This is a genomic window from Methylophaga sp. UBA678 (assembly GCF_002299105.1).
Taxonomy (GTDB): Bacteria; Pseudomonadota; Gammaproteobacteria; order Nitrosococcales; family Methylophagaceae; genus Methylophaga; species Methylophaga marina.
The window spans coordinates 1,580-45,137 of sequence record NZ_DBNG01000020.1 but is presented as its reverse complement, the minus strand read 5'-3'; the positions used below and the strand labels follow the sequence as shown (position 1 = coordinate 45,137).

General features: G+C 42.5%; 44 protein-coding genes and 1 tRNA gene. 31 read left to right on the top strand and 14 right to left on the bottom strand.

Annotation, left to right across the window (positions count from 1 at the left end):
• The first annotated feature begins 27 nt into the window (after positions 1–27).
• Both B3014_RS10795 and B3014_RS10790 read left to right on the top strand, forming a co-directional pair.
• Complete coding sequence (locus tag B3014_RS10795) at positions 28–510, top strand: endonuclease (protein WP_289245297.1); 483 nt, start codon at positions 28–30, stop codon at positions 508–510.
• A 107-nt stretch (positions 511–617) separates the two neighbouring features.
• Positions 618–788: a hypothetical protein gene (locus B3014_RS10790; RefSeq protein ID WP_289245298.1), complete on the top strand. Its 171-nt coding sequence runs from the start codon at positions 618–620 to the stop codon at positions 786–788.
• 2 nt (positions 789–790) lie between these two features.
• Here the strand turns inward: B3014_RS10790 and B3014_RS10785 are convergent, their stop codons facing one another.
• Positions 791–1,246: an NIF family HAD-type phosphatase gene (locus tag B3014_RS10785; RefSeq protein ID WP_289245299.1), complete on the bottom strand. Its 456-nt coding sequence runs from the start codon at positions 1,244–1,246 to the stop codon at positions 791–793.
• 576 nt (positions 1,247–1,822) lie between these two features.
• On the opposite strand from B3014_RS10785, the gene B3014_RS10780 reads away from it, so the two are divergent.
• The 4 genes from B3014_RS10780 to B3014_RS10765 all read left to right on the top strand — a co-directional run bounded on the left by B3014_RS10780 (position 1,823) and on the right by B3014_RS10765 (position 3,843).
• On the top strand, positions 1,823–2,260 hold the full coding sequence (locus tag B3014_RS10780) for a hypothetical protein (RefSeq protein ID WP_289245300.1): 438 nt from the start codon (positions 1,823–1,825) through the stop codon (positions 2,258–2,260).
• 80 nt (positions 2,261–2,340) lie between these two features.
• Positions 2,341–2,646: a hypothetical protein gene (locus B3014_RS10775; RefSeq protein ID WP_289245301.1), complete on the top strand. Its 306-nt coding sequence runs from the start codon at positions 2,341–2,343 to the stop codon at positions 2,644–2,646.
• Complete coding sequence (locus B3014_RS10770; protein WP_289286978.1) at positions 2,643–3,050, top strand: hypothetical protein; 408 nt, start codon at positions 2,643–2,645, stop codon at positions 3,048–3,050. Before B3014_RS10775 ends, B3014_RS10770 begins: the two co-directional genes overlap by 4 nt.
• Positions 3,051–3,084: 34 nt before the next feature.
• A complete protein-coding gene (locus B3014_RS10765) occupies positions 3,085–3,843 on the top strand; it encodes a metallophosphoesterase (protein WP_289245303.1) in 759 nt (252 codons plus the stop codon).
• A 450-nt stretch (positions 3,844–4,293) separates the two neighbouring features.
• Here the strand turns inward: B3014_RS10765 and B3014_RS10760 are convergent, their stop codons facing one another.
• The 8 genes from B3014_RS10760 to B3014_RS10725 form a co-directional block, all read right to left on the bottom strand.
• Positions 4,294–5,334 carry a CBASS cGAMP-activated phospholipase gene (locus B3014_RS10760; protein ID WP_289245304.1) on the bottom strand — a complete coding sequence of 347 codons (1,041 nt, stop codon included), beginning with the start codon at positions 5,332–5,334 and terminating at the stop codon, positions 4,294–4,296.
• Positions 5,289–5,651 carry a hypothetical protein gene (locus tag B3014_RS10755; protein ID WP_289245305.1) on the bottom strand — a complete coding sequence of 121 codons (363 nt, stop codon included), beginning with the start codon at positions 5,649–5,651 and terminating at the stop codon, positions 5,289–5,291. The genes B3014_RS10760 and B3014_RS10755 overlap by 46 nt, the downstream gene beginning before the upstream one ends.
• 156 nt (positions 5,652–5,807) lie before the next feature.
• Positions 5,808–7,070, bottom strand: coding sequence for a nucleotidyltransferase domain-containing protein (locus B3014_RS10750; RefSeq protein WP_289245306.1), 1,263 nt, complete (start codon positions 7,068–7,070; stop codon positions 5,808–5,810).
• Between the two features lie 230 nt (positions 7,071–7,300).
• A complete protein-coding gene (locus B3014_RS10745; protein ID WP_289245307.1) occupies positions 7,301–8,467 on the bottom strand; it encodes a ribonucleotide-diphosphate reductase subunit beta in 1,167 nt (388 codons plus the stop codon).
• Entirely contained in the window at positions 8,467–11,370 is a 2,904-nt protein-coding gene (locus B3014_RS10740; RefSeq protein ID WP_289245308.1) for a ribonucleoside-diphosphate reductase subunit alpha, read from the bottom strand. The genes B3014_RS10745 and B3014_RS10740 overlap by 1 nt, the downstream gene beginning before the upstream one ends.
• Before the next feature lie 352 nt (positions 11,371–11,722).
• Positions 11,723–12,250 (bottom strand): hypothetical protein, encoded by a 528-nt coding sequence (locus tag B3014_RS10735; RefSeq protein WP_289245309.1) that lies wholly within the window; start codon positions 12,248–12,250, stop codon positions 11,723–11,725.
• A gap of 86 nt (positions 12,251–12,336) precedes the next feature.
• A complete protein-coding gene (locus tag B3014_RS10730; protein ID WP_289245310.1) occupies positions 12,337–14,484 on the bottom strand; it encodes a methyl-accepting chemotaxis protein in 2,148 nt (715 codons plus the stop codon).
• 185 nt (positions 14,485–14,669) lie between these two features.
• Positions 14,670–15,137: a peroxiredoxin gene (locus B3014_RS10725; RefSeq protein ID WP_289245311.1), complete on the bottom strand. Its 468-nt coding sequence runs from the start codon at positions 15,135–15,137 to the stop codon at positions 14,670–14,672.
• A 119-nt stretch (positions 15,138–15,256) separates the two neighbouring features.
• Between B3014_RS10725 and dapA the strand changes: the two genes are divergently transcribed.
• The 5 genes from dapA (at position 15,257) to B3014_RS10700 (ending at position 19,793) form a co-directional block, all read left to right on the top strand.
• A complete protein-coding gene (dapA, locus tag B3014_RS10720; RefSeq protein ID WP_289245312.1) occupies positions 15,257–16,135 on the top strand; it encodes a 4-hydroxy-tetrahydrodipicolinate synthase in 879 nt (292 codons plus the stop codon).
• A gap of 24 nt (positions 16,136–16,159) precedes the next feature.
• On the top strand, positions 16,160–17,191 hold the full coding sequence (bamC, locus tag B3014_RS10715) for an outer membrane protein assembly factor BamC (RefSeq protein WP_286304699.1): 1,032 nt from the start codon (positions 16,160–16,162) through the stop codon (positions 17,189–17,191).
• The gene (locus B3014_RS10710; protein WP_289245313.1) at positions 17,191–17,958 is read left to right on the top strand and encodes an MBL fold metallo-hydrolase; all 768 of its coding nucleotides are present in this window, start codon (positions 17,191–17,193) and stop codon (positions 17,956–17,958) included. Before bamC ends, B3014_RS10710 begins: the two co-directional genes overlap by 1 nt.
• 10 nt (positions 17,959–17,968) lie before the next feature.
• On the top strand, positions 17,969–18,679 hold the full coding sequence (gene purC, locus B3014_RS10705) for a phosphoribosylaminoimidazolesuccinocarboxamide synthase (RefSeq protein WP_289245314.1): 711 nt from the start codon (positions 17,969–17,971) through the stop codon (positions 18,677–18,679).
• Between the two features lie 151 nt (positions 18,680–18,830).
• On the top strand, positions 18,831–19,793 hold the full coding sequence (locus B3014_RS10700) for a GGDEF domain-containing protein (RefSeq protein ID WP_289245315.1): 963 nt from the start codon (positions 18,831–18,833) through the stop codon (positions 19,791–19,793).
• A gap of 1 nt (position 19,794) precedes the next feature.
• Here B3014_RS10700 and pyrC read toward each other — a convergent pair whose 3' ends face one another.
• Positions 19,795–20,844: a dihydroorotase gene (gene pyrC / locus B3014_RS10695; RefSeq protein ID WP_289245316.1), complete on the bottom strand. Its 1,050-nt coding sequence runs from the start codon at positions 20,842–20,844 to the stop codon at positions 19,795–19,797.
• Between the two features lie 165 nt (positions 20,845–21,009).
• Between pyrC and B3014_RS10690 the strand changes: the two genes are divergently transcribed.
• From B3014_RS10690 to argF, 10 genes are all read left to right on the top strand, one after another.
• Positions 21,010–22,752, top strand: a complete 1,743-nt coding sequence (locus B3014_RS10690; RefSeq protein ID WP_289245317.1) for an acetolactate synthase 3 large subunit — start codon at positions 21,010–21,012, stop codon at positions 22,750–22,752.
• A gap of 2 nt (positions 22,753–22,754) precedes the next feature.
• On the top strand, positions 22,755–23,249 hold the full coding sequence (gene ilvN, locus B3014_RS10685) for an acetolactate synthase small subunit (protein WP_286304693.1): 495 nt from the start codon (positions 22,755–22,757) through the stop codon (positions 23,247–23,249).
• 48 nt (positions 23,250–23,297) lie between these two features.
• The gene (gene ilvC / locus B3014_RS10680; RefSeq protein ID WP_286306143.1) at positions 23,298–24,311 is read left to right on the top strand and encodes a ketol-acid reductoisomerase; all 1,014 of its coding nucleotides are present in this window, start codon (positions 23,298–23,300) and stop codon (positions 24,309–24,311) included.
• A 113-nt stretch (positions 24,312–24,424) separates the two neighbouring features.
• On the top strand, positions 24,425–25,174 hold the full coding sequence (gene pssA / locus B3014_RS10675; RefSeq protein WP_289245318.1) for a CDP-diacylglycerol--serine O-phosphatidyltransferase: 750 nt from the start codon (positions 24,425–24,427) through the stop codon (positions 25,172–25,174).
• Positions 25,175–25,230: 56 nt separating this feature from the next.
• On the top strand, positions 25,231–26,763 hold the full coding sequence (locus B3014_RS10670) for a 2-isopropylmalate synthase (protein WP_289245319.1): 1,533 nt from the start codon (positions 25,231–25,233) through the stop codon (positions 26,761–26,763).
• Entirely contained in the window at positions 26,763–27,224 is a 462-nt protein-coding gene (locus B3014_RS10665) for a DNA polymerase III subunit psi (RefSeq protein WP_289245320.1), read from the top strand. The genes B3014_RS10670 and B3014_RS10665 overlap by 1 nt, the downstream gene beginning before the upstream one ends.
• Before the next feature lie 11 nt (positions 27,225–27,235).
• Positions 27,236–27,706 (top strand): ribosomal protein S18-alanine N-acetyltransferase, encoded by a 471-nt coding sequence (rimI, locus tag B3014_RS10660; RefSeq protein WP_286304689.1) that lies wholly within the window; start codon positions 27,236–27,238, stop codon positions 27,704–27,706.
• 98 nt (positions 27,707–27,804) lie between these two features.
• On the top strand, positions 27,805–28,386 hold the full coding sequence (gene sodB / locus B3014_RS10655; RefSeq protein WP_289245321.1) for a superoxide dismutase [Fe]: 582 nt from the start codon (positions 27,805–27,807) through the stop codon (positions 28,384–28,386).
• Positions 28,387–28,542: 156 nt separating this feature from the next.
• Positions 28,543–29,742, top strand: coding sequence for an aspartate aminotransferase family protein (locus B3014_RS10650; RefSeq protein WP_289245322.1), 1,200 nt, complete (start codon positions 28,543–28,545; stop codon positions 29,740–29,742).
• Between the two features lie 2 nt (positions 29,743–29,744).
• Positions 29,745–30,650, top strand: a complete 906-nt coding sequence (gene argF, locus B3014_RS10645) for an ornithine carbamoyltransferase (RefSeq protein WP_286304686.1) — start codon at positions 29,745–29,747, stop codon at positions 30,648–30,650.
• Position 30,651: 1 nt separating this feature from the next.
• On the opposite strand, the gene murU is transcribed toward argF, so the two are convergent.
• Together murU and B3014_RS10635 are read right to left on the bottom strand one after the other, a co-directional pair.
• Positions 30,652–31,323 carry an N-acetylmuramate alpha-1-phosphate uridylyltransferase MurU gene (gene murU / locus B3014_RS10640; protein WP_289245323.1) on the bottom strand — a complete coding sequence of 224 codons (672 nt, stop codon included), beginning with the start codon at positions 31,321–31,323 and terminating at the stop codon, positions 30,652–30,654.
• Positions 31,320–32,318, bottom strand: a complete 999-nt coding sequence (locus tag B3014_RS10635; protein ID WP_289245324.1) for an aminoglycoside phosphotransferase family protein — start codon at positions 32,316–32,318, stop codon at positions 31,320–31,322. The genes murU and B3014_RS10635 overlap by 4 nt, the downstream gene beginning before the upstream one ends.
• A gap of 190 nt (positions 32,319–32,508) precedes the next feature.
• Here B3014_RS10635 and B3014_RS10630 point away from each other — a divergent pair, with 190 nt between their 5' ends.
• The gene (locus tag B3014_RS10630) at positions 32,509–32,922 is read left to right on the top strand and encodes a hypothetical protein (protein ID WP_289245325.1); all 414 of its coding nucleotides are present in this window, start codon (positions 32,509–32,511) and stop codon (positions 32,920–32,922) included.
• 10 nt (positions 32,923–32,932) lie between these two features.
• Here the strand turns inward: B3014_RS10630 and B3014_RS10625 are convergent, their stop codons facing one another.
• Positions 32,933–33,523: a Maf family protein gene (locus B3014_RS10625; protein ID WP_289245332.1), complete on the bottom strand. Its 591-nt coding sequence runs from the start codon at positions 33,521–33,523 to the stop codon at positions 32,933–32,935.
• Positions 33,524–33,538: 15 nt separating this feature from the next.
• A complete protein-coding gene (locus B3014_RS10620) occupies positions 33,539–35,173 on the bottom strand; it encodes an alpha-D-glucose phosphate-specific phosphoglucomutase (RefSeq protein WP_289245326.1) in 1,635 nt (544 codons plus the stop codon).
• A gap of 81 nt (positions 35,174–35,254) precedes the next feature.
• Between B3014_RS10620 and B3014_RS10615 the strand changes: the two genes are divergently transcribed.
• The 9 genes from B3014_RS10615 to B3014_RS10575 form a co-directional block, all read left to right on the top strand.
• Complete coding sequence (locus B3014_RS10615) at positions 35,255–36,148, top strand: cation diffusion facilitator family transporter (RefSeq protein ID WP_289245327.1); 894 nt, start codon at positions 35,255–35,257, stop codon at positions 36,146–36,148.
• Positions 36,149–36,278: 130 nt separating this feature from the next.
• The gene (locus tag B3014_RS10610; RefSeq protein ID WP_289245328.1) at positions 36,279–36,812 is read left to right on the top strand and encodes a nuclease-related domain-containing protein; all 534 of its coding nucleotides are present in this window, start codon (positions 36,279–36,281) and stop codon (positions 36,810–36,812) included.
• A 3-nt stretch (positions 36,813–36,815) separates the two neighbouring features.
• Complete coding sequence (locus tag B3014_RS10605) at positions 36,816–37,727, top strand: 5'-nucleotidase (RefSeq protein WP_414683052.1); 912 nt, start codon at positions 36,816–36,818, stop codon at positions 37,725–37,727.
• 6 nt (positions 37,728–37,733) lie between these two features.
• Positions 37,734–39,167 carry an HDOD domain-containing protein gene (locus B3014_RS10600; protein ID WP_289245329.1) on the top strand — a complete coding sequence of 478 codons (1,434 nt, stop codon included), beginning with the start codon at positions 37,734–37,736 and terminating at the stop codon, positions 39,165–39,167.
• 70 nt (positions 39,168–39,237) lie between these two features.
• Positions 39,238–39,322, top strand: a tRNA-Leu gene (locus tag B3014_RS10595).
• Positions 39,323–39,384: 62 nt separating this feature from the next.
• The gene (tig, locus tag B3014_RS10590) at positions 39,385–40,686 is read left to right on the top strand and encodes a trigger factor (RefSeq protein ID WP_289245330.1); all 1,302 of its coding nucleotides are present in this window, start codon (positions 39,385–39,387) and stop codon (positions 40,684–40,686) included.
• Positions 40,687–40,774: 88 nt separating this feature from the next.
• Positions 40,775–41,407, top strand: a complete 633-nt coding sequence (gene clpP, locus B3014_RS10585; protein ID WP_286304676.1) for an ATP-dependent Clp endopeptidase proteolytic subunit ClpP — start codon at positions 40,775–40,777, stop codon at positions 41,405–41,407.
• 49 nt (positions 41,408–41,456) lie between these two features.
• Positions 41,457–42,728: an ATP-dependent Clp protease ATP-binding subunit ClpX gene (clpX, locus tag B3014_RS10580; protein ID WP_286304675.1), complete on the top strand. Its 1,272-nt coding sequence runs from the start codon at positions 41,457–41,459 to the stop codon at positions 42,726–42,728.
• 176 nt (positions 42,729–42,904) lie between these two features.
• Positions 42,905–43,558: LON peptidase substrate-binding domain-containing protein (locus B3014_RS10575; RefSeq protein WP_349675878.1), on the top strand; the 654-nt coding region annotated here is incomplete at its 3' end.

Genomic DNA, 43,558 nt, shown 5'->3' with positions numbered 1-43,558 from the left:
AACACTTAAAAGTCACCTTAACATGTCGTGCCAGCAGAAAACTTTGGTCGAACGTTTTCTGAGTGGCGAAACGGTCATCCGAACTGTGTCGACTCAAAAGGTGAAGCATTCAAGGGCCGAAACTGCGCCAGTAAGGTCAACAAAGAATACCGCTATATGCAAAGTGACCTATATAACCTTTATCCAGCTATAGGGGCTGTGAATGCGATGCGAAGTAACTATAACTTCACCATGATTCCAGATGCTGCAACAGTCTTTGGAACATGTCAGGTGAAAATTGATGGAAAGAAGGTAGAACCACCAATGGAGTCCCGTGGGCAGATAGCCAGAACTTATCTTTACATGGAACAACGTTACCCACGTTATAGGATGAGCAAGAGTCAAAAGCAACTTATGACTGTCTGGAATTCTCAATATCCGGTCACCTCAGTGGAGTGCAAAAGAGCAGACAGAATTGCAGCTATTCAAGGTAATGAAAATCGCTTTGTCAGTGAACAATGTCAGAACTAGCTAGTATCGCTGTAGGTACCCCGCAGTCACTTCTCAATGTAGAGTCTTTGCGGTAGTTTCACATTTAGGGCTAATATGAAGATTAACTGCTCTAGAGGTCAGCAACTATGAGTGATGAAAAAGAGAAGTCAGAAAGTCCCGTCCTTTCAGAGAAAGAGCAGGATGAGCTTTATCACAGACTGACCTCAAAAGCTTCACGCTTGGCCGCTGATGAGTTGTTCAATGCTTCGGAAGATGAGCTCAACGTCAGCTTTACTTTTGATAAAGCTCACGACTGAGTCTAGTCCATATTCGAAAGAAACTCCTTCAGTCTGTGCAAGACAACATCTAGTTCGTTATCCTGCATGTCAGGCATCGCATGCGTATATGGCTCCATATACTGTTTAATTTCAATCAGCCTGTGTTTCTGAGTCTGTTTTATATACGGAGGATAGTCATCCACGATAATGACCTTATCGATGTCTTCCCTGACGAAACGCAAGTCTTTATGCTCTCCCACCCAGTCAATATATCGGATTGTTGCAAACCAAACAGGTGCATAACCGTCCGCAACTAAACGCTCTGCAATCGTTCTGAAGCGCATTTCATTTACGGCCGTGAAGATACACATATTGCTCCTGTCGAAGAGTGCCTCGCATTGCTCCAAGAATGACTTTAAGCCCGGCCGGGGGAATTGGCTTATGGCGTTTGTAATCAAGACGCCTTCGAGATCTAGAGCGAGAGTGATGTGTGTCATGTCGATGTAAATTGCTAAGTGGGGTGCGGATAATCATCGTTGAAGTTTTGGTTCTCTCTTTGTGTATTATGTACATAATACACTTTAACTCATTGATAATTATACGGTTTACTATAACAATTTGATTGTATAAAGCAAGTGCCTTTGTGTTTGAATGCTCCTAAACGTTACGAAAAGGAGCATGAGAAATGACATTATCACAAACAGCAAAGAACTACCTACGCTGCCTTCTCAACTTCGCAGCAGAGACATTAGCAATTGAGAAAAGGGGCGAACATGGTTAAGCCAATTCCACCAGGTTCAGTCACGATGAGTGACTGGAATATCGTGGTAATTGAATACGAAGGGCATGTGGTCGAAAGGTTCATTGGCTATTGCTATGAAATAAAGCACTTCAGGTTTAGCTCAGATGTCGTGGAGTATGACCCTGTGTCAAATACTGGTAAGACACGATCCGGTTCGTCCTACGTCTTTTTAGACAGACCAGGAAAGCTACACCCGGTTGCCAAGCGCTTTCTCGATGACTTCAAGAAGCACCCTGGTATACGTCTTCGACTGAAGTACGAGAGCTAGGCTATGCGTCAAGAACTAGCAGAAAACATTTATCAGCAGTGCCCGATTATTTACCGGGGCAGATACCTAGGACCCAATAAGAACTTAATGTGTTTCGGGTTTGAGTGCGGTTCAGGCTGGTATGACCTGATACTGACTTTATCCGTTCAGATAGAAAAGTTAACAGAAAAATTACGAGATGAAAGAGTAGAGCCTGACTACCTGCCCATGGTTACGCAAGTGAAAGAAAAGTACGGTGGTTTGCGTTTTTACCTCACCGTGAGCACAAACGAAATGGATGAACTGATTAGTAAAGCCGAAGAGGACTCATTGCATATATGTGAAGAATGTGGCGCTGAAGGAAAGCTGATGGCTGCATATGGGCGGTTTCTAACGACCTGTTGTGAATTGCATCGAATTCCGGGCGTGCCCTACAGCGAAGCCGATGACGAAGACGAATAACCTCTCATGAATACAACAAAGAGCAGAACGGCACATTTATCTGTTTATCAACAGTGTGAATATTTCAAATGGAGGCAAGCATGATTATTCCCGCAGCACCAGCTCATGTAACCATGTCCGAATGGAACATTATCGTGATTATCCATAAAGGCAAAACGATAGAAAAATTTCTGGGGTATTGCCTTACTGACTATACCTACAGAATCAGTAGCCAGATAGTTGAGTATGATGCCGAAAACAAACGAGGCCTGACCGAATCAGGCTCAGTTTATGAGTTCATCGATGCCCCCGGAAAGCTACACCCTTCAGCTCAAAAGGTCTTCGACAAACTGAATGCGTGGGATGAAGTTGAGGTCTCACTCAAATTCGAAGTAGATCAGTCATGAGAAGTGATTTATCTGACCGGATCTTAAAGCGCTGTCCAACGATCTTTCGTGGAGCAAAGGATGAGCGTCATAAGAACATCATGAGTTATGGATTCGAGTGCGGATCGGGCTGGTTTGAAATGCTGTTATTACTATCAGAATCAATAGAAAAAATAGCTTCAACAATGAAAGCAGAAGGTGTTGATGACGATAAGCTGCCTTTAGTTTGCCAAGTAAAAGAGAAACTAGGTGGTCTGCGTTATTACATTGAGCATGGTAATTATGAAATCAACGCCATGATTGAAGAGGCACAACAAAAGTCCTTTGGCATCTGCGATGTGTGTGGTGCAGCCGGTCAGTTACGAGTCATCGAAGGTATTTACATGACGCGCTGTCATGAGCATACAAGGTCGAGGGCATGGTGATGTTTCAAACGCCAGGTTTTGACAAGGAAAGCAAGTGAAGTTTCAACTTTACTCTGACATTCACATTGAAACTCGCGGCTATTTTTCTATACCGAAATTAGATTCGGATTTGATCATCTTAGCAGGTGATATTGATGTAGGTCTGGAGGGCCTTATCTGGGCTGAAGAGTTGACGCGGTTACATAAAAAGCCGGTGATTTATATTGCAGGCAACCATGAGTACTACCATCACGACTATATCGCGTTGACACAGCAAATGCGTGACTTTGCAGCCAATTATGATTACTTGATCTTCATGGAAAAAGACGAGGTCATCATTGATGGCGTTCGATTTTTAGGGACGACGCTATGGACGAATTATTTTCATGAATTGGGCGAGGATCAGCGGGATAAGAATATCTTCATACTGGATGATGCGCTCTATGACCACAGGGTTATTAAGTATGGAAATGAAATCTTTTCTGCACGAAAGGCCTATGAAGAGCACATCATATCAATTCAATGGCTGAAAGAACGTTTGATGACACCGTTTGACGGTAAAACTGTTGTCATCTCCCATCATGGCCCGTCTATTAAATGTAATCACATCGAGTTTGGCATGAACCTATATAGTCCAGGCTTTGTGTCGAATCTTGATGAATTTGTGATTTTGGCAGATGTTTGGTGTTATGGTCATACACATTCAAATCTAGATATTCATGTAGGGAAATGCCGGCTTGTTTCAAATCAAGCTGGTTATAAGAATGAAAAAGTGCCGGGGATATTTCAATCTGGAAAAGTCATTGTTCTATAACTAGTCCATATCGAGTAATTTGAATAGCCACCAATAATAAGGTATACGTTAAAGAAAAGTACGGATTCGATGTTTACAAACCTAGAAGACATCTAGTTATCGGACGTCGATGGGAGCTTACTAATGCCGAATGGCGAGCCATAGCAGCGGATAATCAAGATTTATCTATTCATACATTCGACGACTTGATTGATGGCGTTGAGATGCAGTTTTATGATTGATAAAACTTTTAGAGTGCATAAGGAGTGAGATTCAATAGCTTGTGCATTCACCATAGTGTGTTTTTTCGCATAAACATACCATGTAGCACTAGCTTATGGCTCCAATGTTTGTATGAGTGGATACGGAATATACAATATCACTATCATTTAAGGCTGCCATATTCTTAATATATAGCTGGATATTGGGTACTACCATACGAAGTCTCGCGAGAAATTCTAATTTTCAGGTTCAGGTAACCAAGTTGAAATAGTGAAACTCACGTCGGCTCACTGGCACCTGAAAAAACTGACTGATGCCATTTTCATTCAAGTCAGCGGCATTCCTTGCAGCATCAGGTAATAAAATCATTGCAGTGTCATAGTCATCCAGCTCAATATCCGCTGCCTTGCCCGCCGGCTCAACTCTCAGCACTTGTTCTGGACCCAAGAGCAATATTGCTTGTGCTAGTGCATTGTCAGTAGATAAGAACATTGAAGCCTTAATCACTTCACGCCAACTGAACAGGCCACCAAAAACAGCTTTCTTAGATAATCTATATGGAGGGTTTCCTGTGCCAATACTTAATATGTGTATTTGTTCGACACTAATATCATAGGATGTAAGTGCATCTATTACTGCGGCCATGATAGGGTTATTAGCCCAAATTCCACCATCAACAAAAACTTTTCCAGACTCATCCTCTTCAATACCAGAAAGATATGTAGGCGCGGCACTGGTCGCACGAGCGATTTTCCACGCCTCCGTTTTCCAGTCATTCTTATAGTCTGCGTGATGGTCAGTTTTAAAGACGACTATTTCTGTTGTCGGCATTAGGCAGGAAGGAATAACTAATCGAGTTTGTGACTGTCCTAATAACTTAAGACCAAAAATTTCTTTTAGGGATGCCTCAAGTTTATCAGCAGATAGCTTTGGTTTAAGAAAATGGTTAAAAGTTTGCCTGATCTTACCGAGGAGAGAGCGTGGATACGGAGGGAAGATTACTCTACCATCATCTTCGTAAAATTTTTTAATTTGATCAATTGGGATGTTGTTCCCTAGACCAAGAGCGATAAGACCTCCTGTAGATGTGCCTGCAATGAGATCAAAATAATCGGCAATATTTTCATTAGGCTTTAGGAAGCGTTTTTCGCAATGGCGAAGAAATTCAACAGTGTAATAGCCTCGAATACCACCACCATCTAACGATAAAATCTTGAATGCTTTACCTTTCGGCCATGGCTGTTTTACTCTTCGAGATTGACTCGAATTCTCTCTTCTAGCTGTAAACATTTTTCGGATTCCTTATCCGATGACTCACCTAATAACCGTCTTATCTCGCCGACACTCTCATAACCAACTGATTTCCCTCGCCAGATGCCATCCAGATGCCAAAATTCATAATACATTAACCATTCACAAGCCCATGGTATTGTTGTATCAGCTATGAGATCTTCATTAGTCCATTCTCTTGTCTCTGGGTCGAACAAACACAATCCAGAGAATTCTGGGTTTTCATCATCAAAAAGTAGATGTGGAATATCCTCGTATTTGCCACCGGGCCTCGGCTTTAAACTAGGACTCAAAACTACTACTTGTGGAATTTTCATATTTAAATTCCACAGTACACCAATTCGATAAGGTTGAAGTATAGGTTGAATTACACCAACCCATCGTATCGTACCATTTGGCAATTTTTCACTCTCAAATTGCGGATACCTTAACTGCATTGCTCGCAGTTGAGCAGATGGAGATCGGCGGCCCAATTATCTATTTCCGTGATTAGATGAACAATGAAAGTTGTGAGTTCTCGGTGCAACGGAAGGTTCAGATTGAGAGGTAATTACACTGCCCACTGGAGAAGCGTGGGATAAGCTGACATTCTTATCAGAAGTGTCTACTGCATCAATTAGCTGTTGTAGCATTCTTTCCGTAATGCGTTCACCAAACAATTCAGACATAACAGTTTTGGCTTCAGGTAGAGGCATGGTTGAAACAGCAATCAACTGAGCCTTTAATACCTCCATTTTATCAATGGTGGTTTGTATGTCTGTATCTCCGTCAGTTCCGCACCTTGGCCAACGATCTGTAATTATATCTGGGTGGTAGCTGGGATTACGCTCATCAGGACGAGTGCCTTTGTTAATGTGTACCTCGAGTTCACCAGAAATGTGATTTGCAAGTCGGTACAGCTGAGCTGAGAGCCCAGAACTTGCATACCCACAGTCAATAGCTTTTTTGGTTAGATAAATTGATGGCGGTCTTTTTGCCTCAGTATCTTCATATTGAATGTTTATAAATCTTTTTAGTAATTTCAGTGCGACAGATTCTTGAGTGTCAACTCGCGCCGGTATCATGGGTGGTAAATCTTCCTGCTCGGCTGCCTTTAGCAAGGTCATCTCATCATCACTCACACGAAGCAATGGTGATGTGTTCAACTGACGCTTGTTTTCTAATGTATCTTTAAATTGAAGCTGGTCTTGGACAAGGGAGTTTCGGAACCAGTCAGTAAAACCCCAAGGGTTTGATGGAACTGAATATGAATTGCCATTATCAGGTGAATGAAAAATTTTGCCTGGACGCTCGCCGGTAATGTTTTCACTATTGTCGATAATGGTCACGTCCAAATGCATATTGGCAAACTGTAGTTGCACACAGCGTGTACATCTTTCAATGGAAGTCTTGTGAGGAAAATTTTCAAGAGCGTCATATAACTTGTCTAACGCTTGCTTAGGAGTCCAATCTGAGGGGACTGCTATTTCCACAACGGCATCTACATCGAATCTGTCATCATCAGTACCACTTACAATCGTAGTACTTGTGGCCATAGATCCTTGAGCGTAGATAAGTGAATTTTCTTGCTCCAGGAGTTCAGAAAACTCGCAACTCTCTCGTGATAAGTGACTTTTTAATCTTTCGTATCTAGACTCGGCAATCTTGCGATCTTGATCAGTTAACTCCAGAAGAGTAGCCAGAGACAAAAGAATATCGTCTAGCTTTTGAAGTGATGGTTCAAATCTTTGCGTCATTGTAGCTGCCTCCGATCGTTACTTATTTTCAAAATCGCGACAGCACCTTTCGGGGTTGACTGAGCCGACGATGATGAGCCTTTGCTCTTCCTTGAGCATTCTTACTTCATAACACCAGTCACCACCTTAAATTGGTAATGATGTAGTTATCTGTACCATAGACAACTAAGAATAGTTCTCAGGGTCACCTATGGTTACATTACGGTCACTAAATCAGTTAAGCGACATCATCAATCCCATTTCAAACCGCCACCAGTTTGATACTCGGTGACCTTAGTCTCAAAAAAGTTCTTTTCTTTCCGCATGTTAGCTTGCTCATCCAACCAAGGCAGGGTAGCTTCAGCACCTGGGAAGGGTTCTTCAAAGCCTAGCTGTTTCGCACGACGGTTTGCTGTGTAACGGAACTGGCCGTGATGCACTTCTTTTGAGTAACCTAAAATTGGGTCACGCAGAATGTAGCCCGCGTAGGTTTCTTCAGCGGCATCGGCTTCTTCAAACATCTGTTGGACTTTTTTCGGGTCCAGCGTGACGTTTTCTTCTTTCATGATCTGCTTACAGACGCGAATACCGAAAGAGGCGTGCATGACTTCGTCACGCATGATGTATTGCAGCTGTTCTGCTGTACCTTTCATCAAACCGCGACGTTGCAGAGCAAAGATCGGACTGAAGCCATTGTAGAACCATGAACCTTCAAAAATGCCGGCAAAGAAGGCATATGACATGATGAAGTTTTCGAGTTCATCCGGATCACGTAAATCAATATCACTACGCATGACGGTGTTTAAACGGTCATTGGCCAGTTTAATTTTTTGGTAAATCTCTGGCACCACACGGTAGCGGTTATAGATTTCTGACTGATCAAGACCAATGGTTTCGATACAGTGCTGGTATGTCCATGTGTGTAGTGATTCTTCATAGACTTGGCGAGCCTGATAGATTTGCAGTTCAGGCGCGGTCATTTTTTCCATTACCGCCAGACCAATATTACGCATCGCTAAGATGTCTGATGTGGTCAGGTATGACAGTACGTTTTCATAGACATGGCGTTCTTCCAGCGTCAGTTTATGACGGTAGTCATGAACGTCTTGCGCCATGTTGATATCCAGCGGTGTCCAGTGATTCTTGTTGGCATTAAGGAAGTAGTTCCATGCCCAAGGGTATTTGAACGGGGCCAACTGGTTAATATCAGCTTCACCATTAATGACGCGTTTGTCGTCAGCATTGACGGGCTTGGCGTTTGATAATGGCATTTGCTTGATCTCAGCTGAAGCAGGTGCTTCGCTGAGATCGTTAGCTGCTGGTGCAGCAGGTTGTTCTGCTGCTTTTTCTTCGTTTTGTTTTTTTGCTTCCGCAGTACCGGCTATCGGCGCTGAGAATGGATCATCCCAATTCAACATTACTGACATGCCTCACAATCTGGTTCTAAAATTGAACACGCTTTTGGCGCTTCCATACCTTCACCTAGAACTAAATCGTCCATGCTTGATGATGAGCTGGCAACCGGCGCTGGCGTGCTCGCGGCAGCAACGGGTGTTGGCTTGCTTGGTGCAGGCGCTTCCGTTGCTGTTGTTGGTGCTGTGCTGGTTTTCTCTGCACCTGTTGCCCCCATAGAACGGAGGTAATAAGTGGTTTTCAAGCCACGTACCCAAGCCAGTTTATAGAGGTTGTCCATCTTCTTACCTGATGGTTCAGCCATGTATAAGTTAAGGCTTTGAGCCTGATCCAGCCATTTTTGGCGGCGTGATGCGGCTTCAATTAACCAGCGTGCATCCATTTCAAATGCGGTGGTGTAGAGTGATTTCAACTCAGCTGGAATACGGTCGATGCCTTGCAGGCTACCGTCGAAGTATTTCAGATCGTTAATCATCACGTCATCCCACAGGTTACGTGATTTCAGGTCTTCAACCATGTATGGGTTGATAACGGTGAACTCACCTGACAGGTTCGATTTCACAAACAAGTTCTGATAGGTCGGCTCAATTGATTGGCTGACACCACAGATGTTTGAAATCGTGGCAGTTGGTGCAATCGCCATAGTGTTTGAGTTACGCATGCCTTGACGTTTGATCTTGTCACGCAGCATGTCCCAATCCATAGTTTTGCTTTCGTCTTGTTGCAGATATTCACCGCGCGCTTCTTTCAATAACTTGATTGAATCGATAGGCAGAATACCTTTGCTCCACAAGCTACCTTCATAGGTTTGGTATTTACCACGTTCTGCAGCCAAATCAGAAGAAGCATCAATCGCGTAGTAGCTGATCGCTTCCATTGACTCATCTGCAAATTTAACGGCTTCATCAGAGCTGTAAGGAATACGCAGTTTGTACAGTGCATCCTGGAAGCCCATCAGACCTAAACCAACAGGACGGTGCTGTAAGTTTGAGTGACGTGCTTGCGGTACGCTGTAGTAGTTGTACTCAATGACGTTGTCTAACATACGCATTGCGGTACGAACGGTTTTTTGCAGTTTTTCTTTATCGAGCTGACCGTTTTCATCAATATGTTTCACCATATTGACACTACCTAGGTTACACACCGCGATTTCTTTATCTGATGTGTTCAGCGTGATTTCTGTACACAGGTTTGAGCTGTGAACGACACCAACATGCTGCTGTGGGCTACGCAGGTTACATGGATCTTTAAATGTGATCCAAGGATGACCTGTTTCAAACAGCATACCTAACATTTTGCGCCATAAGTCTGTGGCAGGTAATTGTTTGAAGTTACGAATGTCACCACGAGCGGCTTTTTCTTCGTAAGCTTCATAGGCTCTTTCAAACTCAAGACCGGTTAAGTCGTGTAAGTCTTCGACTTCTTCTGGAGAGAACAGGGTCCATTGACCTTCTTCAGCTACACGCTTCATGAATAAGTCTGGAATCCAGTTAGCGGTATTCATGTCGTGCGTACGACGGCGGTCATCACCGGTATTTTTACGCATATCCAGGAATTCTTCGACGTCGATGTGCCATGTTTCTAAGTAAGCACAAACCGCACCTTTACGTTTACCACCTTGGTTAACGGCAACGGCAGTATCGTTAGCGACTTTTAGGAACGGTACAACACCTTGTGATTTACCATTGGTGCCTTTGATGTGCGCGCCCAGACCACGAACACGTGACCAGTCATTACCCAGACCACCCGCATATTTTGATAACAGCGCATTATCACGCATGGCGTTATAAATACCGCTCAAGTCATCCGGAACGGTTGTCAGGTAGCAAGACGATAATTGTGGACGCAGTGTGCCTGAGTTGAACAGGGTAGGCGTCGAGCTCATAAAGTCGAAGCTTGATAACAAGTTATAGAACTCGATAGCGCGCTCTTCACGATTCAATTCATTGATAGCCAAGCCCATTGCGACACGCATATAGAAGGCTTGTGGTAATTCAAAGCGCGTACCATCGAAGTGAATGAAGTAACGGTCATATAACGTTTGCAGGCCCAAGTAGGTGAACTCAAAGTCCAGTTCAGGTTTAAGTGCATTACCCAGTCGATCTAAGTCAAACAAACCTAATTCAGAGTCAATCAGTTCTTTTTCAATCGCTGTTGAGATGTAGGTTTTGAAATAGTCACTATACAAATCACCCATTTCTTGTTGGGATGCTTGTTTTGGCATTTTGTAAACAAATGTCAGTGCTTCACGACGAATACCATCCATCAGCAGGCGAGCAGCCAATGTGCTGTAAGCAGGATCTTTTTCGATAAAAGTACGTGCAGCCATAACCAATGCTTTTTCGACGTCAGCCTCTTTTACGCCGTCGAAAAGGTTACGTTGAGTGTCACGTAAAATCGCATCACGGTTTACTTCTGCCAGACCTTCACAAGCTTCTGTAATCAGGTTGTGTAAACGGTCAATGTCTAGAGGTTGACGAGAGCCATCAGCTGCTGTGACGTGCAGGGGAGATTCGTTAGCAGGCTGGGGATGTTTCTTTTCTTCTTCAGCACGTTTTTCTGCTTGTTTTTCACGATATACAACGTAAGAACGAGCGACTTTGTATTCGCCTTCACGCATCAGGGCCAATTCGACCTGATCTTGAATATCTTCGATGTGAACGGTGCCACCATCATCAATACGACGCAAAAGGTTGTCGGTAACTTGTTTGGTCAGCTTGGCAACTGTGTCGTGAATACGACGACTGTCTTTTGCTGAATCACCTTCAACAGCCAAAAAGGCTTTGGTGATAGCGACAGCAATTTTGCTGCTATCAAACTCGGTGACTTTACCGTTACGACGGATAACGCTGTATCCACTCTCGGATGCTGATGAGGTATAAACGGGTTGTGCTGTTTCGCTCGCCATAATTGAAATCCCTGCAATAATGTTTAAATAATCAAAAAAACATAAAACCACTAGAGGTTGTGGTTTTGAAATGATTGAACCACAAGATAGTGTGTTTTTGAAGGCTTGGCAAGTGGAGATTTTGCACATAAATTGTGCACTTTTTGTGGATAACTTGCTGTAGGTTTAGAGCTAAGTCAGCGCCTATGCGGGATCACAGCTTTTGTGACTTTTTGGTGCTCGAAAAAACTTTTTTTATTACGATAAAAAATACAAATTTTGCCGAGTCTGGTCCAAGGGGGACGGGCATCATACTGGTGCTGATTGTTTTGTTCAACCAGCACCAGAAGACTTTTCGCTAAACGCTTAAGAACTAGAATGTTTCTGTGACAGAGACGGCTGTCGGGTGCATCAGTTGATGTGCTTTCTTAAGATTCTTGCGCCCATCTGTCTGAACAATCAACGTCCATAGATTATGACGCTTTGCGGAAACCGTATCGTTGATTAGCGGATCGTGATCGGGGCGTAATGAGACTAATCCAGCCAATAACATACCAACAAATGTACCTACAATCGCGAGTGCGATATAGGTATAGAGTGGACTGGACTGCGTCATCATTGGGCCAGATGCCACCAGAGCACTGGCGATGGCCAAGCCAATTAATAATCCGATACCACCAAAGATAAAGTGAGAACGGGTGATAAAACGTGCAATCGCTTTGGATTCAGGTTCGATTTTTTCACTGGTATGGTTGTCTTTGGGTTGAATCATTTCGATGTCTTGCTGGTTGAAGTGACCGTCACTTACCAGGGTTTGCTTAGCTTCTAACGCTTTTTGTTCATCATCAAATACAGCAGCCAGCTTGCTTGGTTTACTTTCTTGGTTGATTTGCATATCCATAAGGCAATCTCCTTTTTGGGGTAAACACAATAAAGGAGACAATAGAAATGAAGCAGATATCCTTATCTGCTTATATTTTTTGGAATTTATCGTGTACTGACGCTGAAAACACCAACGAGCTGACTGAGTTTTTGTGCGGTATTTTTTACCATCACTGAGCGATGCTGTAACGCATCAATGGCCTGCGTCATCAGGCTAGCTGACTGGCCGACGTCTCTCGCTGTCACACCATGCAACTGACTATTTTGATCCAGTTGTTTGATAGTGGAAAACATTTGCTCAACAAGTTGATGAAGTTGTGTATTTTCTGACGAGGCTTCTTCTGTTTTCTTTAAGCTACGGTCGACATTCTCTACACCAGACTCCATGAATTTATAGGCATCTAATGTTTCCGACTGAATAGTTTCAATCATTTGTTGGATTTCATCAGCTGATGTGGCGGTTCTTTGTGCAAGATTTCGCACTTCATCAGCGACTACTGAAAATCCCCGGCCATGTTCACCGGCACGTGCTGCCTCGATAGCGGCATTAAGTGCGAGTAAGTTGGTTTGATTAGTGATCTCAGTAATGACACCAATGATATTGCCAATTTCGGCTGTCCGACTATGAAGTGATTGTACGGCTTTGGCAGAGGTTTCGACGACATCACGTATTTCTTGTGTACCACTTCGAACGGACTCGTATTGCACTCTGGCTTCATGAACGACTTCATCCATGGCTTGTTTCATAGCCTCAGCAGTGGTTGACGCATTACCTATGTCACGGATCTGGTCTTCTAACAATTGCAGCATTCTTTCTATTGCTGTCGCGACTTCATTAGAAACATGAAACGCTTCTCGGTTTGTTTCGAGCATGGCTTCATTGGTGTGACTGACATTGGTGCTGGTTTTAATGACTTGGCCAACTATGCCATCAAGATTATCAATGAAACTATTAATCCAACGTCCCATATCACCAGTTTCATCATTGACAAATGTGGTGTTATCAAGCCTTTGTGCAAGATTACCTTCACCTTCAGCGATGGTTTGAATAACGTGGGTCATTTCATCAAGACGATTGGCGAGAGGGTTAGTTGTCAACTTTTTGTACATAACTGCAATGACACCGATCATGACTATAGATATAGCATTGACACCAATTACAGGCAGTGTGGTGAAGGCATGTAGTGCCATATTGGTCCCTAGCAAAACAAACATTGATGTGACAAAACCTTTCATTAGGCTGACATTGACCGAGCGGCGTCTGTAGACTTCTTCTAAATCACCTTCACACATCATGCCCCAGCGATCTGGCGAACCTCTAAGCTGGAAAGTAACGCCTTTCCCAATGACCGGAATATGACGATAATCAGAATAACCAGGGTAGGTAACAAATAAGTTTTCACCGTTACGAATAGTTTCACGGACACCGGGATGAAGTTCGTTGGTAGCCGGATCGGTAAAGCGAATTTCAAATTCAGTGTGGCGTTGGATTTTTACTGTACCGAAGCGTGTATGAATCCCACTTTTCAGGTTTTCCCCATGGGAAAATGTATCATCCTCAAACCGAGAGCGAGATAGGGCAATGCCTTGTTGTAATCCAGATTCGAAGTTGGATTCCACCATAAAGATGTAGTTATCGCCAGACTCGGGATAGATGTGACCCGCTTCCCGCTGAATAAGGTCTCCTAATACATCATTAGGAACACGTCCACATACAGCACCCACTGTTTCTCCATCGATAATCAATGGATGATAGAACATGAGCGTGACTTCATCATGAAACTTCGAACTTGAAGGACCAATATCCAATGTTAATTTATCGATGTAAGGTCCATGCAAAAACTGATGGGTAATACCTTGTTTTACAGCCTTAGAAGACAAGTCGGATTTATTGATATGAGGTGAATAGGTTGATTGAGTGACCGTACCATGGATATCAATCGTGAATATTTCAGAGAAATCAGGCGCTGCATGGAGCCTATCCAGTAATAACGATGAGGGTAATTCTGGATAACATGCTGTCAACTGTTCTGCGAGAAAGGCCATTTGATTCCAATGATTGTCTGCCCATTGGTGGAGAATCTTGACGCGTGTTGCCGCGATTCCCTCAAATGTTTTTTCTACTTTATGGTAGTTATGTCGATTAAGTCGGCATGACCAGGACATGGCCAGTTTCCCGGTCGGGCCGAACCAAGGTAACCACGTTTTTTCTTTGTGGCTTAAATTCATTGAAGTACTTCGTAATGGACTCATTGTTACCCCTAACAGTGTTATTCAATACTGCCAGAGCAAAAAACAGACCAAATACGAATAGTATCTATTTTGGTATACCTACAAAGAGGTATTAATAAAAAGTGCACGAATTAAGTGCGAACGAGCTATGAAAGCGATCCATTGTGGCGCTGTAGAGATATGGCCAAGTCCTCTGATGGATGAGTTTATAAGTTCGATATGGCGTCTTTAACCTCATCAATGTGTTGTTTGACCTTTACATTGCGCCATTCTTGCTGAAGTACACCATTTTCATCAATGAGAAATGTACTTCTTACGATGCCCATGTGTTCTTTACCGTAGAGTTTTTTGAGTTTGATGACATCGAATAAGCGGCAAGCTTCCTCTTCAGAGTCTGATAACAAGTCGAATGGAAATGATTGTTTGGTTTTGAAGTTTTCATGCATACGAAGACTGTCGCGTGAAATACCAAAAATGACGGTGTTGTGCTCAGTGAAGAAGTCGATATTATCGCGGAAATTTTGACCCTCGAGTGTACAGCCGGGCGTATTATCTTTCGGATAAAAATAAATTAAGACGCGTTTGCCTTTCATGGCTGAAAGTTGGAAAGTTTTATCGCCTGTGCTTGGCAATGTAAAGTCTGGGACAGCTTCACCTACTTTAACTTGTGACATCTTAGTCGTCCTGTTTGATTAGATTGAGAAAGAAAAGTACCTTACACAATTCAGTCGGATCTTGTCATCAACAGGCAGGCAAAGTACCATGCCTGTTATTTTTTCGGAGTCATTTAAATATGTTTAGCGGCAGTATGGTAGCTCTTGTCACACCCATGCAGGCAGATGGTGCCTTGGATGTTGACAGCCTGCGAAAGCTGGTCGAGTTTCATATCAGCCAGGGCACAGATGCCATTGTCGCTGTCGGTACGACCGGTGAATCTGCAACCTTGAGCGTAGAAGAACACTGTGACGTGATTCGTCTGGTGGTGGAACAAGTGAATGGGCGTATCTCGGTGATTGCTGGTACTGGTGCCAACTCGACTTCAGAAGCTATTGAACTGACTCAATCGGCAAAAGATCTTGGTGTTGATGCTGTTTTGCTTGTTGCGCCTTATTACAACAAACCGACTCAGCAGGGCATGTATCTCCATTTCAAAGCCATTGCTGAAGCAGTCAATATTCCACAAATCTTATATAACGTGCCAGGTCGCACTGCATCTGATTTGCTACCTGAAACGGTTGGAAGATTATCAGAGCTTTCCAATATTATCGGCATCAAAGAAGCTACTGGCGATGTTTCTCGTGTTCAGCAAATTAAACAATTATCACGAGAAGGCTTTGCTCTTTACACTGGTGAAGATGCCAACACTGTCGATTTCATATTGGCAGGCGGTCAGGGGGTGATTTCTGTCACCGCAAATGTCGCGCCCAAACTCATGCATGAAATGTGTCAGGCTGCTTTAGCTGGGAATGAGACTTTGGCTCGCGACATTAATTCAAAACTAGTGGCTCTGCATCAATTCTTGTTTGTCGAGTCAAATCCCATACCCGTAAAATGGGCTTTGAACGAAATGAGACTTATTTCTAGTGGCATTCGTTTGCCAATGACGGTATTGTCAGAGAATTATCATCAATCTGTGCGTGATGCATTGAACACTGCCGGTGTTCTCAACTAAATTCAAGTGAGTGAACTGTATTAAATGAACGTAAAATTATTTAAACAAACATCGCTGGTTGTCATGATGACGACTGCTCTAACTGCTTGTGGTGCTTTCTCATCATTAGATGAAGTGGTTCCAGATAACACACAGAAATACCGTAAAGCTGAAACTATGCCACCTCTCGATGTGCCGCCCGATTTAAGCACTAGTCGAATTAAAGATGACATCTCTGGTAAGCAGACAAATACAGCGACATACTCTGAATTTGAAGAAGCGGCAACCAACCCATTAGCTGCAAAATACAATATTACGCCTGAATCCAAACCTGCATTATCAGGTGAAGGTGCAGACCGTCATCTTGTTGTGCCTGGTGACCGTGAAGTGACTTGGCAACGTATCATCGATTTTTGGGCGACTAAAGATTTAGGGATTGCACGTGCTGATGACCGTATTGGTCTGATGGATACCACAGCTGATGCAGATGGTTATGTTTACCGCATCCGAATGGAGCGTGGTGATACCTCCAAAATGGCCAATATCTATTTAGGTAATGCTGATAGTGAACAAGCTAATAATCAGAAAGATGAAGCGATGCTTCGTCAATTAGCTGATTATTTAGGCACGTTGTACCAGCAAGATATGGAGCAATTCAAACTGGCAACCCCAGCGCCACCACCAGAAGAAACTGCTCGTGTATTACTGATGGATGATAGTAATGGTCAGCAAAGTTTATTAATCGAGCAGGATTTCTCAACCGTTTGGGGACGAGTTGGACGTGTCCTTGATAGCAAAGGCTTCTCAGTTGAAGATCGTGATCGTAGCAAAGGTCAGTATTTTGTCCGCTACATTGATCCATTCAAGCAAGCCGAAGAAGATGATGAGGGCATGCTGGATAAACTGGCCTTCTGGCGTGATGATGTCGAGAAAAAACCAAACGAATACTACTACATTAAGTTGCTGTCTGATGCTGATCAAACACGTGTAATGGTATTAGACTCAAACGAAGTACGTACTTCTGATGACTCTGCCAAACGTTTGTTAGATCTGATTCAGGAACAACTTGCGCCATAATGCGATTTGCTTCCCTTGGAAGTGGTAGTCGTGGTAATGCGACACTGGTAACAGCTGGAAAAACCACAGTCATGATTGACTGTGGTTTTTCTGCTCGTGAAGCGGAGAAACGTTTACGGAAACTGGGCGTCGATCCTTACCAGCTATCTGCTTTATTAGTTACACATGAGCATTCCGATCACATGGCTGGTATACGTGTGATGGCTCGAAAATTTCGTTTGCCTGTCTATACCACACCCGGCACGGCTGGTTGCTTGCCGGTTGATATAGCACCACATATCAAGACATTCAATTGTCATGAAACATTCAGCATTAATGATTTAGAAGTTGAACCATTTCCCGTGCCACATGATGCACGAGAGCCGAGCCAGTTTGTTTTTGGTAATGGTCAACACCGCTTAGGTTTGCTGACGGATGTCGGTTCCATCACGCCGTTGATTGAGGAAACATTATCTGGCTGTCATGCCTTACTGTTAGAGGCCAATCACGATATGATGATGCTGGAGCAGGGTGAATATCCTGAACATCTTAAACGGCGCGTTGGTGGCAGACTGGGACATTTAAATAACGTGCAATCCGCCTCATTACTTGAGAAAATTGACACCACAAACTTGCAGCATATTATGGCAATGCATATTTCTGAAAAAAACAATTGTCCATCACTCGTTGTGCCGTTACTTGCTGATGCACTGACTTGTGAGCATGATTGGATTGGCATTGCAGACCAAGAGGCCGGTTTTGACTGGCGTGAAATAACTAACCGCTAAGAGATAGCTGATGCAAAAGAAACAAGAATTGTATTCTGGTAAAGCCAAAAGTGTTTTTGCTACAGATAATGAAGATTATGTCGTACTGAGCTTTCGTGATGATACGTCTGCATTTGATGGTGAAAAAGTCGAACAGTTAAATCGTAAAGGCATGGTCAATAACAAGTTTAATGCGTTCATCATGCAATATTTGGCTGATAAAGGCATTCCAACTCACTTCGAAGAGCTGTTGAACGATACAGAATCCTTAGTGAAAAACATGCAAATGGTGCCGGTTGAATGTGTGGTACGAAATGTGGCCTCTGGTAGCTTGGTTCGTCGCCTTGGCGTCGAAGATGGACTTGCGCTCAATCCTCCCGTATTTGAATTTTTTCTTAAGAATGATGCGTTACATGATCCGATGATCAACGAGTACCACATCGAAACATTCGGTTGGGCTAAAGCTGAAGATATAAGCAAAATGAAAGAGTTAACGTTTAAAGTTAATGAACATTTACAGAAGCTATTTGCCGATGCCGGCATGATTTTAGTGGACTATAAACTAGAGTTTGGCTTGTTCAAAGGTCAGATCTTTTTAGGTGATGAGTTTAGTCCAGATGGCTGTCGTCTGTGGGATGCAGAAACACGTAAAAAACTGGATAAAGACCGTTTCAGACAAGGTCTGGGTGGTGTCATTGAAGCCTATGAAGAAGTGGCACAACGTATCGGTGTGACGCTATAGGTTCAAGTCATTCAAGGTTCATTTCGTTGTATGCGAAATGAACCTTTTTTCAAATATATATTTCTGATGCGTGAATAGCCAAGCTGTTTGTATACACAAGCTTGTGTATTACTTTATGATGTTCCTGCTTCTATAAAAACTGGAGTTTTGAATGAAAACACCAGATTTACCTCAAAATGAACAAGAAAGACTATCGACATTACAATCGTTGACTATCCTTGATTCGGCTCCCGACGAACGCTTTGATCGTCTCACAAGAATCGCCACTAAATTGTTTGAAGTGCCAGTTGCACTCGTCAGTATCGTTGATAAAAATCGCCAATGGTTTAAGTCCTGCCAGGGATTAGATATTACTGAGACGCCACGTGATCTGTCTTTTTGTGGACACGCAATTTTGGGCGATGGCGCTTTTGTTGTTGAAGATACGCATAAGGATGAACGCTTCATCGACAATCCACTGTTAATAGGTCAAAAGCATATACGCTTTTATGCTGGCTATCCCATTCGTTATCTTGATGGCAGTAAGCTAGGTACGTTGTGTATTAAAGATGTGAGGCCAAGACACTTCAGTGACGAAGATCGAGCACTACTTAAAGACTTGGCAACCATAGTTGAACACGAGATTCAAGCCGTTGAGTTGGCCACTATGGATGAGCTAACAGGCATATTAAACCGTCGAGGTTTTAATATGTCTGCCGCAAAATCTCTGAATATATGCAGACGTGGTGGACTACCCGTTGCCCTGGCTTTTCTTGATCTGAATAAATTTAAACCAATCAACGATAAGTTTGGTCATGCAGAGGGGGATAAGGCTCTACGCCAATTTGCAACGATCTTAGATGACGTTGGCAGAGATTCAGATATCGTCGCGAGAATGGGGGGAGACGAATTTGTTATTCTACTGGTTGATGCTGATCAAAAAGCGGTTGATGAAGTGATGAAACGTTTTTCAAAGCAAGTTGAAGCATCTAATAAACAGCGCGAACTTGCTTACGATATTACTTTTTCATACGGTGTCGTATTGATGGACTCAGACAAACATCAAGGTATTGAAGATTTACTTTCTGAGGGTGATGCCCTGATGTATAAACGTAAACGCAAGCAAAGCCGTTAGATTAACTAACGACTTTCCAAGCTATCTGATTTCCCGCCCGCATGGGTACCAATGAACTGTCTGCAAAAGATAATGTTTGAGGGACGTCCCAGCTTTCTTTTACTAACGTTATTTGAGTCTGATTTCTAGGTAAGTGATAGAAATCAGGTCCATTAAAGCTGGCAAACATTTCTAATTTATCTAATGCATTTGCTGCCTCAAATGCTTCTGCATACAACTCAATCGCAGCATGAGCACTATATATGCCGGCACAACCACAGCTGGATTCCTTACCTGCTCGAGGATGAGGCGCACTATCTGTGCCTAGAAAGTATTTCTTACTGCCACTGGTCGCTGCTTTAATCAAAGCCTGTTGGTGTGTATTTCTCTTTAATACAGGCAAGCAGTAGTGGTGTGGCCTTATACCTCCCACCAGAAGGTCATTTCTGTTTAATAATAAGTGATGAGGGGTGATAGTTGCTGCAATATGGTCAGCAGCGTTAGCGACAAACTCAGCGGCATTCGATGTAGTGATATGCTCAAAGACGATTCTCAGTTCAGGAAAATCTTTTATCAGAGGCATTAATATCTGATCGATAAAAACTTTCTCGCGATCAAATACATCTATCTCGGGCGAAGTGACTTCACCATGCACAAGTAGTGGTATGCCGAGCTTTTGCATCGCCTCTAATGCCTGATAGCAATGACTAAGTTCAGTGACACCCGCATCTGAATTTGTCGTGGCACCTGCTGGGTAGAGTTTTACGCCATGGACTATTCCACTCTCGTGAGCACGATAAATTTCATCGGCAGAGGTGTTATCGGTGAGATACAATGTCATTAAAGGTTCAAACTGACTGTGTTCAGGCCTGTTTTCTATTATTCTGGCTCTGTAATCAGCAGCCAACGCAGTCGTCGTTACAGGTGGTTGGAGATTTGGCATGACGATGGCACGGCCAAAGACTCGAGCTGTGTCAGAAACGGTGCGTTTTAGTGCCAGATCATCGCGCAAGTGTAAGTGCCAATCGTCAGGACGAGTTAATGTAATTTGCTTAGTTTTTAATTGTGTCATAGCGTTAAATTATGCCACAGCAAATGCATTAAGGATAAATAGATCTTTTATGGGCAGAAAAGGCGACAGACCTTATTCTTGACCTTATCACGCATTACAAGTAACTTTACACGTTTACAATTTTTTAGCTCACTAAAAAGAACGGCATACATATAAGGGGAACACGTGGAATTAAGTGGTGCCGAGATATTAGTTCAATGTCTCAAAGACGAAGGTGTTGAATACCTTTTCGGGTATCCTGGTGGTGCAGTGCTGCATATCTATGATGCGCTATACAATCAGGAAGATGTCAAACACATTCTGGTTCGACATGAGCAAGCTGCAACGCATGCTGCAGATGGCTATGCTCGTGCCACAGGTAAACCAGGTGTGGTCTTAGTCACGTCTGGTCCCGGCGCTACAAATGCCGTCACCGGTATTGCGACGGCTTATATGGATTCCATTCCAATGGTGGTTATCACTGGACAGGTCAGCACTGCGGTTATCGGTAGTGATGCTTTCCAGGAAGTTGATGCGGTTGGCATAACTCGTCCCTGCGTAAAGCATAACTTTTTAGTTAAAGATATTAACGATCTTGCGGAAACAGTAAAAAAAGCATTTTATGTCGCTTCTACTGGTCGTCCTGGCCCTGTCGTTGTTGATGTACCTAAAGACATTACTGATCCAACTGTGAAGGTGCCATATCACTATCCCGATAAAGTGAATATGCGTTCTTATCAGCCAACAGTGAAAGGCCATACAGGTCAGATTAAGCGTGCTGTTGATTTGATGCTATCAGCCAAAAAACCGATGATTTACACTGGTGGTGGTGTAGTCCTAGGTAAAGGTTCAGATGAGTTACGTCAATTTGTTCGTCATCTAGGTTTTCCTATCACTAGTACCTTGATGGGCTTAGGTGCTTATCCTGCCAGCGACAAACAGTTCCTTGGCATGTTGGGTATGCACGGTACATACGAAGCGAATATGGCGATGCATGATTGCGATGTTTTGATCGCTATCGGTGCACGTTTTGATGACCGGGTGACAGGTAAAATTGCCGAGTTTTGCCCGCATGCTCAAATCATTCATGTCGATATTGATCCGTCTTCAATATCCAAGACAATTACTGTTGATATTCCTATTGTTGGAAGTGTTCCTGATGTATTACAGGAAATGAACCACTTACTCAAAAACAGCAATAAAAAGCCACAGAAAAAAGCGGTGGAAGAGTGGTGGAATATCATTGAAGGTTGGCGTTCGAAGCAATGCATGAGTTATGACCGCAATAGTGACAAAATTAAGCCACAAGCGGTTGTTGAGTTACTTCATGAAATCACGAAAGGCGAAGCTTATGTCACCTCTGATGTAGGCCAACATCAAATGTGGGCTGCTCAGTATTATGGATTTGATGAGCCAAACCGCTGGATTAACTCGGGTGGTCTAGGCACGATGGGATTCGGTTTGCCTGCTGCTATGGGCGTTCAGTTAGCATACCCTGAGAGTACGGTGATTTGTGTGACTGGCGAAGGTAGCATCCAGATGTGTATTCAGGAATTATCTACCTGTCTGCAGTATGGCCTTCCCGTTAAAATTGTTGCACTGAACAATCGTTATTTGGGAATGGTTCGTCAATGGCAGGAGTTTTTCTACGAAAATCGCTATTCGCACTCCTACATGGAGTCGCTGCCTGATTTCGTGAAGTTAACAGAAAGCTATGGTCATGTCGGTATTCGTATCGAGAAACCGGAGGACCTTAGAGCTGAGTTGGAACGTGGTTTTGCGATGAAAGATCGTCTGGTGTTCTTTGATATCGTTACTGACCAAACAGAAAACGTATACCCAATGATTGCTCAAGGTAAGGCGCATAATGATATGCATATGTCACCCTATAGCGCACCTGCACAAGATTCAGAAAGGGAGCTGTCGTAACCATGCGTCATATTATTTCTATCCTGATTGAAAATGAAGCAGGGGCCTTATCTCGTGTGGCAGGGTTGTTTTCTGCGCGTGCATATAACATCGAATCATTAACGGTGGCGCCAACAGAGGATCCATCATTATCCCGTATGACCATTGTCACGACAGGCACTGATCGCATCATCGAGCAGATTGTGAAGCAATTGAATAAATTGATCGATGTGGTAAAACTAATGGATTTGACCGAAGGGCCTCACATTGAACGTGAAATGATGCTGATAAAAGTCAAAGCAGCCACCATGGCTCAGAGAGAAGATGTGAAACGTCTGTGTGATATTTTTCGAGGCCACATTATTGATGTGACTTCATCGACCTATACCATTGAATTGACAGGTGCTGTAAGCAAATTGGATTCTTTTATTGAAGCACTTGCTGAACATAAAATTATTGAAACTGTCCGTTCAGGTGTCACAGGAATTGCTCGCGGCGAGAAAAGCTTGCACCTGTAAACTGAATTTATATTCGTTCAAGAAAATCTAAGGAATTCAATCATGAGTTTGAACATTTATTACGATAAAGATTGTGACTTGTCTATTATCCAAGGCATGAAAGTGACAATCGTTGGTTATGGTTCACAAGGCCATGCCCATGCCTGCAACCTGAAAGACTCAGGTGTAGATGTCACTGTTGCTTTACGTGCTGGCTCTTCATCTATTGCTAAAGCTCAAGCTGCTGGGCTGACTGTTTCTGACAATGTCGGTGAAGCAGTGAAAGGTGCTGATTTGGTGATGATTTTGACACCAGATGAGTTCCAATCTCAATTATACAAACAAGAAATCGAACCTAACCTGAAAAAAGGCGCTGTTTTAGCTTTTGCTCACGGCTTCGCTATTCTTTACAACCAGATTCTGCCGCGTGAAGATCTTGATGTCATCATGATTGCACCAAAAGCACCTGGCCACACTGTACGTAGTGAGTTTGTTAAAGGTGGTGGTATTCCTGACTTAATCGCTGTAGAGCAAGATGCTTCAGGCAAGGCGAAAGATATTGCTCTATCATACGCATCAGGTGTAGGCGGCGGTCGTACTGGCATCATCGAAACAACATTCCGTGATGAGACTGAAACAGACTTATTCGGTGAACAGGCAGTCTTATGTGGTGGCGCTGTTGAGCTTGTCAAAGCAGGTTTTGAAACGCTGACTGAAGCAGGTTATGCACCAGAAATGGCTTACTTTGAATGTCTGCATGAGTTGAAACTCATTGTTGATCTGATGTACGAAGGCGGTATCGCTAATATGAATTATTCGATCTCGAATAATGCTGAATATGGTGAATACGTCACAGGTCCACGTGTCATTAACGAAGAAAGCCGCTGGGCAATGCGTGAAGCATTGAAAAACATCCAGGAAGGTAAATACGCAAAACAATTCATTCAAGAAGGTCAAAGTGGCTATCCTGAAATGACAGCCATGCGTCGTATCAATGCTGAGCACCCAATCGAACAAACAGGTGCAAAATTGCGTTCAATGATGCCTTGGATTCAAAAAATTGTTGATAAGTCTAAAAACTAATCAGCATATTGATTGAAAAAAGACGGGGGCGGTTGTGAAAACAATCGCCCCCGTTTTGTTTGTGTGCCTTAGCTGTCATAATGTAGAACCGAAACAATAGGAGCGTGTTAGTTATGGTTAATAGTGAAAAGCCACAAAATCGTGGTATCTATCTACTACCGAATTTATTCACGACAGCGGGGCTCTTTGCTGGATTTTATGCCATTGTTGCCGGCATTCGTGGTGACTTTGAGACAGCTGCTATTGCTATATTTATTGCGATGATCATGGATGGATTAGATGGTCGTATCGCCAGAATGACCAACACTCAAAGTGCATTTGGCGCAGAATATGACAGTCTAGCCGATATGGTCTCATTTGGTATGGCGCCTGCCTTGGTGATTTTTCAGTGGTCTCTGACTGATATGGGCAAGTTCGGCTGGATGGTTGCGTTCATATATGCAGCCTGTGGTGCATTGCGACTAGCCAGATTTAATACCCAGATAGGTACACAAGATAAACGTTATTTCCAAGGTCTACCAAGTCCTGCTGCGGCCGCCATCATTGCTGGTTGGGTATGGGCAGGCACGAGCAATGATTTCAGTGAGAGCATGATTGCTATTTTCACCATACCAATTACTTTCGGAGCGGCTATACTTATGGTCAGCTCAATGCGCTATCACAGTTTTAAAGAGCTTGATTTACGAAACCGAGTACCTTTTGTTGTAATGCTGGTACTGGTACTTATTTTTGCTCTGGTGGCTATTGACCCACCTACCATTTTGTTTAGCGTATTTTTAATTTACGGTTTATCCGGTCCTGTTTTTACATTGCTTAAACTGCGTCAACATCGTTCTGAGCGTGCGCAGGCTAAAGAAGACTAATAAATAATATAAAGAAGACTAATAAATAATAATTTAATAATCTGGTTCACACATTTATGACTGACAAGCTAATAATTTTTGATACGACATTACGTGACGGTGAGCAAAGCCCGGGCGCATCGATGACAAAAGATGAGAAAGTCCGCATTGCCAAGGCACTTGAGCGCATGCGTGTAGATGTTATTGAGGCTGGATTTCCTATCGCCAGTACAGGTGACTTTGAAGCTGTACAAGCTGTAGCTAAAGCAGTTAAAGATAGTCGTATTTGTGGTCTGTCCCGAGCATTAGATGCAGATATCGACAGAGCCGGTGAAGCGCTTAAATTAGCTAATGCGTCACGCATTCATACCTTTATTGCAACATCACCTATTCACATGAAAATGAAACTGCGTATGGAACCTGAACAGGTAATAGAAAATGCAGTTCGCGCAGTCAAGCGTGCTCGTCAATATACAGATGACGTCGAGTTTTCTCCTGAAGATGCCGGTCGAAGTGAAACAGACTTTCTGTGCCAAATCCTTGAGGCGGTCATTGATGCTGGGGCATCCACACTAAATATACCCGACACAGTAGGGTACAACTTGCCACATCAATTTGGCTCATTGATTTCAACATTACGTGAACGCATACCAAATGCAGACAAAGCCATCTTCTCCGTGCATTGTCACAATGATCTGGGCTTGGCTGTTGCAAACTCTTTGTCAGCAGTGATGAATGGTGCACGGCAAGTTGAATGCACTATCAATGGTTTGGGTGAACGGGCTGGTAATGCTGCCTTAGAAGAAGTCGTGATGGCAGTCAGAACGCGTCAGGATATGTTCCCATGTGATACTGGTATTGATACGCAGCATATTTTATCGGCATCACGATTAGTGTCTGGTATCACAGGGTTTGTTGTACAACCAAATAAAGCTATCGTTGGCGCCAATGCTTTTGCTCATGAATCAGGCATCCATCAAGACGGTGTTCTGAAAAATCGTGAAACCTATGAAATCATGCGCGCAGAAGATGTCGGTTGGAATACCAATAGAATGGTACTTGGCAAGCACTCTGGCCGAAATGCTTTCCGTAGCCGCCTGCAAGAACTTGGTATTGAGTTAACCTCTGAAACTGATCTAAATGCCGCATTTACTCGTTTTAAAGAATTAGCGGATAAAAAGCATGAGGTATTTGATGAGGATATTCAGGCACTGGTTAGTGATACCGTTGCGACTGCAGATGAGCGTGTCAGTCTAATTTCATTGAAGGTCTATAGTGAAACAGGTGAAACACCCTTTGCCACTGTCACATTGTCCGTTGATGGTCGAGAAGTGCAGACACAAATGAGTGGTGGAGGCCCTGTTGATGCTGCTTATAAAGCGATTGAGTCAATTGTGCAAAGTCAAACAGAATTACAGCTCTATTCAGTGAACAGTATCACTACCGGTACTGATGCTCAGGGCGAGGTCAGTGTAAGACTTGAGAAAGGTGGACGGATAGTCAGTGGGCAAGGTGCGGATACGGATATCGTTATTGCATCCGCCAAAGCTTACCTGAACGCTTTGAACAAAATCTTAAGTCCTGTTGATAGAGCTCATCCTCAAGTCTAATGGCACTGACTGAATATCAATACTCAGTCTTGACTGAAATGGGTATACCCGTTTGGACAAAACGTCAGAGCAAAAGTACTCAGGATATAGCGTCTACTGAGACCATACCTGCAGACACTCTACAGACTCAGGAGCAGAAAATTCCTGATGATGTGCAAGTCGTTCTTGTCGTTGAAGCGACGGCATTAAACGCTGTAGAACGACGTTTATTAACAAGCATTCTAAAATCAGTGGGGCTAGATAACAGACGTCAATACATAATTGCCTCATCAGAAGTCGTGAGATTGAGTCCAGATGAGCTTAATAGCAAAATAATTCTCACAATGATGAAGAGTGAACAGCGTTTGCCTGAAGGTATTGATGCTGTTCAACTTCCATCGTTAGAAGCTATGATAAGGCAGCCTTCATTGAAAGCGGTTGCCTGGCAACAGCTAAAAACTCACGGTAACGCTTTAAATTAACGGACAAGGCTATGGTTTCTCCAAGAGTAATGACGGATAAGGACTTGCAACTTGTCCATAATATAGAGTGCTCTGCAAATCAGTTTCCGTGGACGCTTAAGAACTTTTCGGATAGTCTTGATGCCGGACATTATGCATGGGTCTATTCTGATACGTATGATGTGGTACTGGGCTACGCCATTTTGCAGTTAGTCCTCGATGAAGCACATCTTCTGAACCTTTGTGTCAGACCAGATATGCAAAGACAAGGATATGGTCGTTTCATTTTAGAACATATCATTGATTTTTCTAAAGCACGATCAGCTTCGATTGTGGTTTTAGAAGTTAGAGAGTCAAATAAAAAAGCACAAAATCTCTATGAGCAGTTAGGTTTTAACGAAATGTCTGTCCGCAGAGGTTATTACCCGGCTGAAAATGGTAGAGAAGATGCAATATTGATGGGGTTGGATTTATCCATGTTATCGATTTTCGGTGATGTGTAAGTAAACTCAAACGGGTAGCACTTGATATCATCTGAGTGCTCTTTTAGAATAATTGACTCAATTACTCGGTTATTTTTCACATATTAGGAGATAAAAATATGGCTTATGAATTGCCACCACTTCCGTATGCTAAGGATGCATTAGAACCAACCATTTCAGCAGAAACGCTTGAATATCACTATGGTAAACATCACCAAACTTATGTGACTAACTTAAATAACTTGGTACCGGGTACTGAATTTGAAGGTAAGTCATTAGAAGAAATTATCACAAAAGCTTCTGGCGGTATCTTCAACAACGCTGCACAAGTTTGGAACCACACTTTTTACTGGAACTGCATGACACCGAATGCGAAAGGCGCACCTGAAGGTGACCTCGCTGCAGCTATCGACAGTACGTTTGGTTCGTTTGATGAGTTCAAAGAAACTTTCAGTAAATCAGCTGCAACAAACTTCGGCTCTGGCTGGACTTGGTTAGTAAAAAATGCTGATGGTAGTATCGCTATTGTTAATACAAGCAATGCCGGTTGCCCATTAACTGATGGTCAAAAACCACTATTGACTGTCGATGTTTGGGAACACGCATATTACATTGATTTCCGCAATGCACGTCCTAAATACCTGGAAGCTTTCTGGGGATTAGTAAACTGGGACTTTGTCGCAGAAAACTTTGCTAACTAATAAGTCGTGACTTAGAGTAAATTTGTTTATTACTCTATAACATTATAAAATACACGATTTTTGATAAATGGCAGTTTCATTTGAAACTGCCATTTTTCGTTTATTGGCCTTAAAAAGCCGTTTTTTTTAATGCCGTCAGGGCAAGGAGTACAAGCCATGACAGAATCGGTCATGCCCACATACGGACGTCTAGACGTCACTTTTAGTGAAGGTAAAGGCGCTTGGTTAACTGATACAGATGGAAAACGCTATCTCGATGCGTTAAGCGGTATTGCTGTATGTAATCTGGGGCATTGCCATCCTGCGGTGACGCGAGCTATTCAGCATCAGGCTGAAACATTAGTGCACACCTCTAATATGTACCATATCGCGTTACAGGAAAAACTGGCTGATAAGTTGACCGCTTTGTCTGGAATGGAGCAGGTGTTTTTTTCTAACTCTGGTGCAGAAGCCAATGAAGCTGCCATAAAAATTGCCCGTAAATATGGCCACAGTAAAGGTATCGATAAGCCTGTAGTAATAGTAATGGATGGCAGTTTCCATGGACGCACCATGGCAACATTGTCGGCTACAGGCAATGCAAAAGTCCAAGTAGGTTTTGATCCACTCGTTCCTGGATTTGTTCGTGTTCCATATAACGATCTTGATGCTTTACGAATGGCAATTGGTCATTGGCCTGAGGCTGTAGCGGTCTTGCTTGAGCCTGTTCAGGGTGAGGGTGGTATCAAAATTCCTGATGCTGAGTATTTGGCAGGTGTGAGAGCCATCTGCACTCAACGCAAACTCTTAATGATGCTGGACGAAGTCCAAACAGGTATCGCGAGAACCGGGAAGTGGTTTGCCTATCAGCATAATGATGGCTTAATACCGGATGTGATGACCTTGGCCAAAGGTCTAGGTAACGGTATGCCAATTGGTGCTTGCCTTGTTGCTGGTAGTGCTGTGGGGATTCTACAGGCTGGTAACCATGGTTCTACGTTTGGCGGTAATCCTCTTGCATGTAGTGCAGCATTGAGTGTTTTAGATACGATTGAACAAGAAGGGGTGTTAGGTCATGTGAATGACCTAGGCAAGCAAATGCTGACGGCTTTCCAAAAACAACTTGTCGGTAAGCCTGGCGTAAAGGACGTACGTGCTCATGGTTTTATGTTAGGTATAGAGTTAACTATGCCTTGTGCTGAATTAGTTAAAAAAGCGTTAGCCGATGGATTATTAATCAATGTCACCGCTGATTCAGTTATTCGTCTACTACCACCACTCATCATTAACTCTGAAGAAGCATCCATGATTGTGGAAAAAGTAAGTAAGCTTGTACTCGATTTTTTATCATCACAACAGGTTGAGAGTGTAGCCTAGCAATGAGACATTTTTTGACATTAAAAGACCTGACTTCAGAAGAGCTACAAGCATTAATCAATCGCGCATCTGAACTCAAAAAAATGCAGCATCAAGGCGAAATTTATCAGCCTTTAAAGAATAAAGTGCTAGCGATGATATTTGAAAAATCATCTACTCGCACACGCGTATCGTTTGAGTCAGCCATGATTCAGTTTGGCGGTGGCTCTATTTTCTTGTCGCCAGATGACACTCAGCTTGGACGAGGTGAACCAGTAGAAGACTCAGCACGCGTGATTTCTTCTATGGTTGATGCGGTGATGATACGTACATTTGAACACGCCAAGCTAGAAACATTTGCAAAGTATTCTTCAGTCCCTGTTATTAATGCGTTGACTGATGATTTCCACCCATGCCAATTATTAGCTGATATGCAAACTTATCAGGAACATCGTGGTTTCATCAAAGGTAAGAAAGTGGTCTGGATTGGGGATGGCAATAATATGTGTCATTCATACATTAACGCTGCACAGCAATTTGGGTTTGAATTACATATAGCAACGCCAGCAGGATACGAGCCTAAGTCTGAAGTTGTGTCTGCTGTTGAAGCGAAAATCGAGTTATTTAACAGTGCTGCTGAGGCTGCTAAAGATGCCGACCTAGTCGTCACCGATGTGTGGGCGAGCATGGGACAAGAGGAAGAGCAACGCAAACGAGAGCAAGCCTTTGCCGATTTCCAAGTGAATAACGACATTATGAAAGTAGCTGCAAAAGATGCTTTATTTATGCATTGTTTGCCAGCTCATCGTGGTGAAGAAGTGACCGCTGAAGTGATTGATGGTGATCAAAGTGTTGTCTGGGACGAAGCAGAGAATCGTCTGCATGCCCAAAAAGCATTATTAGAATTTTTATGTGCGGATAGAGCTTAGTTTAACTAAGCTCTTTTTCTAAGGCTGTCAGACGCTCCAGTGTGCCAATATCTGACCACTGCCCTTTATAGAGTTCTCCAGTCATCCTGTTATCTTGTATCACTTTCTCGAAAATAGGCTTAAGTGCTTTACGTTCAACCTGTAAGTGTTTAAATAATCTTGGATGGTAAAGTCCCATTCCACTAAACGTGAACTTTTTATTTCCTGAAAGCATCACACAGCCATTTTCGGCGAGTGCAAAATCGCCATCAGCATTGTGCTCTGGGTTATTCACCATGACTAAATGGCAGTCACAATTATGCTGAAGTGAATACTTTGCCAAGTTAGAAAAATCATAGTCAGTCCATATATCACCATTGACTACGATAAATGGCTCATCCCCCAATAAAGGTAATGCCTGAGCTATACCGCCTGCAGTTTCTAAACTACCTTCATTTTCCGGTGAATACGTGATGCGGCAACCATAGCGTTCACCAGTTCCTAGAGCGACAGGGAATTGCTCGCCCAGATGAGCATAATTAATCACAATCTCATCAACACCAGCTGCCACTAGATTTTCAATAAGGTATTCAATCAGTCTTTTTTTTCCTGCTTTTACAAGCGGTTTAGGAGTGTGATCTGTTAATGGTCGTAAACGTTCACCGCGACCAGCTGCTAAAATCATTGCTTTCATTTAATTGCCACTATTTCTGGGGTGTTACTCATAAATTCATATAAAGGAGCAAGCGCTTCATAACGTTCACAGACGTCAAAAACATATTGAAGAGTTAATGGTAAGTCATTGAGGTAATTAGCTTTACCATCACGATAGTTTAGGCGGCAAAAGATACCAAGCACCTTAAGGTGGCGCTGTAAACCTGTCATATCGAACCAACGTTGCAAGTGATGACTTTCCTCATAATTTAGCAACTTAGCCTCAATGGCCACTGATTTATAATACTCAAGCCATGACTGTTGTTGTTCATACGGCCACTGAATGTAGCAGTCTTTTAGTAAAGACACGAGATCATAGCTAATGGGACCAATAACGGCATCTTGAAAATCTATAATGCCAAGTGAGTTCTCTTTACATACCATCAGATTTCGACTGTGATAATCACGATGCACAAAGCACACTGGTTGATGTTTAATTTCTTCGATTAAAAAATCGTAGATAATTGATAATGACTCCGGTGCTTTGATGGATAAATGTCTACCTAAAAACCAATCTGGAAACAGTGACATTTCATCACGTAATTTTTTTTCATCGTATAGCGGTAATCCAGCCGTTGCCTCTTGTGGCCTGGACTGTTGCATTTTAACCAGTTCATCAATCGCTGCACGATAGAGTATGTCTGAATTCCCGTGTGCTAATGCTTTCAAAAATGAAATATCACCCAGATCACTCAGCATCAGAAAACCGTTATCTTCATCCTTGTGGAAAATGTGGGGCACTGCAACATCAAACTTTGCAAGAAACTCATCAATATTGATAAAACTACTTATATTTTCATGCTCAGGTGGGGCGTCCATCAGAATATATGTATCGTTAACTGTGTGTAGCCGAAAGTATCGTCTAAAGCTGGCATCACTTGAAGCAACAGTAATGCTGAATGGCTCATCAGGGAATAGTTTTTTTACCCAATCAGTAAGCTGATTAAGTCGGTTATCATCGGTTGTGTTAATCATTTAATGTTTTACTCGAATATATGACACAGTTTTTTTGAGTGAATCAGGTATTGAATTGCACTTTATTTAGCTGTGTAAAAGTCATGCATGAAAATTATGCTGTTCTGGCGTATTATCGGGAATTATTTCCTGCTGGTTGAGTCAATCAATATTCATAACTCAACATAGTATTTGCAACAATGGAGTCGCCATGAAAAAAATTTTAGTATCTGCTTTATTAATAACAGCCTCATCAGTTGTCCTTGCACAAGAGTATGTCACACCTGCTGATATGCCAGAACAAGCACAAACAAAAATGTATTCTATTTTGACTGACTACAATAAATGTATGATGCAAGGACATCTAACTAGCAACTATCAAGGCAACAATCCACAAGAAGCCGCACAAAGTATTTTGCAGAGTTGTGAAACACACCTTGATGAATTGAAAACGCATTTATCATCAAATAATGTTGAAACAAGTCTTGTTGAAGGTATGGCCAAATCGATGCGCTCTAAAGCAGCTCGTCAACTGATGACAAAAACAATGAACAACTATGCGGCTCAGGCATCAGCAATGGCAAATGCTGAAAAACTGAAACAACAACCAGAAAATCAAGAATAATCGATATCCACTACTCATTGGGTTGAAGAATATCGACACCTTCGTTACTCAACAACTCAATGAGTTTTATGAGTGGTAGACCTATCAAGCTATTAGGATCATCACCCTCTAAATGACTGAATAAACTGATCCCGAACCCTTCGGATTTAAAGCTGCCCGCACATTGGTAGGGTTTTTCTTGATTCAGATAGTATTCAATCTGCTTTTCCGTTAACTCTCGAAAATGTACAGTGAATGGCTCAACAATATGCTGCATTGTCTGATTTTCAGCATTGTACAAGGCAAGGCCAGTATAAAAAGTGACGGATTTTCCTGAAGCCATCATTAATTGCTGAATCGCTGTCTGATGGTTACCTGGTTTACCCAAAATATTGCCATCCGCAACAGCAACCTGATCTGAACCGATAATGAGTGCTTGCGGATAGGTTTCAGCAATGACCCGTGCTTTTTCTTGAGCCAGTCGCTCGACTAATGCCGGTGCTGACTCACCTTCCAGCTGTGTCTCGTCAATATCAGGTGAATGCTGAATGAAATTAATCTGCAGCTTTTTAAGTAGTTCAGCTCTGAAAGGTGAGCTTGATCCAAGAATAAGAGTTTGTATCATGATTATAAAATTTTAAGTGATAACGGTTGGCGCTGTTCTGCCTGTCAGTTCAGTAATTTTGGCTAGTTCATCAGCGAGTTGAATAAGATCAGCTAGTGCGAATTGCGTGTCATTGTTTAATTGTTCAGGATCATCTTGATAGGATTCAATATAAACCCGTAAGGTGGCACCCTCAGTACCTGTCCCAGATAGCCGGAAAATGATTCTGTCACCGCCCTCAAAACCGATACGAATACCTTGTTTTTCTGCAACACTATCGTCAATTGGATCATGGTAACTGAAGTTATCTGCATAACTAACGATACGCTCACCAAGCTGCTGTTTAGGTAATGTCGTTAGTTGAAGCTGTAGGTGTTCAATCAGGGCTTCTGCTTGTTCAGTGGGTACACCTTCATAATCATGTCGAGTGTAGTAATTACGTCCAAATGTTAACCAATGTTGATTAACTAATTCCGCCACCGATTGTTGTTTCACGGCCAGAATATTGAGCCAGAAAAGTACAGCCCATAAGCCATCTTTTTCACGAATGTGATTAGAACCTGTGCCAAAGCTCTCTTCGCCACATAAAGTCACGCGGTTTGCATCAAGCAAGTTACCAAAGAATTTCCAGCCAGTCGGCGTTTCAAAGCACTCAACCCCTAATTTTTCGGCTACGCGGTCTGCAGCCTGACTGGTTGGCATGGAACGAGCAATACCAGTGATACCATTTTTATATGCTGGTACGAGCTGAGCATTGGCCGCAAGAATAGCCAAGCTGTCAGAAGGGGTCACAAAAAATTGTTTCCCCAGGATCATATTGCGATCACCATCGCCGTCTGAGGCAGCACCAAAATCCGGGGCGTTATCTGAGAATAACTCGGTCACAAGTTCTTCAGCATAGGTTAGGTTCGGATCTGGGTGGCCATTACCAAAATCAGGTAATGGAATGCCGTTTATGACAGTCCCTTTAGGTGCTCCCAGCAAGTTTTCTAATATCTCAATGGCGTAGGGTCCGGTGACCGCATGCATTGCATCAAATCGCATTGAAAAATCGCTTGTGGTGATAAATGTTTTGATTTTTGGAAAATCAAAAATAGACTGCATTAACTGTGCATAATCTGAGACGGGATCAATCACTTCAACTGTCATTGAGCCCAGCGTTTGCTGCCCTAATTTGTGAAGTGCAATATCGGCTGCATTAGAGATTTTATATTCAGTAATTTCAGCAGAATGTTCATAAATTTTACTAGTAATTGATTCCGGGGCAGGCCCACCATTACTGGTGTTAAATTTGATACCAAAGTCACCATCAATACCTGCCGGATTGTGGCTTGCCGACAAAATCAAACCGCCAAACGCTTTGTATTTCCGGATAACACATGACGCGGCAGGTGTAGAGAGAATACCATTCTGACCGACCCAAACATGCGAAAAACCATTAGCTGCAGCCATTTTTAGAATGATTTGTATCGCCGTTTGATTGTAATAGCGACCGTCACCACCAACCACTAAGGTTTTATCCTCACAATCACCTAGCGCATTAAAAGTGGATTGAATAAAGTTTTCCAGATAATGAGATTGCTTAAAGACACTGACTTTTTTTCGTAAACCTGAAGTGCCCGGTTTTTGTCCTTCGAATGGGCTGGTATTGATCGTCGAGATTGGCATAAAGCTTTCCTAAAATGAGTTATGTGAGCATCATAAATACTAAACTCACGTTACTTGAATTGAATCCACTATACTAAGTCCATGAATAAGCCTCAACACATTGATAAAGCCCAATTGATGCGTATAGCCACCTATGCATCTGTTGTTACGGCTATTACTCTGATAATCGTTAAGCTATTTGCTTGGTTTCTCACTGACTCGGTGAGCATTCTGGCAACACTTGTTGACTCGAGTCTTGATGTGCTCGCATCTGTTTTGAATATGATTGCTGTGCATCATGCGTTACAGCCCGCAGACAGAGAACATCGTTTCGGACATGGCAAGGCAGAGTCTCTGGCCGGACTGGGCCAATCTATGTTCATCGCAGGCTCAGCCGGCATACTGCTTCTTCAGGCTATAAACCGATTGTTTAAACCTGAAGCTATGGAGCAGGGTATGACCATCGGAATCACTGTGATGGTGTTTTCTATCATCGCCACGTTTGCGTTGATGGTATTCCAGAACTACGTGATAAAACAAACGGACTCGACGGCAATCAAAGCTGATGCCTTACATTACAAAACCGACTTACTGGTCAATGGTGGTGTTATTCTGGCGCTTGTATTGAGTCTGAATGGTTGGACATTATCAGATCCGCTTATCGCTATTGCTATTGCCTTATTCATATTACACAGTGCATGGGGGATTGTAAGAGAGTCGATTGATTTACTAATGGATCATGAGTTGCCTGATAATGAACGAGAAAAAATTAGTGCACTGATTTTAAAACATCCTCAAGCGCGTGGCTTACATGATCTTCGTACACGACGATCGGGGACAACAGTGTTTATTCAACTTCATCTTGAATTGGATGAAACATTGAGTTTGAGGCAAGCTCACGACATTGCGGATGCACTTGAACGAGAGATAGCTGATTTGTTTGATGAAGCGGAAGTCATCATTCATGAAGATCCTATTACACATTTACCGCTGTAGCCTTAACATAAAATGAATACAATACAACGATGATTTCGTATAATTAGTACACAACAATATTGAGGCCAGTACGATTATTAATTTAGATTTATCCATTCAAGTAGCCATTGCTACAGCGATTTTTTTCCTGTTGTGTATTGCACTCATCATTAGACGTAAAAGAAAGCGTTCTTTTTACTCTCGCAAATTAGAGCGCGCATTACAGACTGTCAAAAAAGAAGAAGCAAAATCGATAATCATTCCTGACGGGTTGGGGGGAATGATTGAAATTGAACGTTTAGTATTGATTGAACAAGGATTGTTAATTATTGAAACTTATCCCATGTCAGGTCACTTGTTTGGGGCTGATCATATCGATCAATGGACCCAGATCATTGATGGCAGAAGTTTTAAATTTACTAACCCACTGCATAGAATCTATAACTCCAAACACGCACTTCAGACACTGGCACCGAAGATTCCTATTTTTTGCCGAATCGTGTTTTCTGAAAATAGTAACTTTCCAAAAGGCAAACCCGAGGAGGTGTCTGTCATTGATAGTTTGAGTGACGACCTCAAAAGTCTTTCTGAATATCCCAGTATAAATCAACAAGGGCAGATTGCCTGGGAGCGTATTATCCGAGTTGCACGGACTGATGGACAGTCATTATTAAGGGATGTTTGAACCATGATGGATACAAAACCGCTTGTTCTCGCTATTTCATCTCGCGCCTTATTTGACTTGGATGAAAGTCATCGCATCTATGAAGATCAGGGCACAGAAGCTTATTGTCGCTATCAAATAGAAAATGAAGATGTCCCCTTAGCGCCAGGCGGTGCCTTTAGTCTGGTACGTAAATTACTCGCGTTAAATGACAACAACCCAAACACACCCAAGGTTGAGATTATTTTATTGTCTCGCAATAGTGCTGATACGGGGCTTCGTGTTTTTAATTCTATTCAACATCATGGATTAGCCATTACCCGCGCAGTATTTACATCTGGAAGCAGTCCGTATCGTTATGTGGCGCCGTTTAATGCACATTTATTTTTATCAACCAGTCCTGAGGATGTCGGAATGGCGTTAGAAGCAGGTATTGCTGCTGCGACAATTCTGCCTTCACACATTAGGAATAATAATGATAGCGATCAACTTAGAATTGCATTTGATGGTGATGCCGTTCTGTTCTCTGACGATTCGGAGCGAATTTTCAAAGAAAAGGGATTAAAAGCATTTACTGAAAATGAACAACAGACCGCACGTGAACCTCTGCCTGGTGGGCCGTTTAAAGATTTTTTAATGGCGCTAAATCAAATTCAGACGGAATATGGTGAAAATGCTTCACCGATCAGAACAGCACTGGTAACTGCGCGATCTGCACCAGCACATGAACGTGTTATCAGAACCCTAAGGGCTTGGGAGATCCGTATCGACGAAGCAATATTTTTAGGTGGCATGGACAAAGGACCATTTTTGAAATCATTTGGCGCTGACATATTTTTTGATGATCAAGAAAAGCATTGTCAATCTGCGCTTGAGCATGTCGCTACAGGCCATGTGCCACATGGTGTAGCTAATCAGAAAAAGTCTTTGGATTAATATTGAATGGTAAACACTGCGCTATCTGATTGGGTCAAACAACTTAGTGAAGTGGATATGCCGATCTTTTCGGGAACGGTTGCCAACGTCACAAAAGCTCTAAATAGCGGAAAAAGTTCAGCGTCAGATGTCGCCAATATTATTCTTCAAGATGCCTCTTTGACCAGCCGGGTTTTAAAAGCGGTGAATACTGTTCATTTCAATCCAACAAAGCACAGTATCAGTACGGTATCTCGTGCAGTCATGGTCATGGGCTTTGAGCAAATCAAGGTCTTAACCCTGTCAATGGCCCTGATTGACAATTTACAAGCAGGTGAACAGCGTACACAACTGATACAAGAAATGGCATTTGCTTTTCATGCTGCTACTCAGGCACGAGAATTTGCTAAGCATTTAAAGCGCAATGATGCTGAAGATATCTTTATAGCAACGTTACTTTCGCGTCTGGGCTATATGGCTTTTTGGGCATTTGCTGATAAAGAAAGTCAGGTCTTACTCAATGATTTACAAAAAGGTAATGAATCCACCCAAGCAGAACTGAAGGTCTTAGGGTTCAGGATTGTCGACTTAACCAAAGCTTTGTGTCATGACTGGGCTTTAGGCGATTTGCTGAATGATTATCTTAATAACCAATTATCAGAAAAAAATACCCAGCTTATTTCATTAGCCATTGATGTGGCTGAATCTGCCCAGCATGGCTGGAATGAAGCTGAGCTTGAGCTTGTCGCGATACAGGCTTCAAGTATCTGTGAGCTTTCAATTGAAAAAGCGAAAAACCTGGTTCTATTAAATGTCAATAAAGCAAAAGAACTCACTATTTTATACGGTAGCGAGCAAATAAGCCGTGCTATACAGCTCCCAGATTACTTAGATGAGCATCATGAAAAGACAGATGTGCCCGACGTTAATAATCATAATAAAAAGTTGGAAGCTGATTTTGATTACCTGATGAAAGTATCTCAGGAAATGGTACAAGCCCTTGAAGACATACCATTACCCTCGATTAACATCATGCTTGAGATGACTCTAGAAGGATTGATACGTGGCTTAGCCATGGATCGAGCCATATTCATGATATTGAATGAGGCTAAAACTGACTTAATTTGTAAGTCAGTTTTAGGTGAGCAGACAGAATATCTCAAACAGCGATTAACCATCACTTTAGACAAGAATCCAGCTTTTAGTCAATGCGTAGAGCAGCGCCATGCCGTATTTTTATCAGTTGACGAAGCAGGTCAGCTTTCCAAGCAGATACAAACCACATTAGGTAATCCGCCGCATTTGCTTATGCCTGTCGTGGTTAAAAACAAAGTTATTGGTATTTTTATGGCTGATCGACATCAAACTCAGCGAGAAATTTCTCAACAAGAATTCATTGCATTTCAGCAGTTTTGCCAACAAACAAACATGGGAATTAGTTTTTTAGCAATTCAAGGCTAGTTTTATCGGAATGTTATCGCTATAATAGCCGACTTCTTTCAGGCATCAGGCATGTCTGATAAATAAATATGCGAGAGTGGCGGAATTGGTAGACGCGCTGGATTTAGGTTCCAGTAGGGTAACCTGTGAGAGTTCGAGTCTCTCCTCTCGTACCATTACTACAAATAGGCGGATGGCGAAACCGCCATGCCTAAATCCCCATGTTTGAGGTTAGAGAATGCAAGTTACTGTAGAAAACGTGAGCGAACTTGGTCGCCGTATGACCGTCACAGTCGAAGATGCCAATATCGAACAAGCAGTACAGGATCGCCTTAAGTCAATTAGACCTAATGTGAAAATGGCCGGTTTCCGTCCAGGTAAAGTACCGATGAACATGGTCGCGAAAACACACGGTCCATCAGCTCGTCGCGAAGTAATCGACTCTCTTGTACAAGAAAGCATGCGTGAAGCCTTCACTCAAGAAGGAATCAACCCAGCAAGTCCTCCTCATATAGATAGCATGGATGAAAAAGGCAGCAACTTCATCTATACACTCAACTATGAAGTCTTCCCTGAAGTAGACAATGTCAAACTAGACGATATCAACTTGGAAAAAACAGTTGCTGAAGTCACTGATGAAGACGTTGACCGGATGCTTGAAACATTACGCGAACAACGTATGACATGGGAACCTTTAAAACGTGGTGCAAAAGATGGTGATGGCGTCACCATTGATTTTGTTGGCACCATCGATGGTGAAGAATTCCAAGGTGGTAAAGGCCAGGATGTACTTCTTGAGCTTGGTCAGGGCCGTATGTTGCCAGAGTTTGAAGAGCAATTGATTGGCAAAAAAGCGGATCAAGAAGTAGATGTGACATTGACATTCCCTGAAGACTACCGCGCTGAGCATTTACAAGGTAAAGAAGCTAAGTTCGCAGTGACAGTTAAACAAGTCGCTAAGAAAAAGCTACCTAAGCTAGATAAAGAATTTGCAGCACTATGCGGTGTTGAAGAGGGTATTGCCGCATTGAAAAAAGAAGTTCGCGCTAATATGGAACGTGAACTTAAGTCTGCACTAAAAACGTTAAACAAACGCAAAGCGATGGATTCGATAGCAGAAAATAATGACATCGCTCTGCCATCAGCGCCAGTAGAGCGTGAAGCTCAATATCTAGTAGAACAAGCAAAGAACAATCTCCGCAATCAAGGCGTGAATGTCGAAGGCTTGCCATTTAATCCAGATAATTTTAAAGATAATGCAGAAAAACGCGTTAAGTTAAGCCTTTTGATTGGTAAGATTATTTCGGATAACGAAATTCGTCCTGATGAAGATCGCGTTAAAGAAGCTATTGACGCAATTGCTGCGAGCTATGAAGATCCAGAAGAAGTGGTTACTTTCTACATGAACAATCAAGAAAGATTGTCTGAAATTCAAATGACAGTCGTTGAAGACATGGTGGTTGAATGGATTTACGACCATGTTAAAGTAGAAGAGAGTACATCAACATTCTCAGACGTCGTTAATGCAGTGTCTAACTAATTAACAACGCTGATACTGAATGCAGCCCGTACTCATGTGAAATGGGTATGGGCTGTTTTTTTATTGGGACCTTGAAATTAGGATGGTTATGACAAATAAATTTTCTGGTGATGAAACCAGTATGATTCAGAATGCATTGGTACCTATCGTTGTAGAGCAAACATCTCGTGGTGAACGCTCGTATGACATCTTTTCTCGCTTATTAAAAGAACGTGTCATATTTTTAGTTGGTCCGGTAGAAGACCAAATGGCAAATTTGGTTGTTGCACAGTTACTATTTCTTGAATCGGAAAATCCTGATAAAGATATCCATCTATACATTAATTCACCTGGCGGCGCTGTTACAGCTGGCTTGGCAATTTACGATACGATGCAATTTATTAAACCCAATGTCAGCACATTGTGTATCGGACAAGCAGCCAGTATGGGGGCAGTATTGTTAGCCGGTGGTGCTGAAGGCAAACGTTATTGTCTACCTAACTCTCGTATTATGGTTCATCAACCATTAGGCGGATTCCAAGGACAGGCGTCTGACTTTGACATTCATGCAAAAGAGATTCTGAGTATTCGTGATCGTCTAAATGGAATTCTCGCAAAACATACTGGTCAAGATATAGAAGCTATTCGCAAAGATACTGATCGTGATAACTTCATGAATGGTGAACAAGCTGTTGAATACGGCTTAATTGACTCAGTATTGACAAGCCGACCTACAGAATAAGTAGTATTGGTCGATAAAATTTATAGATGACGCGTAAGGTAGTAAAAATATGAGTGACGACAAAAATAACGATGATAAATTGCTTTATTGCTCTTTTTGTGGAAAAAGCCAGCATGAAGTCAAGAAATTAATCGCTGGTCCATCCGTATTTGTGTGTGATGAATGCGTCGAACTATGTAATGACATCATCCGTGAAGAAATGCAGGAAATGGCCACTGAAGAGGCTGAATCAAAACTGCCAACGCCACGTGAAATTAACGAAGCACTTGATAACTATGTTATTGGGCAAGAAAGAGCGAAGCGTTATCTTTCTGTTGCAGTCTACAATCACTACAAACGTCTCCGTACGGCGCACAAGGGAAGTGATGTTGAACTTTCTAAAAGTAATATACTTTTAATTGGTCCGACTGGTAGTGGTAAAACATTGCTAGCAGAAACATTAGCAAGACAGCTAAATGTGCCTTTCACTATGGCTGATGCAACCACCCTGACTGAAGCGGGCTATGTCGGGGAAGATGTTGAAAATATCATTCAAAAGCTTCTACAAAAATGTGACTATGATGTCGACAAGGCTGAAACAGGTATCGTTTATATCGACGAGATAGATAAGATATCTCGTAAATCTGATAATCCATCTATCACACGTGATGTTAGCGGTGAAGGTGTACAACAAGCACTCCTCAAGCTGATTGAAGGCACGATTGCTTCTGTTCCTCCTCAAGGCGGAAGGAAACATCCTCAGCAAGAATTTTTGCAAGTTGACACCAGTAAAATCTTATTTATTTGTGGCGGCGCTTTTGCTGGTCTTGATAAAGTGATCAGAAACCGCACTCAGAAAGGTGGCATAGGTTTTTCTGCTGAAGTGAAAAGTGTTGACGATAATAGACCTTTGAGCGAGTCATTACGAACTGTCGAGCCTGAAGATCTGATTCAGTATGGGCTTATTCCTGAATTTGTAGGTCGCTTACCTGTTGTTGCCACACTGGATGAGCTTGACGAAAAAGCCTTAGTTCAGATTTTGACTGAACCGAAAAACGCGCTAACCAAGCAGTATCAGCAATTATTCAATATGGAAAATGCTGAGCTTGAGTTCAGAGATGATGCATTACGTGCGATTGCAAGGAAAGCAATGGAGAGAAAGACAGGTGCACGTGGGCTCCGTTCGATTATCGAAAATGTCTTACTTGATACCATGTTTGAGCTACCATCAGCCGATAATGTCTCAAAAGTTGTGATTGATGAGAGTGTCATCGCTGGTGAAAATGCACCAATTTTGATTTATGAAGATCAAAATACGGACTTAGCATCCGGCGACAAATAATCGGTCAAACGAACCATTCTGTTTACACACTAAATCAAGCATATTTCTCAATATGCTTGATTTTTTATTGTCTGTCCCCATATTAATTTTATGTTGAAAATTGGGTGTCGACAGACACATGTATGAGGTTTGCCTTAATGGAAAATGAATTAACCACCACTTCTAGCGATAACAGTATGAAGGTTGTCCCCGTTTTACCACTTCGTGATGTTGTCGTATATCCCTATATGGTAATACCGCTTTTTGTAGGGAGAGATAAATCTATCAAAGCCCTCGAACAAGCGACTGACGAGAGTAAACAGATTCTACTGGTGGCTCAGAAAGATTCTTCTGAAGATGCACCTGACACCGACGGTTTATATGAAACCGGCACACTCGCGAATATTTTACAATTATTAAAACTGCCTGACGGCACAGTTAAAGTATTGGTTGAAGGTGTTCAGCGTGCCAGTGTGGCCTACTTCACTAACCATGAAACTCACATAGAGGCTGAAGTCGCGCCGTTCTTAGATGAAGTTGATGACGATAGAGAAGCCGATGTTTTAATGCGGACCTTGCTAGGACAGTTTGAGCAGTACGTAAAACTGAACAAAAAAATACCACCAGAGGTTATTTCGTCGCTTTCCAGTATTGAAGATGTTTCGCGGATGTCTGATACCGTCGCAGCGCATATGACGTTAAAACTTGAAGATAAGCAGCTGTTATTGGAAATGGCGGATGTAAAAGACCGCATTGAAAAATTAATGGCTTTTCTGGAATCGGAAATCGATATTCAGCAGATTGAAAAACGCATTCGTAATCGCGTCAAAAAACAGATGGAAAAAAGTCAG

What these genes read in the sequence shown, in the direction of transcription:
- B3014_RS10790 (WP_289245298.1), top strand. Translation starts at nt 618, where the DNA reads ATGAGTGATGAAAAAGAGAAGTCAGAAAGTCCCGTCCTTTCAGAGAAA.
- B3014_RS10785 (WP_289245299.1), bottom strand. Translation starts at nt 1,246, where the DNA reads ATGACACACATCACTCTCGCTCTAGATCTCGAAGGCGTCTTGATTACA.
- B3014_RS10780 (WP_289245300.1), top strand. Translation starts at nt 1,823, where the DNA reads ATGCGTCAAGAACTAGCAGAAAACATTTATCAGCAGTGCCCGATTATT.
- B3014_RS10775 (WP_289245301.1), top strand. Translation starts at nt 2,341, where the DNA reads ATGATTATTCCCGCAGCACCAGCTCATGTAACCATGTCCGAATGGAAC.
- B3014_RS10770 (WP_289286978.1), top strand. Translation starts at nt 2,643, where the DNA reads ATGAGAAGTGATTTATCTGACCGGATCTTAAAGCGCTGTCCAACGATC.
- B3014_RS10760 (WP_289245304.1), bottom strand. Translation starts at nt 5,334, where the DNA reads ATGTTTACAGCTAGAAGAGAGAATTCGAGTCAATCTCGAAGAGTAAAA.
- B3014_RS10755 (WP_289245305.1), bottom strand. Translation starts at nt 5,651, where the DNA reads ATGAAAATTCCACAAGTAGTAGTTTTGAGTCCTAGTTTAAAGCCGAGG.
- B3014_RS10750 (WP_289245306.1), bottom strand. Translation starts at nt 7,070, where the DNA reads ATGACGCAAAGATTTGAACCATCACTTCAAAAGCTAGACGATATTCTT.
- B3014_RS10745 (WP_289245307.1), bottom strand. Translation starts at nt 8,467, where the DNA reads ATGTTGAATTGGGATGATCCATTCTCAGCGCCGATAGCCGGTACTGCG.
- B3014_RS10740 (WP_289245308.1), bottom strand. Translation starts at nt 11,370, where the DNA reads ATGGCGAGCGAAACAGCACAACCCGTTTATACCTCATCAGCATCCGAG.
- B3014_RS10735 (WP_289245309.1), bottom strand. Translation starts at nt 12,250, where the DNA reads ATGGATATGCAAATCAACCAAGAAAGTAAACCAAGCAAGCTGGCTGCT.
- B3014_RS10730 (WP_289245310.1), bottom strand. Translation starts at nt 14,484, where the DNA reads ATGAGTCCATTACGAAGTACTTCAATGAATTTAAGCCACAAAGAAAAA.
- B3014_RS10725 (WP_289245311.1), bottom strand. Translation starts at nt 15,137, where the DNA reads ATGTCACAAGTTAAAGTAGGTGAAGCTGTCCCAGACTTTACATTGCCA.
- dapA (WP_289245312.1), top strand. Translation starts at nt 15,257, where the DNA reads ATGTTTAGCGGCAGTATGGTAGCTCTTGTCACACCCATGCAGGCAGAT.
- bamC (WP_286304699.1), top strand. Translation starts at nt 16,160, where the DNA reads ATGAACGTAAAATTATTTAAACAAACATCGCTGGTTGTCATGATGACG.
- B3014_RS10710 (WP_289245313.1), top strand. Translation starts at nt 17,191, where the DNA reads ATGCGATTTGCTTCCCTTGGAAGTGGTAGTCGTGGTAATGCGACACTG.
- purC (WP_289245314.1), top strand. Translation starts at nt 17,969, where the DNA reads ATGCAAAAGAAACAAGAATTGTATTCTGGTAAAGCCAAAAGTGTTTTT.
- B3014_RS10700 (WP_289245315.1), top strand. Translation starts at nt 18,831, where the DNA reads ATGAAAACACCAGATTTACCTCAAAATGAACAAGAAAGACTATCGACA.
- pyrC (WP_289245316.1), bottom strand. Translation starts at nt 20,844, where the DNA reads ATGACACAATTAAAAACTAAGCAAATTACATTAACTCGTCCTGACGAT.
- ilvN (WP_286304693.1), top strand. Translation starts at nt 22,755, where the DNA reads ATGCGTCATATTATTTCTATCCTGATTGAAAATGAAGCAGGGGCCTTA.
- pssA (WP_289245318.1), top strand. Translation starts at nt 24,425, where the DNA reads ATGGTTAATAGTGAAAAGCCACAAAATCGTGGTATCTATCTACTACCG.
- B3014_RS10670 (WP_289245319.1), top strand. Translation starts at nt 25,231, where the DNA reads ATGACTGACAAGCTAATAATTTTTGATACGACATTACGTGACGGTGAG.
- B3014_RS10665 (WP_289245320.1), top strand. Translation starts at nt 26,763, where the DNA reads ATGGCACTGACTGAATATCAATACTCAGTCTTGACTGAAATGGGTATA.
- rimI (WP_286304689.1), top strand. Translation starts at nt 27,236, where the DNA reads ATGGTTTCTCCAAGAGTAATGACGGATAAGGACTTGCAACTTGTCCAT.
- sodB (WP_289245321.1), top strand. Translation starts at nt 27,805, where the DNA reads ATGGCTTATGAATTGCCACCACTTCCGTATGCTAAGGATGCATTAGAA.
- B3014_RS10650 (WP_289245322.1), top strand. Translation starts at nt 28,543, where the DNA reads ATGACAGAATCGGTCATGCCCACATACGGACGTCTAGACGTCACTTTT.
- argF (WP_286304686.1), top strand. Translation starts at nt 29,745, where the DNA reads ATGAGACATTTTTTGACATTAAAAGACCTGACTTCAGAAGAGCTACAA.
- murU (WP_289245323.1), bottom strand. Translation starts at nt 31,323, where the DNA reads ATGAAAGCAATGATTTTAGCAGCTGGTCGCGGTGAACGTTTACGACCA.
- B3014_RS10635 (WP_289245324.1), bottom strand. Translation starts at nt 32,318, where the DNA reads ATGATTAACACAACCGATGATAACCGACTTAATCAGCTTACTGATTGG.
- B3014_RS10630 (WP_289245325.1), top strand. Translation starts at nt 32,509, where the DNA reads ATGAAAAAAATTTTAGTATCTGCTTTATTAATAACAGCCTCATCAGTT.
- B3014_RS10620 (WP_289245326.1), bottom strand. Translation starts at nt 35,173, where the DNA reads ATGCCAATCTCGACGATCAATACCAGCCCATTCGAAGGACAAAAACCG.
- B3014_RS10615 (WP_289245327.1), top strand. Translation starts at nt 35,255, where the DNA reads ATGAATAAGCCTCAACACATTGATAAAGCCCAATTGATGCGTATAGCC.
- B3014_RS10605 (WP_414683052.1), top strand. Translation starts at nt 36,816, where the DNA reads ATGATGGATACAAAACCGCTTGTTCTCGCTATTTCATCTCGCGCCTTA.
- B3014_RS10600 (WP_289245329.1), top strand. Translation starts at nt 37,734, where the DNA reads ATGGTAAACACTGCGCTATCTGATTGGGTCAAACAACTTAGTGAAGTG.
- tig (WP_289245330.1), top strand. Translation starts at nt 39,385, where the DNA reads ATGCAAGTTACTGTAGAAAACGTGAGCGAACTTGGTCGCCGTATGACC.
- clpP (WP_286304676.1), top strand. Translation starts at nt 40,775, where the DNA reads ATGACAAATAAATTTTCTGGTGATGAAACCAGTATGATTCAGAATGCA.
- clpX (WP_286304675.1), top strand. Translation starts at nt 41,457, where the DNA reads ATGAGTGACGACAAAAATAACGATGATAAATTGCTTTATTGCTCTTTT.